The organism is Ochrobactrum sp. Q0168, from assembly GCF_016427605.1.
In the GTDB taxonomy this organism is placed as follows: domain Bacteria; phylum Pseudomonadota; class Alphaproteobacteria; order Rhizobiales; family Rhizobiaceae; genus Brucella.
In genome coordinates, this window is the sequence record NZ_JAELXQ010000018.1 from 1 (window position 1) to 57,671 (window position 57,671).

Genomic DNA, 57,671 nt, shown 5'->3' on the forward strand with positions numbered 1-57,671 from the left:
TCGTTTCGTCCGACGAATATATTCGTCCAGGCGCGACTATCGAAGCGCTGACCAAGCTGAAACCTGCCTTCGACAAGGAAGGCACGGTGACGGCGGGCAATGCATCCGGCCTCAATGACGGCGCTGCCGCTGTCGTGCTGATGGATGCCGAGGAAGCTGACAAGCGCGGCGTCAAGCCGCTGGCGCGTATCGTTTCCTGGGCAACGGCTGGCGTCGATCCATCGATCATGGGGACGGGTCCGATTCCGGCCACGCACAAGGCGCTGGAAAAGGCTGGCTGGACGATTGACGATCTGGAGCTGGTGGAGGCCAATGAAGCTTTCGCGGCGCAATCCTGCGCCGTGGTGCGCGATCTTGGCCTGAACCCGGAGATCGTCAACGTCAATGGCGGCGCCATTGCCATCGGCCATCCGATCGGCGCGTCGGGCGCACGCGTGCTGACCACGCTGCTTTATGAAATGAAGCGCCGTGATGCCAAGCGAGGCCTCGCGACGCTCTGCATCGGCGGCGGCATGGGCGTCGCCATGTGCGTCGAGCGGGAATAGGTTAACGTAGCTCCGGCTCTCAGCCTGTCCTTATTTGCTCAGGGTTTATAGGATGAACAATGCAAAGATGATACTTTGCATTATATAGTTATATCATCCCGAAAATTCACCTATTTAATATTTTTTTGAGGCTTCGCTGGAACGAATCCATATCTTTCCCTATCAATTCAGAAAGTTCACTCTGAAATGCATTGGCTATTGGAGTAATCTGCTTAACCATTTCCCGCCCTTCTTCAGTCAAAGAAAGACATACAAGCCGTCGATCATCTGGATTGAGCACTTTTGCGACCAATCCAATGTCCTCCAGGCGACTGGCGGCCCGGCTTGCCTTCGATTTATCCATATCGATTCGAAAGTGGATATCACGAATACTAACTTCATCCTGTTGTGAAAGATGCGCGAGCACCCGCCATTCAGTGGGCGCTAAGCCAAAGGTCTTTTCATATAGAACGGCGAAGTCCCTGCTGATCCGAGCTGCCGCTGCCGAAATCTGGTAAGGCAAAAATGCATCCAAATCAAACTCTTCCGACATGTGTACCACCTCGCATAAATCGTTGCACATGACATAATATGGGTGTCGCTCAGTTTGCAAGCGACATGCCTCACCGATACCGAATTTTTATTTTTGAAGTAATCAATATAATACTAATTATCGCTTTTTCCTATAAACTTAAATAGAGTTGAATATAGATTCAGAATTACTTAGGGGATTGCGTTAATTGTCTTTTGGAAGCAATTACTACATAAAAATTTGTCATATATTCTCCTTGAGGCCAATTCCTCGATGAGAGGCAACCGTAAGAAATCCCATTAGGGTCGAACCACCGTTTGGGCACATTAAACGTATTTCATATCATTGCAAATGATATGAAATACGTTTAATGAAAGCTCGATTGGAGGAGTCATCAGACTCTGCCCGAGGGATCAGAAGCTTCTAAACACGGCCCGTTGAAAAGCTGAAAGGTGCCCCGGGCGCAAGCTTTACATTTTTGGGAGGTAAGAAAGATGAGCGAAGTCGCTAATCGAAATGTGACGATGTCATCCAGCAAGCTCGACGCTATGGGAATTCGGTCCAATGCTCGAACCATAAGAGGCGCAATTGTCGGGACGGTCGTAGAATATTACGACTTTGGCATTTACGGCTTCATGGCAGCCTATATTGCGAGCTTGTTTTTCGTGCAAGGCGACGATAATGCCGCGATGCTGGGCACCTTCGCAACCTTTGCAGTTGCCTTCTTCCTGCGCATACCGGGGGGAATTATCTTCGGTCATATTGGCGACCGATATGGGCGAAAAAAAGCCCTCACATGGACTATCATTCTGATGGCCGCGGCTACAACGCTCATGGGATTGCTTCCAACCTATGAGACGCTTGGGCTATGGGCCACATTGATCCTGGTCCTGGCTCGTTGCCTTCAAGGTTTTGCGGCAGGTGGGGAGCTTGCCGGCGCGAATGCTTTCGTCTCTGAAACTGCTCCTCGGGAATGGCGCGCGACCCAAACATCGATGGTCAACACCGGAACTTATCTTGGTTCTTTGGTGGCATCGATGGTGGCCTTGACCATCTCATCGTTGGTTCCAACTGAAGTTGTCCATGCATGGGTGTGGCGTTTGCCCTTCATTCTCAGCATTTTCATCGGCGGCATTGGAATCTGGATCCGGAATCATCTCCACGAAACTCCGCAGTTCGAGAAAATCCGCAACAAGGGTGATACAAAGAAAATTCCAGTCATCGAATTATTGAAGCATTCCTGGAAAGATATCGTCAAGATCGTGCTGCTGGGAGCGCAGATAACCGGTGGCTATTACATTTCGTCCGTTTACGTTGCTTCGTATCTTCAGACTGTTGGACATCATTCTCCTGCCGTAGCGTTCTTTTCGACCTCCATCGCACTTATTGTCGGTGTCATAATTCTTCCTCTTGCAGGTTATTTCGCCGATCGTTTTGGACGGAAGACCGTCTTGTTCACCGGCAGCATATTGGGCATCGTCCTGGGCTATCCCATGTTCGCCCTCATGTCGGGACCAGCCTGGCAAGCCTGTCTCGGACAGACTGTTCTTTTCGGCACTGTTTCGATCGTAAACGGCGCGTCCTATGTCACCTATGTGGAAATGCTGAAGTCATCTGTCCGCTACAGCGGTCTGGCGCTCGGAAACAATATGACGAACATGATTCTCGGTGGGACCTCACCATTTATCGCCACTTGGCTCATTCAGGCCACTGGTAGCCCGATGGCACCGGCAGCTTACTTCGTAGTTTGCGCGTTGATAACCTTCCTCGCGACGCTCAGCATCCGCGAAACCAAAGGCATTGACCTCGGTAGCATCTGACAGAATGTTTCAACAGTTCTACCCAATCTCACATCACAAACATAAGTCGGTCAGGAGACATCGATGACAAGTTTCGATTTGCCTAAAGGCATGATCCGTCAAACTGGTACCGTGTCGAGCCATGATGGCTATATGCCAGGGTTTGGTAACGACTTCGAAACCGAAGCTCTACCGGGGGCCTTGCCACAAGGGCAGAACTCTCCACAGAACTGTAACTATGGTCTTTACGCAGAGCAGCTTTCAGGGACAGCGTTTACAGCGCCTCGTGGCCAAAACGAGCGGACATGGTGCTATCGTATACGGCCCTCCGTGAAGCATACTACGCGCTTTGAGAAGATCGATGTACCTCTGTGGAAATCGGCACCCAATATCCTGCCGGACGTCATCAGTCTCGGCCAATATCGGTGGGACCCAATCCCTCACGGTGAGGGTGACCTCACATGGGTTACCGGTATGCGCACTGTTACAACAGCAGGCGACGTCAACACCCAGACCGGCATGGCAAGCCATATTTATGTCATCACTCAATCAATGAAGGATGAATATTTCTACTCTGCAGATGGCGAATTACTTGTGGTTCCACAAGAGGGACGTTTACGTTTTAGCACCGAGCTCGGCATCATCGATGTTGAACCTCTGGAGATCGCCGTACTGCCTCGTGGTCTCGTCTATCGTGTCGAAGTGCTGGAAGGACCATGCCGAGGCTTTGTTTGCGAAAATTATGGCCAGAAGTTCGATCTTCCCAACAGAGGTCCGATCGGCGCCAATTGTCTGGCCAATCCACGCGATTTCAAAACGCCGGTTGCCGCATTCGAAGACCGCGAGGCACCATCGACCGTGATCATGAAGTGGTGCGGACAGTTCCATCGTACCAGTATTGGCCATAGCCCGCTTGATGTCGTGGCATGGCACGGCAATTACGCTCCATACAAATACGATCTGAGAACCTATAGCCCTGTTGGGGCGATATTGTTTGACCACCCAGATCCATCAATCTTTACGGTCCTTACTGCGCCTTCGGGGCTGGAGGGAACAGCCAATATCGATTTCGTATTGTTCCGCGATCGTTGGTCGGTGGCAGAACATACGTTCCGGCCACCCTGGTATCATAAGAATGTCATGTCGGAACTGATGGGCAACATTTACGGTATCTACGACGCAAAACCGAAGGGTTTTGTTCCTGGTGGTATGTCGCTGCACAATTGCATGTTGCCGCACGGCCCTGATCGGGGTGCCTATGACAACGCGACCAAACACGAACTCAAGCCGGAAAAGCTCGAAGATACGATGAGTTTCATGTTCGAGACCCGCTTTCCACAACACGTCAGTGAGTGGGCTGCAAATTCGGCATCCCTCCAAGAGGATTACATCGATTGCTGGGATAGTTTGGAAAAGATGTTTGACGGAACTCCCGGCATTAAAAGGTGAGGCTTTCTCATCCAGTTTTCCGGTAATTCCTGACTTTCAAGAGAGAAAAGCAATGCCCCTTCTCCCCTCATGGGTGGTCTCCGCCAACGTACCGGACTGCCCTTTCCCGCTCAACAATCTTCCTTACGGAGTCTTCTCCTTTGAAGGCGAAGCTGCGCGGTGTGGCGTCGCTATCGGACGCATGATCCTGGATGCAACTGCAGCAGAAAGCGCAGGTCTGATTTTGCTGGAAGGTGGCCCGTTCCTGGACGAACCTTCCTGGAACAAGCTGATGGCAGCGGGTCCGGCAGCGTGGTCAGCCCTGCGGTTGCGGTTAACCGAACTGCTGGCAGAAGGATCAACTGAACAGGAGGCCGTCGGGCATTTTTTGCGAAACGCCGACAATGCAAGTTTGCATATGCCTTTCCGGGTCGCCGAATACACCGATTTTTACGCCAGCCGGAACCATGCGTTCAATGTAGGCAGTATGTTTCGCGGGCCGGAGAATGCTATGCCGCCCAACTGGTTGCATATACCGATCGGGTATAATGGCCGCGCGTCCTCGGTCGTTGTTTCTGGGACCAATTTCCGCCGCCCCTGGGGGCAGGTTAAGGGTCCGAATGAAACCGTGCCGCGCTTTGCACCTTCAAGCCGCTTCGACTTCGAGTTGGAAATAGGTGCTATCGTCGGCACCCCTTCCACTTTCGGTGAACCCGTCAGCGTCGAGGAAGCGGACGCTATGATCTTTGGCTATGTCCTGTTGAACGACTGGTCGGCACGAGACGTACAGGCTTGGGAATATCAACCTCTTGGACCCTTCCAGGCAAAAGCAACGGCCACCACTATAAGCCCGTGGATCATAACTGCCGCCGCATTGGAGCCGTTCCGAACTTCAACGCCTGCGCGTGAGTTCCCTTTGCTGCCGTATCTTCATGAGCCGCGGCCAATGTTGTATGACATTGCGCTTGAAGTGAGTTTGACGCCCAATGGTGGAAAAGAAACCACCATCAGTCGAACCAATTATGCGGAGATGTATTATTCCGCCGCTCAGCAGCTGGCCCACCACACCACGTCTGGCTGTGCGATGAATACCGGAGACCTGCTCGGCTCAGGAACAATCTCCGGCTCGCAAAAGAATAGCCGCGGTTCCTTGCTCGAACTCGCATGGGGAGGCAAAGAGCCAATCCACATTGACGGCAGTGTCCGTACCTTCCTAGAAGACGGCGATACAGTCACTATTCGTGGTGAAGCGCGAGGGGATGGTTACGTCATCGGCTTCGGCGATTGCTCCGGGCGCGTTCAAGAAGCGCTGCCGCCAAAGGATGGATTGCGGTGACTCTGCTTTATGATTATTGGCGTTCGTCGGCGAGCTATCGCCTAAGAATTGCCCTCGCCTTGATCGGAGAAGCGTATACTAGCATCACCGTGAATTTGTTGGAGGGCGAGCAACGCAGCCCGGAAAACTTGGCTCGCAATCCCCAAGGATTGGTGCCCACGCTCGAAATAGACGGGCTCATTTTCACACAGTCGCTCGCAATTCTGGAATATCTTGATGAAACACGTCAAGCCGGCTTTTTGCCGGCTTCACCAGTGGGCAAAGCCAGGGTACGTGCGCTTGCCTATGCGATTGCGATGGAAATTCATCCTGTCTGCAATCTTCATGTTGCCCGCTATGCGGTCTCCGCTTCGGACGGAAGCATCTCAACGGAAGGATGGATGCAACATTTCATCGCCCACGGACTGGAGGCTGTCGAACGCATGTTGGACCAGAACGACCGTGGGCATTACTGCCATGGCGATACCGTGACGCTTGCCGATATTTGCCTTGTACCGCAAATTTACAACGCTCGGCGTTGGGGTGTTGATATGGAACCGTTCTCAAATATTCGAACGGTTGTTGATCGTTTGGAATCCCTGCCCGCTTTTGAGGTTGCGCAGCCCGATCGCTGGAAGCCTTGAAAAGCCGCTTATCATAGCTGCCGCCCTTACGAGGCGGCAGCAGTCTTTCCGATAATATAGCCAAATGTCAGAGCTGGACCGAGCGTAATCCCAGGACCAGGATAAGCCCCCGACATAATGGAGCTTATGTCATTACCGCAGGCGTAAAGACCTGTAATGATGCCACCGCTCGCGCTCTTTCCCTCGCCTTTGCCGGTAATTGCCAATCCCATCGTTGTTCCAATGTCGCCAGGGAATATCTCAATGGCGTAGAACGGCCCGCTCAACGGGCGGAGGCAAGGATTTGGAGTATTCTCAGGATCTCCCAGATAACGTTGATAACTGGTTGAACCTTTCCCAAATTCCGCATCTTCTCCGTTGAGCGCAGCATTATTGAAAGAACGAACTGTTCGCTCTAACTGGCTGGCGTCGATCCCGCATTGCTGCGCAAGATCTGCAATAGAATTTGCCTTCTTGAGATAGCCACTGCGAATGTGCTTACCTATCCGTGCGGGAAAAGCATGAGCAGCGCCGAGCCCATACCGGCGGATTGCCTGTTCATCAGCCATCAACCAGGCCGAACGCTGTCCTTCCTGCAATAATTTACCAATGAGAGCCTGCACAAAATCATGATAGCTTGTCGCTTCATTGGCAAATCGCTTGCCGTCGTGACCTACCGCGATAACACCGGGTTTGGCCCGGTCAAGAAACAGATGTGGAAATGGTCGCAATGTACCGTCTGGATTGCGCAGCAACGATACAGGCGTCCAGAACCCTCCATTCGCATTGCTATCAACGAACGCTGCTCCTATTTCTTCTGCGGCTGCAATCCCGCCCCCGGTTCCGGTGGACGGTGACATGGAATAATGGGGAAGCCCGTGTTTAACATGATCGAATACTTCACGCCGTCGCGCTGTGTCGTGAGGGAAGCCGCCTGCGGCAAGGACGACGCCTCGCTTTGCGGATATTTTCACAAGTCCCTTGGGTCCCTTAACCTGGGCCCCCATTACGCGACCGTCGGCATCTTGCAATAGCCTGATCAACTCGTGGCCTGTGCAAAGCGGTATGCCGAGAGCGAATACGGTTTCCGCCAAGCGACCCGAAACGGCAGCCCCCATGACAAGCCGCGTGTTGCGTTTCCAGCTCAACTGGTCCCGGACATAGCGTAATACCGCACGGGTCGCATGAATGGCTGACTTTGCAGAACGGGTCAGGTGCAGGAAGTGATAAATATCAGACCTGCCCAGGGGCATTCCGCCAAGGATTGTGAAGTCGGCTATCGGAGGACGCATACGATAGAGATTTTTACCCAGTCGGCGGCCATCATAGTCTAAAGCATCAATTGCCCTGCCCCCTTCGGACGCACCTTCTGCATCGGAATGATAGTCTGGAGAAGTGGGTCGAGCCGCCATTTTCAGTGCAGTTTCTTCATGGAAGAAACGAATGGCTTCCGGCCCTTGATCGAGAAACGCATCGACCAGTTCCGCATTGAAGCGATTGCCAGCTTCCTGCTGAATATAATGACGGGCCGCCTCACGGTTATCCTGACGCCCCACGGCCTGCATCAGTGGATTGCAGGGTACCCATATCGCCCCTCCGGAAACAGCTGTCGATCCGCCGAAGAAATCCGATTTTTCGATAATGACCGGATTCAATCCGCTATGCTTGGCCGAAATAGCGGCCGCCATCCCTGCTGCACCAGAGCCAACGATCAAAAGATCGCACTCACTCGGCAATTCAGGGACATCAAACGCCTGCATGAATAGCCTCCTCTCGCGGATAACGGCCCATCGCCCACCCGCCATCAACAGCAAGTATCTGCCCGGTAATGAACCCTGCCTCTTCCGAAGCGAGAAAGCGTACCGCTCGCGCCACATCTTCCGGTGTGCCAACGCGTCTCAGCGGCGCGCCATCAATCATTTGGTGCCGCCGCCATGTTTCAGTCCGTATACGCTCCGCCGTCAGTGGAGTTTCGATCAAGCCCGGCGCGACAGCGTTAACGCGAATTCCGTTCGGACCGAAATCATTTGCCATCTGACGTGTGAGCCCGATGACTGCTGCCTTCGATGCAGAATAACCACAAGAGTTCTGCGCGCCGATCTGTCCGAAAATTGAAGCCGTGTTGACGATTGCTCCACCACGATTCGTCATCATTCGGGATACCGCCCAGCGTGATAAACGGAAGAGACCAAGGACATTGATCTCGAAATAACGCGTGAAGTCGTCATCGGACGTTTCGAGCGCATGAGCGCCTTTCGCAACGCCCGCATTGTTGACAAGAATATCCAGGCTTAGGCTTGCTTCATCAAGTGCTACCGAAATCTTTCCCGGTAGCGAAGCGTCGGTGACATCGCCCTGCACGGCAAGGACATTTGGATCTGCCGAGGCCAAAGCCTCTATACCTGTACTCTCTCGGTCAACAACAATAACGCGAGCATTTGCCGCCCGAAGCGCCTCCGCGATAGCTTTACCGATGCCTTGCCCGGCACCGGTAACAACTGCGGTCTTACCGTCAAGCGTGTTCATCTGAAGACTCATATTTCCTCCCTGACTGGGTACCGGCAGACCGCGTACCCACCGCTCTCGGATGCGGACTAAAAGGCCGCAGTGCCGCCGACGGAACGACCACCATCCACGATTAGAACCTGGCCAGTTACGAACTCGGCAAGCGGGCTTGCGAAGAACGCTGCTGCATGAGCGATATGTTCAGGCTCGCCGAGTTTGCCAGTCGGCTGCTGAGCGCATAATGCATCAAGTCCGTCGGAACGTTCCCGAAGCATGTCCGTCATGATGACCCCAGGTGCAATCGCGTTGACCGTGATCTGCTTCGCCGCAAGCTCCAGCGCCAGCGCCTTCGTGAAACCGGCGACACCGGCCTTGGAGGCGACATAGTGGGCGTAATTGCGTGCACCAAATGCGGCGCGTGATGCGAGATTAATGATCCGCCCACCTTCCGGCAGGACACGCGAGGCCTGCTGACAAAGCGTGAACATCGCCACGAGATTGATTTCATACATCAACCGGAAATCGTCAGCCGTTAGCTTGTCGAAATCGCGCGTGTTAAATATGCCGGCGTTATTAACCAAAACCCTGAGGTTTTTGGTTTCATCGATCAAGGACTGAGTCTGTGCTGGATCCGTGATGTCCAGGATGACCGCGCGAGCTTCTCGCCCCTGGTCCGTGATTTGACGTACGGTTTCTTGGGCGGCCTCCTCAGCCCGATCTGCAACAACGACTGCATAGCCTTCTTCCGCCAGTCGGTGAGCGATGGCGCGACCGATGCCGCCGCCAGCACCGGTAATGATAGCAGAAGGCAGAGATTGAGTGGATAAAGATGACTTCGTCATAGAAGCGCTCCCATCATGAATACTGCTCGTAAGATTAACAATAGAGGCAATCTGGAAGGGTTTTCATAGGTCAACATCGGCCTCAAACTGAATGACGCTCAACCCTTCCAAACGTGCTTTATTGCATTCGATAGCCACCATTAACGTCGATCATTGCGCCCGTAACATAAGCCGCGTCAGAACTCATAAGGTATGCTACAGCACCAGCGATATCTTCAGGCGTTCCGATGCGATTGAGCGGAATATTAACGGCCACAGATGCATCATTTTCCGGAGAAAGGGATTGGCGGAGCATCGGAGCATCGATCAGTCCCGGCGCGACTGCGTTAACAGTGATACCCAGATGCGCCGCTTCGCGCGCCCCTGCCTTCACCAATGCCATAACAGCACCCTTAGAGGCTATATAGGCTGCGCTGGAACGATAGCCGCCGAGCTGAGCCGCTACCGAGCTAAACCCTATGAAGCGACCGTTTTCAACCTTACCGCGGTCAGCTGAACGCAAAAATTCCCTCAGGAGAAGAAACGTTCCGGTCGAATTAACGGTTTGGGTCTTATCCCAGCTCGCCAGATCGATATCGACGATCCGCGGACGATCTCCGTTAGATGCGAACAATAATATCCCAGCCGCAGCCACGACTTGATGAATTGGCGTTCCCTTTTTTTCCGCCTCGGCGAAGGCTGCTATGACTGCACTTTCGTTAGCCACATCCAGCGCTATCGCTTGATGACCAGAACCGGGAATTCCAGCAATGGATGCCTCTGCCGCATCGAGAGAAATATCGGCAGCCAAAACCTGATGCCCATCGTTTGCAAGCCGGCGAACGACGGATTTACCAATGCCACCTGCAGCACCGGTTACGAGACAAATACCACGCATGAGAGATGGTCCTCCACTTTCGTTGTGAGTGCAATGAACACATTTATTGGGTAAAAGCAAAATATATTTGTCTCTAACTCGCATTTTGGATACATTATTCCCACATCGAACGTAGGATCATAAATGGACCCGCTGACAAGCACGGAAGTAGCCACGAGCCAATTGCGCGAAGCCATACTGAGCGGCGCGCTTAAACCGGGTGAAAAATTGCATCAGGATCGGCTTGCCGAAATGCTGCAGATTTCGAGGACGCCTTTGCGCGCAGCCTTGACTACCCTTTCGCAGACCGGCCTGGTGTCCTATGAAAGCAATCGTGGGTTCTATGTGCGGGAATTTTCATTTGCCGATGTGGCCGGCGCTTTTACCGTGCGTGCGCAACTTGAGGCTTTGGCGTGTCGGCTGGCTGCTGAGAATATGACCGAAAAAGACGCCAACTATCTGTTCAAGCTCGTCGCAGACGGTGACGCGCTATTGGAAAAAGGTGCGCTTCTCGCGGAACATCTACCTGAATATCGCCAGATGAACGTTGGCTTTCATACAACAATCATTGGTTTGGCAAAAAATCCATGGATTCAAATTTTCGTCGAGAATCTCCAGAACGTGCCTATAGCTTCTGATCGTATCATCATATGGCGTGATTTCGACGTCATTAAGCGCTCACATGATGACCACCGCCGTATCGCCCGGGCCCTTTCGAAGCAGCAAGGCGAGCGGGCAGCAGCGATCATGCATGAACACGTCTTGTTCGCCTTTGAACATCTTCAAGAACATCTCAAGCTTTATCCGCAGGATTTCCTTCGGATGCCACTCGCCGAAAAACCAGCAAAAAGCCGGCTCGGCTCCTCTAAAAACCGTAGGAGAACGGTATGACATTGCGCCTTTTCTTTTCCCCGGCATCGCCTTACGTCCGCAAGGTCATGATTGCGGCCTATGAACGCGGTCTGGCCGATCAGGTAGAAAAACTGAGCTCTGCTGCGGGGCCAGTGAAGCGCGATCTAAACATCGTGAAATATAACTCGAGCGGTAAAGTGCCGTGCGCTTTGCTTGAAGACGATACCCCACTCTTCGATAGTCGCGTGATTTGCGCCTATATCGATTCCATCGGAGTGAAAGGTGACAGCCTGTATCCGACGGACCGTCGGTTCGAAGTTCTGACGCTCGAAGCCCTGGGGGATGCCATTCTCGACGCATGTCTTCTGCATCGCTATGAAAACGTAATGCGCCCAGAAGAAAAACGTTGGGATGACTGGTCTCGGGGACAGATGGAGAAGATTGATTCCGGCCTTGACGATCTTGAAGGTCGCTGGTTCGATGAACTTGCGAGGGAATTCAGCGCGGGATCCATCGCGGCTGCCTGTGTACTAGGATATCTTGATTTTCGGTTTCCGGAAAAAGATTGGCGTTCTACTCACCCAAAATTGACTGGCTGGTTCGAGGAAGCTTCCAAACGAAACTCTCTTACCGAAACGTTTCCTCACACATAAATTGTTGACAAACAAAAGGCATCTCCCGTGACCTTATCTCTACGATAACGGCCGCGGGAGCCCTCTCCATGGAACAATAAAGTTCATTCCACAATGACCGCAATATAAATAGTTTTACAATATCTGAATAAATCCAAAAATTACTTTATTGTAAAAGTTATTATTTCCTCGCAAAAGCTTAGTATATCCTTTTTTAATCTAAAATTCTTTTAATAAATTCTCTGTAATAAATTGCTGCCTCATCTTAATTAATCACTATTGACATTAAATTGCGTGATCGTTCTTCGAGCGTCATTAGCCTTCATGTGAAGCCATCTCAAGTCCAGTAGGCATTTGTGACAGCTTTGTCAAAAGTTGCGCGATTGGCTTCCTTATCTCGTCGCTTTTACGCCAATAAACACTCATTATACCGACTTCTTCGAGATCGAAGGATAGAATGCTTAGGATGCCGTGGGCGGCGTAAAGACTTGCGCCCCTGAGCATGGAAAATCCTACCATATCCGAATTCACTATGAGATTCATATTTATGGAAGCTGAATTACTCTCGAGAAACGCTGAGGGAAGCGACCAATTGTTTCGGGCGAGCGCACGTTCTAGCGCGAATCGAGTCGGAGTTCCTGCCGACCAAACCGCCAACGGATATGCTACAATATCATCCCAGGTAATGCTGGATTTGGTTGCAAGCGGATGGTCAGCACGAGCAGCAACGCAAATCGAATCAGCATAAAGCGCTTCTTCTGAAATCCCAAGGCTTGGATCAAAATGCAAGCCCGTTTGGGCGACCAACAAGTCGATCTCGTAATCAATCAGTTTGGTCTGCAATAAAGACACTGCGCCTTCTGTTATACGAATATGAGTTCGCGGAACACTGTGAAGGACTGATAACAACGCCATCGGCAATGCATCAATTGACGATGCTCCCGCAAAGCCAACTGAGATTAACGCGCTTCCTTTATTGGCGAGCACCTCCATTTCATCCCGAAACGATGTCAAGGCTGTTCTTATACGAACCGCATGGGCGCAAGCCGCTCTGCCATGCTCGTTTAGCAGAAGGCCCTTACTCCCCCTATCAAAGAGTACCAAGTTTAAATCATCTTCAAGCTCGCGGAGCATTTTCGAAACACCGGATTGATGCATATGCAACTCGTCCGCAGTCCGCGTTACGTTCAACGTTCGCGATAGACTAATAAGCATGTCCAGATGTCTAACGCGAATTTTTCTAAGCCAGTCCATTCCATATCCAATTCTGTATCAATAATGCGTTTTTCATATTGGATTTGCTCTGCCTTAAACGTCAAGATGATTATCTAAGCTGAATCAGTCAGCAGATATTCAGGAGGAGATAGCGGTGTCACACTTGGCGCTCGAACGACCACCAATTCTAAAAGGTTTTGATCCCTACGCAGAAGAGACGATCATTAACCCTTATCCTTTTCATTCGGCGCTGATAGATCTCGCGCCGGTCGTAGAACTCGAAAATTATGGTTTTTACGCGGTTGGTCGATACGCTGAAGTTCACGCTATCCTAAATAACTGGAAAGATTTTAGCTCGGCTAGCGGGGTCGGCATTCAAGACATACGCAAACCTGGGAAGTTTCGTATTCCGAGCAAACTCGTTGAGGCAGATCCACCCGATCATACCATGGTTAGGAATGCCTCGACTAAGATTCTTTCGCCCAAAGTCATCAGAACTTGGCGTGAGTTGTTCGAGCAGAAGGCAGCAGAATACATTTCCAAGATACTGGACATGGGCGAATTCGACGCTATGGCGGATCTCATTGAACCCTATATTATGGAGGTATTTTCTACTGCTGTAGGCGTTGACTTGCCGCGAAAGAACGTCTTAGCGATTGGCGAAATGCGCTTCAATCAGACCGGTCCGGAAAACGCACTCTATCGACGAGCGATGGAACGCGCGACACCTTATCTTGATTGGTTCGAACGTAGTGTCGAACGAACAGGCGTCATTCCAGGTTCGCCAGCCGGACAACTTTATGAAGCTGAAGATCGTGGAGAACTTCCTACCGGTGGAGCAAAGAATGTTATTCGTTCTCTAGTAGGCGGTGGAACAGATTCCACAATCGCGGGAATCGGTGCCTGTATCTACCACCTTGCTAACTCCCCAGAACAAATGGAGCTAGCTAAAGAAAACCCGGCACTGATGCGGACTGCATTGGACGAGGGGATCCGTATCGAGTCTCCCTTTCAAGTTCTGTATCGCACGCCAAATAAACAGATGGAATTCGCTGGCTTGCGTCTTGAAGCTGAGCAAAAACTGGGGTTGTGGCTTGGAGCAGCAAACCGTGATCCGCGTAAATGGGAGCGGCCAGACGCATTCCTACTCGACCGGAATACTGCCGGCGTTCACGTTGCCTTCGGTTCGGGTATCCACGTCTGCATTGGACAAATGATTGCGCGACTAGAGGCGGAATGCCTCCTAACTGAATTTGCCAAAAGGGTAAATCGGATTGAGCTCGTACAACCTGCCGAACAACGACCGATGAACCAGATGCGTTCGCACGCACGCATCCCTCTTCGCGCAATCGCGCGGTAATTCGCGAAGAAACGGAAGTCAGAAAATGAAAGCGATATTTATAGTCCCGGCTGGGAACGAAGTAACCGTAGATGTGGAGTCGGGCGTAAGCTTGATGCGCGCCGCGACAGCTCATGGCGTAGATGGGATTATCGCCGATTGTGGCGGTTCAGCAAGTTGTGCGACCTGTCATGTGTTTGTGGATGAGGAGTATTTAAAACGCCTGCCAATACCCAGCAGCAATGAGGAGCAAATGCTTGATTGTACTGCTGCTGACCGCAAAGCCAATAGTCGGCTCAGTTGTCAAATTGTAATGTCGGAGAATTTGGAGGGCATCCGTGTCACCGTCGCAGATCCCCAATTGTAATCGAGATCTTTCAGGCCAAGCGATCATTGTTGGTGCGGGCTGCGCCGGAATTGAAACTGGCCTTGCCTTGCGCAGTAATGGTTGGGTCGGCCCGATCACTATTTTTGATGATGAAAACACATGGCCTTACCATCGACCACCGTTATCAAAAGCATTGCTAAAGGGTAGCATTCCTGAAGGCGAATACCGTAATAGAACCGCTGAGGTTATAGCTCGTGCCGGTATCGATCTCCATGTAGGTAAGAAAGTTGAGGCTATCAATCGAATAACCAAGACGATTCATCTTACGGGGAAGAACTCGGAGTATGAATACTCAAGTCTGATATTAGCTACTGGTGGCCGAGCTCGCGCCCTTGAAGGCTTCCCGCAATTAGTAGACTGTCGGAACGTATACACACTGCGAACTCTAGCTGATGCTGAGAGAATACGATTTGCTTTGCCATCATGCAATCGTCTGGTCATCGTAGGAGGAGGCTTCATCGGGCTGGAAATTGCTGCGTCTGCAAAAGCGATGGGAGTAGATGTCCAGATTCTTGAGGCCGGAAGCCGTGTGCTGGAGCGCGCGCTGCCAAATATTCTATCAGATTTTTTTCATTCACTGCATCGGGAGGCTGGTGTCGAGATCAACACTGGCGTGGCCATAGAAGGTTTCAGAATCGACAGTGCAACTAAATCCGTGAGTGCTGTTTACCTGGATCATAATTGTATCGCATGTGATATGCTCGTGGTAGCGGTTGGACTGGAACCCAATACCGGACTTGCCAAAGATGCCGGGCTCCACGTATCAAACGGTATAATAGTAAACGAATTTCTTCAAACTGATGACTCAGCAATCTTTGCTATAGGGGACTGTGCACGTTTCGACAGCGAACGATATGGAAACGCCATACGCTTAGAGTCCGTACCAAACGCAATCGCGCACGCCCGTAGGGTCTCGGCCGTGCTATGCGGCACTCGGATACCGTCAGAAGAAATCCCATGGTTTTGGACTGATCAGTTCGATGTGAGCCTAAAAATTGCCGGCCTACCGCAGGAAGCTGATCAAATAATTATACGCGGTGACATTAATAATCGCGAGTTTTCTGTCATTTTTCACACGAACGGTCGCGTTAACTGCGTATACTCGATCAACCGCCCTTCCGAGTTTGTTGCCGGCAAGCGATTAATTGAAAAAGGCCTTCAGCACGATGTTGCTCAACTTTCGGACGTTAATACACCGCTCATATCTATTACATCTCGATGATGGCGGTATTTTGTAATTTCAACACCTGAGTTGCCTCCGGTTCCGAAACAAGACAAGTGTGAGCCGGAGAATATTCGGCCACACTGGCACTATTTGCAGACTGATTAGGATCTCAAATGTATTGCTGGGCAGTGTGGACGCGTTTGAGCCAGCATCTAGCAGTAGCTATATGGACATAAGCTCTCAGCAATTTTGTTGTATAGGGTGGTAATGGCATAGTTAATTTTCCGTCTGCCAAACATCCGTGCAATTATTTGCGTCGTTTATAAAGCGTACAATCATATCTCATCATCATGCGGCGGTTTGCTGTCCAGGGAGTTACGTGACCCATATTGCACTGACAAGATCATTACCTATCGCAACCGCATAATAGCCTTTATCAGCGAGAAACGTCTGTGGGCTAGCTCGGCTGAGCTGTCTGTGTATCATAAGCCTTGCAACCTGCTGTCTCGCCAACCGTTAGGTGGAAGGCAAACGTTCTTACTCTGGCATAAGCCAGGCTGTGACGTTTCAAAAGCACATTACTCGTTATAAATTGTGACAGACAGGGAATTGGCCTTGTAAAAAATAGTAAGATATTGCGCAATAAATCATTTACATATAAAAATTATGTAATAAAGATATTACAACCAATGATACCCTGTAATTTTCGTTAATATGAAATGCCAGATACATACCGTATGCATCTGGCATTCAACATTGATATAATATTATCCTTTTATGATTTTTTAAAATTCATGCAAGCTTTTCATCGAATGGTGTATTAGTATAACTATTTGAAGCTTCTTTCTCATCTGTATATCGAAGAGTTTGATTTTTAGCTTCCTTGCGTCTAAATGGGCCAGGCAGAAGCAATACAGAGACAATGGAAATTGCAGAGACAATCAAGAGATAAACATATAGTCCGTAAATCGTCCCTGTCTTAGCATATATCGCAGTCGCAATCATCGGGGCAAAGGCCGATCCGACAATTAGTGATAATGTATACCCTATCGAAACGCCAGTATATCTAATCTCAGTTTTAAAAGCTAATGAGAGTAACGAACCGGTAACTGCACATGCAGGGGCCATAGCCAATCCATAAACTAGTAGGATTGCTAACATCAAGGCCCATGGCTGTCCGAGATCAATGAGATAGATTGCCGGTCCGCTCGTAATACACATCGCAACGGCGCCTAGCATGTAAGTTGTTTTTCGACCTATACGATCGGATAGAGCACCGAAAACTGGACAGAGCGCTGTTAAAACGATGGCGCCGATAAACACTCCCAAGAGTGCCCAATTACGATCAATTCCTGCCACGGTCGTGGAATATGAGACGAGATATGACATCACGATGTATGATATCACGCCTTGGCTTAGATAGATGCCGGCGACGATTAGAATTTCACGCCAGTGTTGACTTAACGCAACTGCCACCGGCAACTTTACTTCGCCTCGTTTGGCGGTAACACGTTCAAACTCCGGGCTTTCAGTAGTTGTAAAACGAATTACCAATCCGACAACCACCAGTAATGAACTAAGCAGAAATGGTACGCGCCACCCCCACGTCAGTAACTGATCATCGGTAGTAAACGTCGATACGGCGAGAAAAGCCAGCGTTGCGGTAGCAGTCCCTGCAGGCCCTCCCATTTGTGGAAAAGAACCATAAAATCCACGTTTAGCTGGCGGCGCATGCTCGACGGCCATAAGAGTCGCTCCTCCCCATTCTCCTCCGACGCAGAAACCCTGAACAAGTCGTAATATCGCGAGGGAAACAGGGGCCCAGATGCCAATCTGAGCATAAGTTGGAAGCGTACCCATTAGACAAGTCGCAACTCCCATACCAATCAGTGAGAGAATAAGCATTCTCTTACGACCAATCCGGTCGCCAAAATGTCCAAATACTACGCCACCGATGGGTCGAGCAATGAACCCAACCCCCAATGTAGCAAACGCCATAAGAGTACCCATAAGGGGCGTGCTCTCAGGAAAGAATATTTTGGGGAAAACTAGAGCGGCGGCCGTGCCGAAAATAAAAAAATCATAGTACTCAATTGTGGTGCCAATGAAACTGGCCAATGCCACCCGAAGTGAGCTGTTTTTGGCAGTTGTCATACGTGTCTCCTCCACGTGCAGATGATTTATCATCACCAGCTCAAGATTCAGCTCATTAACATGATCGGGCCGACCTAGGGCGGGTGTTCTTGATTGATTGTTTCAAAAGTTTTTAAGGATCAGATGAGCATTTCGCCGTCACCAATGGAACAGCTATTCTTCAGTTGCCCGCCTAGCGGGCAATCTTTACCTGCACCTTCCAACCAAGCTTATCACCTTTCATCGTAAAGAGTGTATTCTTTTGCAATAAATGATGAGCGTGAATAAAATTTATTGTGCTCTTCTTTTCCCGGTTTATCGACGCCTTCTGACCAGAACGATAGGATCTCGTTCATGTCAGACAATGAATCGAACCATATCTCTTCTACAAAGTCGATGTGCAGCTCTTCAAGGTTTCTTCCTAGCCACTTACTCGTGCCTGCAATGGTAGTATTGATTGCCCACCCTTTTATAAGTTGCTGCAACGGTTGAGAGACGAGTAAAGAGCTGAGCCGCTGTCTAGTGTCGCTACGTAATAGATCGTTATCCGCGCCTTCGTGCAAATGAGAGAGAATAATCAGTTTCACTTGGCCACTTCCTGGAACCAGTACCTCTTCCGTTGCAGCTATAACTGCAGTCCGGTCCAGATCAAGAAAGTTCAATTCGTCCGGTCTGACAATCTCGCGAAACGCATCTGTGCGAGAAAAACTATCTTCATTGGGAGATTCGCCTGGAATCCAAAATTCCGCGATACCGCTATAGACAAAATTATTCCCCACAGGTGATTGGCCTGTTATGTGATTTTGCACATATCTTTGGCGCCAAGTACCATAGTTTGGCAACGATGCAATCAACGGTCCATGGGTACCTAGCCAATAGGCGGCGAAAGCGTCATCGGTCATGCCCTGTTTCGGAGTCAAAAACACAAGCTTCTTGATCTGCATAAAACGTCTCCTTTATAGTATAAGAAAACTGATAGAAAAGCGGAGCAAATGGGTTAATTCGTTTGTACCAGCTGTTTAAATATCAGTTTTTAGAGTGACCATTCGTCAGTTAAGTCGTTGGCCATATTCAATGACAGCTTCGTGCGCGAGTGCGCGTATAGGTTCCTCGCACGTTGCAAGTACTCGTTCAACTGAAAGAGCTTTTCTGATCCATATAAGCGATATGCAACCGAGCACGTCCCCGTCATAGATTAGCGGTACTGCCAGGCCTGCTGTATCAGGCTTAAATTTTCCGTTGTATCGAACTGCGATACCTTTTGCCTTGATTTTCTGTAGCATGATCGACAATCGTGTTTCATCTAAGAACGGTGCGTCGTCTTGTTCTTTTAAGTTTTTTAGCTGTTCGACCATGATTTTTTGCTGACTGTGAGACACATGGGCGAGATATGCTCGACCGGCTGCTGTGCGTAGCAAAGGGACTCTCCGACCAACCATCGAGTGATCTATCGACATAGGGCTGAGAGTGTGCGTACTATCAATCACAACCATAGTACCATTATCGTACACCAAGAAATCAATTGGCCAGATGAGTTCCTTTGCGTACTTCCTGATCAATGGTTTTAGAATTTCGGCAAGCTCAGATTCTGAACGAAAACCATCGCCGAGTGTGGCAGCTTTATTCGTTACTTTGAATCGTTGGTCGCCTGAATTGAAACTGACATAACCATCAGCGTCTAGTGTTTGGAGAAGTCTATAAACAGTTCCTCTCGAAAGATTTAGCGATCTGGCTAGCTCGCCTGCTTTTGTTCCTCCATGCGCGCTGAGAAAACTTAGAATATCTAGGCCACGCTTTAGTGAACGAACTTGATTATTCATGAATTCACCTGATAAGTCTCTAACTGGACTTGCTTGTCTTTGAGAGGAATTCATTATAAAGCCACGGACAATCCGGTACGCCGGGCGCTCTCACTCCCTCGCGAGCTGCTTTTAGCCTCATTTCACGCAGTGCAAGACGCGTTTTATCGTCCTCTTCTAAATACAATCGGTCATGGCCCCAGAAGCTCGGTCCGGCAACTGTTTCATGCGGTTCCCATGTGGCCTCGTCGATTATACGCCCGCCCCAACCGCTTTCTACGAAGAACCCGGACGGAGTATTGGCATAAAATGATGTCATCCAATCGTTTGTGTGTCTGCCCAGGGTATATGCCACTCGACCCTCTTCAAGTTGAGCCAGATCGTACCCTTGCCCCACGTCATCGAGATTCTGGTACTCAACCATAAAATGATGGAAGCCCTGCTTACCTGAGCCAACCATTGCAAGACTATGATGGCGATTGTTAACGTGGAAGAAGTATAGAGGATAAGGTTCGTGACCGTAATCCGTAACTGAAAATCCCAAAACATCACGGTAAAACAACAATTGAGATTGGATATTGTCTACATGAAGAACGGCATGTCCCATCCCATATGGTCCGGTTTTGAAGCCATCGATGGGGCGTCCTGGAACAAAGGGATCGGAAGCGATCATCGGCTTCCAGAAAAGTTCAACGCGGTTGCCCACTGGATCATTAAAGTAAATTAACTCTGTAACAAACCGCTTATCTGCCAGCCTTTTGGAGCCAAGTGTCACTTTCGTACCGGCCACTTCCAGCTTGGCAGCGTACCTCGCCAGATCATCTTTTTCAGTTACTTCCCAACCCATGAATGACAAAGTATCGCCGGGTTCATCAGTGACCAATAGACGTTGTCTTTGATCATCCATACGAAACGCCAAGGCTTTCCCTCCACGGTCAATCTTCTGCATACCCAAAAGCCCGCCAGCGAAATCAGCCCAGTCATCCAGTAGTGGTGAACGGATACCCAGATAGCCCAAAGCACAAACGGCCATTGTAAATCCTCCGTATTTGATAAACCGACTCTACCTCAGACGTGAGGCTTATTGTCGTCCAATTCAGTGGTGTTCGCCTGGTGGGCAAATAGAGATCGACCGGAATGTCGGAGACAGTCCGGTCTATGAGTGCTAGTGGAACGTCCGTCCGCCGTCGACAGCGAGTGTAATCCCAGTAACGTATGAAGACTCATCAGAAGTCAGGAAGAGTATCGATGATGCTATTTCCTTAGGGGTCGCGAACCGTTGTAACGCATAGTTTCCTATGACCGTGGACTTAATCTGTCCATTTGCGTCCCTAATCACCGTCTCTGTCATCGGCGTGTCCACCATTCCTGGACACACGCAGTTGACCCTTATTTTGGGAGCGAATTCAGCAGCCAGTGATCTTGTTAGAGATATCACGCCGCCCTTGGATGCCGCATAAGCCGCTGTTCCGGGCCCGGAGGGTACCAGAGCCACACCAGAACCGAGTGTCACGATCGTCGACCGCTCCAGTTTCTCGAGGTAGGGAATGGCTGTTTGGCAGACATTAAACGTTCCAGTGAGATTTACTGCAAGCGTACGCTGCCAAATATCGGGCGGTGTATCGAGGAATCGTGCCGTATCGAAAACGCCCGCTGTGATCACCAAACCGTCAATTTTTCCTAGAAATTTGGCGGCCTTTTCAAATGCTGTCGTAACGGACGACGCCGAGGCAACGTCAACTTGGATTGCGGTGCCACCGCACGATTTAGCCACTTCTGAGGCCGTTTCCAAACTCCAATCAAGGATTGCCAGTTTGGCCCCTTCGGAAGCGAAACACTCCGCAGTCGCTTTGCCGATACCAGATCCAGCGCCAACGATCACGATGCTTCGTTGGTCCAACCTATTCCCTGAGCTCGTCATTTCAACCTCCTTTATGCAGCGCGTGCACCGTTCGCGGCAAGCCAACCACCATCGACTACCAGTACTTGGCCTGAGATAAACGCTGCTTCTTCCGAGGATAAGAAGTGAACCGCGTTTGCTATGTCTTCAGGCGTTCCCACCCGAGGGAAGGGAGTGCTTTCGACCATCAGACGACGAAACTCTTTATTGTTCTCGATGCGATCTTTCGTCATTGGTGTCTTAATCAACCCTGGCGCTACACCATTGATGCGAATCCCCTGCGGACCGTAGTCTGCAGCCATCTGGCGCGTAAGACCCACCATTGCTGCCTTCGTGACCGAATAGACTCCTCCGCCTGCACTTCCACGAAAGCCGAAGATGGAGCATATATTGACCATCGCTCCACCGCTTTTCAACACAGAGAGTGCAGCTCGGCTAAAGCGGATTTGAGCACGGATGTTAACGTCCAGAAACCTGTCGATCTCTTCGTCACTTGTATCACCCACGGGTTTCGGTCGCCCGATGCCAGCATTATTAACCAGAACGTCCAGCTGCCCGAATGACGACATGGCAAGATCTATCGCTTCTTGGGGGGCGTGGGTATCAGTTATGTTCTGACAAAGGGTTTTTACCCGATCCGGAGCGAGAATGGAAAGCTCCGCCAGTCCTTCGTTCGTGATGTCAGTGGCTACTACTTGATATCCGCCGTTTAGGAATCTCTCTGCAGTAGCGCGTCCTATCCCTTGGCCAGAACCTGTAATCAATGCAACTTTCATTCTATCCTCCACTTGTTTTTATCGACAGATAAATCTCGATCTACCTGCCCGTCCTTCCCAAAATCATCTTCAAGATATTCTTAGCCAATACTGAATTGTCGACTTGATGTCCGCGCCATGCAACGTGCTGATCTGGCCTAACCAGGATCAGGGGCATTTCATAGATTTGCGCGAGATCTCCGGCGTCGACCTCGACTAATTTCAGTGGAACTCCGAGGGTTTCCGCAGCTTCAATAAAGTATTGTCCGGCGCCTTTCGGGCCAAAATTGAGCAATGTGAACCAGTCCCCCAGATGATCGAATAGAGCTGTGTCATCCGGAAGAAAAATACTCGGAAGCCGAGCTCCTGGTACAGTTGTCGGCACATAAACCGCAGGATCGTCTGTAACGTTTGCGTCAGCTTCCGCTATCACAGCGTTAGAATTTGAATACACATAACCAAATTCTATACCCCAAGCCTCATTTTCGAGGTTTCCGAGACTTGCTATGCGAGCGGATGCTTGCGCGCGCGCGGCATCACCTTCCGCACATTCCGCAAACAACAAATCATTGTAGAGAGAACCGATGGCACGCCGCACATCATTGTTATCTTCCGCGGCTGCGCAATTTCGGATACCAACGGGAAGTCGTTCGGCCTCATAGCTGTTGAGGAGTGCCGGACCTGCAAAACCTTTAACGACTGCCGCAAGTTTCCAACCAAGATTCGAAGCATCACCGATCCCGGTGTTCATGCCGTAGCCGCCTGTAGGAATGTACTGGTGCGCTGCGTCTCCAGCTATGAATACACGACCCCTCCCGTAGGACTCAGCCACTAGCAGATGAGGCGCCCAAGGATTAGCGACTAATATTTCGGCGTCAATATCGCGCCCAACGAAGCGTCGAAGCAGAGCGCGGGGATCGACGTCATCCACTTCACCATCTGGGAACCGTGAGTGGAGCGTCCAGATGCTCTCATCGTCCTGTGCGATAAGCGTTCCGTAGGCGGACTGATAGTGCCAGGCAACACCCCAGCGCATCAGCAACTCCTTTTCCGTGGATTTAAAGTGTGTCATGAACCGTTCCATGACACGGGGCTTACCTTCAAACTCTATTCCAAGCGACTGGCGAACCTGACTGCCACCTCCATCACATCCAACCAAATACTGACAACAAACCGTCTCAATTGTGTCGGTAGCCAAGTTTTGAAGAGTGACAGTCACACCATCATCAGTCTCTTCGAATGATTCAAATCGGGTTTGGAAACGGTGTTCGATTTGCGAATGTCGTGCAATCGCCGCTCTCAGTACGGGTTCGATGACGACCTGCGATACGCGCATGGCAGGCTCAAGAGATTGCGTACCATCGTTCGTGTTGCGGATCTTCAGCCGCATTTCGTCAACCGAAGGATAAGCAAAACGGTAGAGTTCGGAACCCGTGAAGTCAGTTATCCAGGAGACATCAAATCGATGAGAGCTGGGCACGGCAGCAGCTCTAAGTTCATCGGCAATGCCAAGCGAACGAAACAGCTCCATACTGCGACCGTTCGTGATATCCATCTTAGGATGCTTTGTGGTTGTCTCATTCCGCTCAACCACAAGGCAATCAACTCCTCGTTTCGCGAGCTCGAGTGCCAGTGTCATCCCAACTGGGCCACCGCCTGCTATCACCACCGATGTTTTGATCATCTGTCGTCCTTCCATGTAATATGCTAGAATTTAAGAGCTTTGGGCGCACTGATGCCCTCTAAACCATCGGTCATTGCTTCATCCTTATATGCTCTGCAGTCTCAAGAATATGCTGCCTCATGACCTGTCGAGCGGCCAGAGGATCACGGCGTTTAGCTGCGGCAATGATGGCTTCGTGTTGGGCATGGGCGCGATCTAGGCGCTGTGCGAAGATGTTGTGACCAGTCGATGCAACGAAGAAGTCGCTTCGATCGCCTAATGTCTCGACGACTTCCGCAACCGGCAATGAGTGTGATGCCCTTCGCATCTCGAAATGAAGGCGGCGGTTCAGTTGCCGGTATTGAACTCCAGTCTCCGATGGGTTCATGTTAGAGGTTCGAAGCATACCTATCTGCTCAGAGATCGATGTCATCATCTCAATATCAGCAGATGTTGCTCGCTCTGCCAGCAGCTCAGCGATAAGAGCCTCGGCCTTCGCAAAGAGCCTGTAGAAGTCTGTGATTTCTTCCACCGAATAGTGCCGTACTTGGCATCCCACCTGTGGTAGTATCAAAACAAAACCCTCGAGCGCGAGACGCTTCAGTGCTTCCATTATAGGCTGTCGGCTCACGTCTAGTTTTTTGGAGAGTAGTTCTACTTGGATGGCTTCACACGGACCCAGCTGTCCGTCTAGGATCATATCCTTGACGAACGCATAGACGTAGTCCGCCAGTCCCACTCGACGGTTGCTGTGTTTCACCGAAACAACTTCGTTGTTTTGTGCTGAGGCTACGTTAGTTAATGGCCCTGCCCGTTTAAAACCATCCATGTCGTAGACTCAAGCGGCTTCGTCTACTACAGAGTTCTTAAGAATCCCTATTGACGAGATTTCGACTTCGACAGCATCGCCCGCTTTCATAAAGACAGGAGGATCACGGAATAGACCGACGCCCCCTGTAGTTCCAGTAACAATGACGTCGCCGGGAAGAAGGGGCGTAAAGGTTGAGCAGTATGCAATGAGCTGCGGAACATTGAATACCAGATCAGAGATCGGTGCTTCCTGCATGACTTCCCCATTCAGGCGGGTAATCAGCGTAAGCTTGGACGGGTCTGGGATCTCATCAGTAGTTACCAGCCAGGGACCAAATCCGCCAGTCTTGTAAAAATTCTTTCCCGGTGCAAACTGAGACGTATGACGCTGCCAGTCGCGAATAGAGCCGTCGTTATAACACGCATAACCTGCAACATAATCCAGAGCATTCTCGACGGGTACCCGACGGCATGCCTTTCCTATCACGACGGCTAGTTCACCTTCAAAATCGAGTTTCTCAGATTCGTTCGGTCGAAGAATAGCTTCTCCATGACCAACCTGGGAGGCAGCCACGCGTGTAAAAATCACAGGATGTTCAGGTACTGGTCGTCCGGTTTCTTTAATGTGTGTGGCATAGTTAATGCCGATACAGAAAATCTTATCCGGGTTGGGAATCACTGGTAGGTATGTGACATCTTTAGCATCAATTGACGGAGCTTCTTCCGCTTTCGACGCATCAATACCCATCGCAAGTGCAGCGCGCAGATCCGTCGCCGCTCCTGGAAGAGCACCAAGGTCTGCAATTTTTCCGCTTTTTTGAATGCCCCAGCTGTTACGACCAGAGACTGTGAAACTTACCAGCTTCATACTTTCCTTCCTCGGCTTTATAAGCCTTCATTGCTAAGTGTTTTTGACATGAGTGCGCGACGCCCACTAGATCAGTTCCAGTTGATTGCAACGGGTCGCATAACGAAGCGGTCAGCATCACCCAAGACGTGCCGACCGTTGTCGTTTATCTCCGTCCGGAGGTGCTGCCCGTATCCTTGATCGCTTTCGACCAAGTCGTATCCCTTCGACAAGGTATTCGCATCTGGCCATCGGACTAGACTGATGACGCTCGGCAACTTGGGGCCCGTGATTGCTTCAAAGGCTCCGACAAGATCAGCACCGGCGCGTTCTTTCGCCGCCAAATCGTGATTGAGAATGGCGTCACGCATGGCAACTGCTCTTCCATTGGAAGCTGCATGAATGTTGAGTTCAAAAACACCGTCATCCGTAAGAGGCATAGGTTCTTCTATACCGCTCCCATCCAGCGCCTTTAGGAATTGGATCTCATAACGCTCCACGAGTTCTGATGGCCCATTCGTTCTTGCGCGCGCTTCTTGCCAATCCGGATCGGCAGCAAAGCTGGCAAATGCCTGCGAACGTTGTTCAAAGCTATCCCAGCGCATGAGATAAACAAATACCGGAGCTCGAGGACCTGCGATGCATGTCCAACTACCGACCAAGCGAATCCCATGTTTCGGGAACAGGACGCGAATATCATTCCGGAACCGCGCAGCCATATCATTCAGTCGACCGGGCGCGATAGCATATAATCGAAGTTCATAGATGTGGTTGTCATTCTCAGCCATTTGCGTAGTCCTGAATTATATTTCAACGTGGCGGAATAGATCACTCACTGGATCAACATCCATTTGCCATCCTTAACGGTGACGAGGAAGGCGGCATCATCGCCGACGCCCCAAGGCCATGACGGATCTGAGAATGCATAAATGCTGTGCACCCCAGGAACGCGGTTAAGTTCACGCATACCGTCGCGTAACGCAGCACGGAACTCGTGGGTGCCTGGTTTGTCTTTCGCCAGCGCTTTTTCTATCGCAATGGAAAGAACTATTCCGGTGTCGTATCCGTATCCCGACAGCGCATCCGCCTTACCCGCTCCGTACTTCGCATCGTATGATTTTACGAATTCTGCTACGACGGGTTTGCGTGGTTCACTGTCGGGAAGCTGGTCGCCCACGCCGATAGCGCCGACCGCACCGTAAATCCCTTCGATAGAAGTTCCCCCGAGCTTGAGGAAGTCCTTATTCATAATGCCGTTACCATTGTAGATTGGGCCGGGATAGCCCTGGTCCTTAAGTGTGACGTTTGGAAGAACGCCAGGGGTTCCCGAGACACCCAGAAAGATAGCGTCGGGATTTGCAGCCATAAGCTTCAAAACTTGACCCGTCACGGATGTATCGGCCCGGGCAAAGCGCTCATCTGCTACGATTTGATAGCCCATCTTGTCTGCGTAAGTTTCAAGCGCCTTCTTGCTGACATCACCCCAAGCATCGGAGAAACCGAGGAAGCCAACAGTCTTTACCCCGCGCTTCTTCATATCGTTGACGACTGGGATAATCCATTTTACGGGCGGGGGCGGAACGTTAAACAACCACTGATCCCTCGAGTCGTTGAGCGATACTGGGGCCAATGGAATGATCGGCACTTGTGCACCGGCCGCGACCTGAGACATGGCGATTGCACTTGGGGTCGTTGTCGGGCCGACAATTATGTCAACCTTTTCATCGTTAATCAGTTTTTGAACATTGCGCGTTGCGATTGCAGGATCCCCCGCGTCGTCAAGAACGATGAGTTCAATTTTCTGACCACCAATCTCCTTCGGCAGGCCAAGCTGAAGTCCCTGATTTTCGGGAATGCCCTGCGAAGCAGCAGAGCCCGACAACGCCAAAACAACGCCAATCTTAACGTCCGCGAAAGCGTTGGGGATAGCAGCTAGTGTTGAAAGAAGTGCTGCAATGCCCAGGGGGATAATTTTTTTCATGTTTCTCCTCCACAAAATTGAGTTATGAGTCCCATAGTTAGCTATTTGAAGCCGTCAAATTGGCGGCTCCACCCATATAGGTTTGGATGACCCTCGGATGATTCAGCAATTCTGAAGCGTGTCCAGAAATGACCATTTCACCCGTCTCCAGCACATAACCGTAGTCCGCAGTCTGGAGAGCCGCTCGCGCGTTCTGTTCTACGAGTAAAACGCTGACATCGAGCTCTCTCAGACGGGATACAATTTGCAAGATTTCCCGGACGATGATTGGAGCGAGGCCGAGGCTTGGCTCGTCGAGCATGAGTAGTCTGGGCTTTGCCATCAACGCCCGACCGAGTGCTAACATCTGCCTCTCACCGCCAGAAAGCGTCCCTGCGTCCTGATTCATGCGCTCGGACAGACGGGGAAACAGAGCGTAGACTTGGTCGAAGTCTTGTTTCAGCTCAGCTCGGCTATGTCGCCTACGTGTGTAAGCGCCCAGCTCCAGATTCTCACGGATTGTCATTTCATTGAACAATTCGCGCGTTTCGGGAACAAGAATCATGCCGTTTTGCACTCGCCCCTGGACATCCCGACGACTGATTTCCTCTCCGTCGAAGCGGGCGCTACCACTATACTGCATTAATCCCATCAGGGCCTTCAGAAAGGTGCTCTTTCCAGCACCGTTTGGTCCAATAATTGTTACAATACGACCGGCTTCCACCTCGATCGTAAGGTCCCGGATCGCCGAGATCTTACCGTAGGAGGCACTGAGATTTTCAACCTTGAGAAAGGACATCAGGCAATTCCTCCAAGATAGGCTTCCTGAACTCTCGGATTTGCCCTGATCTCTTCTGGTTTGCCGACGGCGATCCGTCGACCAAATTCCAGAACGACTATTTCGTCTGCCAGACCCATAACAAAATCCATGTCATGTTCGACTAGGAGAACCGTCATTCCGGAATTCCTCAAATGCCGGAGCAAGTTTGCAAGTGCTTGCTTTTCCATAGCGCGCAAACCTGCCGCAGGCTCGTCGAGTATGATCATCTTTGGATCAGAAGCGAGCGAGCGAGCTATCTCAAGGAGTCGTTGTTGCCCCAATGCGAGGTTGCCGGCAAGCCCGTATGCATCGTCACCCAACCCGACTTCATTGAGCGCAAGCAAAGCGGTCTTACGGTACTGCTGCTCCTCTAGACGATCCAATTTGAACACCCCAGCAAACAGCCCAGATTTCATTCTCCAGTTGGCACCCATCAAAACATTATCGATCAGACTAAGCTTCGGACGCAGTTTTACATGCTGAAAAGTTCGAGAAAGCCCGTCAGTCACCAGTAGGCGGGCGGCCTGGCTAGTAACCTCCTTATCTGCAAAATAAACCTTGCCCTTAGTCGGCACCTTCAAACCACTGATCATATCAAAAGTGGTACTCTTACCTGCCCCATTGGGGCCAATCAGAGCAACGATCGTGCCGGGTTTGACCTCAAAAGATAGGTCGCTGACCGCTGCGAGGCCACCAAAGTTCATACCTACACCCTCAAGCCGAAGCAAAGGTGATGCCGATCCTGATCCTTCCATCGAACGGGAAAAAGAAAGGCGCTCGCTTTTTGAAATGCTCGGAAGAGCTGCCGCGGGCTTTGTCGGCAGAATAAGGGCGAGCAAGGGCGAGAGCCCTCGCGGAGAGTACTGGATCAGCAGGATGAATATGATCCCAAATATGACGACCTCTGACGTACCAGCATCGAAGCCAAGAGCTGGAAGAATATCTTGAATCCAGTTACGTCCCAGCATTACCAATGCAGATCCGACCACCGCTCCCAAGACGCTTCCAATGCCACCAATCACCGACATGAGAAGCACTTGCATGCCTGCGTTGAGATCAAACAGTGAAGGCGAAATAAACTTCTGCGTATGGGCGAAGAGCCAACCTGAAACACACGCAAGTTCAGCAGCCAAGACGAACAGGAGCAGTCGAACGCGGAAAGCGTTAACTCCGAGACTTGTTGCAAGCAATGCTCCACCCCGTAGGGCGTTAATCGAGCGCCCCATGCGAGAGGAAAGGAGGTTTGTCGCACCGATCAATGCTAGGACTAACACAGCCCAAATTAGATAGTATACCTGTTCTGGCCGCGTCAGTTCATAACCAAACGCCGTTACCGAAGGCAGATCCCCGATACCGCTATGCGCGCCTAAGGTCGTCAAGTTACCAAGAAACATGAAAACTGCAACTGCCCAGGCGAGCGTAGTGATTGGCAAGTAGTGACCACCAAGATGGAGAGTGATGGCACCCATGAGCACCGCAGAAAGACCAACTATGAGAAGCGCAGCCAATAGCCCCACCCAGGGCCCATAACCTATTTTAAGGGTTATATAGGCTGAGGTGTACGCCCCTATGCCAGCGAAGGCGGCCTGCGCGAAGGAGGTCACACCTCCCGAACCCGTCAGTAGGATTAGGCCTAACGCAGAAAGGGCATAGATGCCGACGAGATTGAGCATTGATACGCTAAATGGACTTAGCGCCAAGGGAAGTGCGACGAGTACGACAGTCGCGATGCCAAATACCAGGGAATACCGGGAACGAGGCGCAGACCGAGAGAGAGTGACTGAAGCTATCTCGGCCATTATGCGACCTCCTCTTCTTCTTCCATATGCTGGGGTGTAATGAATGTCCGCAGCAGTATAATTGGGATAATTGCGATGAAGACGATAATCTCCTTGGAGGAACTGGCAAAGAAGGAGGAATAAGATTCGAGAATACCGATGATGATCGAGCCAATAGTTGCTAGTGGATAGCTAACAAAACCACCAAGTACCGCGCCAACAAAACCCTTGAGTCCAATCATCAGTCCGGAATCATAGTAGATCGTGACTGTAGGTGCGATCAGGATGCCGACGATTGATGCAATAACCCCGGCCAGAATGAATGCAGTGCTACCTGAGCGATGGGTTGATATCCCGACCAGGCGAGCCCCATTTCTATTCAGAGCAGTCGCCCGCAATGCTTTTCCTGACAGGGAAAATCCAAAGAAGCTGGCCAAGGTCACCGCCATGAGGATTGCCACGACAACAACCGCGATCACTTGGTATGATATATTGAGGCCAAAAACATGGAAAAAGCCGCGGAATAGGGCTGTGGTTCTTGCACCTTCGGGGCCGAAGAACATGAGGGCTAACCCCGAAATCAGGTAATGAAGAACAAGGGCAACGATAAGTAGAGCGAGAGTGGAAGCGGTCTCCACCGGCTGGAATACGATGCGGTAGAGTAGTGGCGCGATTGGAACCACCAAGGCAATAGCCAGCATGACCTGGAAATACGAGTTCAGGGCAACCCCTTGTACAAGATAGCTAATTAGTGCCGGGCAAAGTGGCAAGACAAGCCAGATCGCGACCGCGCGGGGAATATCTTGGTATTCTCCTTGTCTAAACTTGGAGATGCACTCCACCCCTGTCGCAATGAGTGCAAGCACGATTAGTAGGTATACGGTACCTGGTAGCGCGTTTTGCTGAAGAGAATGAAGGGTTAATGCTGCGTAAGCTATCAGGTCGCCATAGGATGCGAAGATGATGCGGGTTGTTGTAAATACTAGAACAAATCCCAGCGCCAACATGGCGTAGACCGCACCCGTCGCGATACCATCCTGGAGCAGTATGGTCGCTATTTGAAAGTTCATAATTCCTCCCTTGCCGTTCGTCCGCGTTCGCCTGGCCACATATCTCGGCTGGCTATTGTTCGCTGGCTGACGCGCCGTTTCCTCCCGGCTAGTCAACCTATAATGCTAACATGCTAGCATGTAAAGCGGAAAGGCATCAGATCCGAAACCGCTCGTGTGACTCGTGGGTATTACTACGCTGCTATATCTGCGGTTTGTTTTGGCGTTCCCGATTCAGCGTATTGGCGATTATGTAACCAAATGTGAGCGCAGGCCCGAGCGTGATACCTGCCCCTGGATAGGTACCTGCCATCACTGAGTTCATATCATTGCCACAGGCATACAATCCGTTGATCGGGTGACCGTCGGCATTGAGGACGCGCGCGTTGGCGTCTGTCCTCAAGCCTTGTGTACTCCCGATATCTCCTGGATAGACCTTGATCGCATAAAATGGAGCGGCAGATATAGGACCCAAACAAGGGTTGGGGCCGTTAGCCGCGTCCCCGAGATGTCGGTCGTATATATTGCTTCCCTTACCAAAGTCGGGATCGTGGCCGTCTATCGCATAACGGTTATGCTTCTCAATTTCCGATTCCAACGGACCGGCAGGGACACCAATCGCCTGTGCAAGTTCGGCGATTGTCTTCCCAGTCATAAGATACTTCGTGTCGAGGAATCGCTTTCGAGAGCCGATGCCCGGTCTTACCAGACCCATCCCATATTTCCGCAAAAATCTCGCATCGCAAACCAACCATGCAGGAACTGAAAGAGACGAGTCCGCAAGCATTCCCTGCACGAACTGATGATAGGACGATGCTTCATCAACAAAACGACGCCCTGCTTGATTAACTGCGATCAGACCAGGCTTCGCTCTATCGAGAAAAAGGTGCGGAAAGCGGATTTCTTTACCAGCATCCTTCATGACTGAAACGGGGCTGAAGTTAGCAGGATCAACCACTGCGTCATCAATTACAGCCCCATGCAATACTGCTAGTTTCTGAAGTCCGCCCGTACTGCTTTTCGGAGCCATAGTGTAGTGTTGTTCAGGAGTTTGTAGTATCTCGCTCATCGTCTTGAGATTGGCTGCGGAACCTCCGCCAGCCAAGACTATGCCCAATTTCGCACGCCAGACCTGCTGTTTTCCACCATATGTTACCCGCACGGCATTAATTCGTCCGCTTTCGCTTTCGAGAGCATCAATCTGAACTTCGTTACGGAGTTCAACACCAGCGTCTGATGCAGATTTCAACAGCTGGGCAGCGAGTGAATTGCCAGCTATTAGCCGCGTTCCCCTGCCGTGAGACAGCTTTTGTGCGAGAAATTGCAAGATCATTTTGGCTGATACTGCAAAATTTTGAGGTGAACGCATAGAACCGAGTAGCTGGTCGATTTCCCTGCGACCCACCATCATACCGCCAAACACCAAGAACTCTTTGATAGGCCAGCGAAGACGAGAGAACAACTTGCCGAGACGACGTCCATCGAAAATTTGCGGGTCGAGTGCTCGCCCTCCCGGGGAAGCTCCGTCCAGCTCCGGGTAGTAATCTGGAGCGATTGGACGACTTATAAGCCGAAGCTCGGTGTGCTTGTGCATGAACGTCACCATGTCCGGCCCGTTCGCGAGGAACGCATCGACTAGATCGTATCTTATTTTGTTACCAAGCACTTTCGTGAGATAACTGCGAGCTGCTTCGACACTGTCACTCATGCCGAGTTTATGCATTTCGGGATTATTCGGAATCCATACCACGCCTCCCGAAAGAGCAGTACTTCCACCGAACTGGTGCTCTTTTTCGGCCAATAATACTTTCATGCCCAGATGCGCGGCGACAGTAGCTGTCGTTAGCCCAGCCGCACCTGAGCCCAGTACTACCACGTCGAATTCATCGTCTAATGCGTTCATTGTCTCCTCCTTAGGCGTATATAACATGCTAGCATTTATGTTAAGAAGACAAGAAAGCACTGCCGATTCTAGATAAATGGCGAAAGCAAAATTGTCGCAGAAGCAGAAAGGGGATGTTACCCCTTTATTGAATCAGCCGTCCACCGTCGACTACGAGATCCGCACCTGTAATCATGCGAGCATCATCGGACCCCAAAAAGGCGACTGCCGCAGCTATGTCATCAGCTTCTGGAAGCGCACCGAGCGGTATCAGAGAAGTCAGTGATTTCATCGCCGCCTCTTTGCTACCGTGAATGCGGATCAATTTCTCAGCAACCAGTGGAGTCCAGACGTAAGCAGGATGGACTGTATTGACCCTTACACCATATCCGAATCTTGCGGAACTAAGGGCCGCTTGTTTGGATAGGTTTTTCACCGTGCTTTTGCTCGCTCCGTAAGCAACTCCGTCCCGTGAACCAACATAGCCCGCGATCGAACCGATGTTAACGATCGCCCCGGCTTTCCTCTGCTTCATTGTGCGAATTGCCGCCTGCATACCAAGAAAAACACCGTCGACATTAATTTTGAATACGCGCCGCCATTCTACTAAGGGCAATTCATCAATCGCATGCACCTCCTGAGAAACAACGCCTGCATTATTGACCAAAAGATTAAGTTTTCCGAATTGTGATTCAGTATACTCGACAGCCTTAAGCCAACTCTCTTCAGAGGTGACGTCTAATTCGACAAATTTCCAGCTTTCAGGTCTACAGTCCAGTTCAGGTTCCAATTTAGTGGTGGGCGCCCGAAGATCGGCCAGTACAACACGTCCGCCTTCCTGAATTATCCGCTTCGCTATGGCTAAACCAAATGCACCCGCGCCTCCTGAAATAAGAGCGACACTTCTTTCATATCTCAACATGAAATCCTCCCTTAGCTGACCGTCCAGAAACTAGAGTCATAGTTCCCAATAATCAGTATCGCGAATGCACGGTTGCCCTGTTCGCGAAGTCTCTTCATTATCGATAATATTTGATATTGCCGATAAGATTGACATGGGTATAGCGGGCTCATATTGGTGTCAAGCGTCAATAGGACTCAATTCAGGCCTCCAAACTTCGCGGAAAGCGGCTTATTTGTACGAAGGATCAATCGCAGTATGATCAAGTTGTTCTCACCCATCAAAGTAGGTGGCCTTGAACTCGTAAATCGCATAGCGATATCACCGATGTGCCAGTACATGGCCAAAGCGGATGGAAAAGTGACGCCTTGGCATACGATGCACTATGGCAGTTTGGCAGTGTCAGGTGCCGGCGTGGTTATTATAGAAGCGAGTGCCGTTTCACCTGAAGGGCGCATTAGCCCGTGCGATCTTGCCATCTACAATGCTGATCAGGAGGAGCATTTTCGCGAGCTTCTCTCAAACATCCGCACGTATTCGTCCACCCCCATCGGTCTTCAATTGGCACATGCTGGTCGAAAATCGTCAAGCGAACCATTTGATTCCCCAAACCCTGTAACAATCGAACAGGGCGGATGGATTCCAATTGGTCCGTCATCCGTGCGAGTAAAAGAAAACTGGCCGGCACCCAATGAAATGTCTCTGACCGATATCGACGACGTCATTGCGAGTTTCGTATCGGCGGCAACTCGCGCTGATCGTGCGGGTTTCGATCTTATCGAAATTCATGGCGCTCATGGCTACCTCATAAGTTCGTTTTTATCCAACATCGCCAACTTACGAACTGACAAGTATGGAGGGTCTCTTGAACACCGTATGCTATTCGCAATCACACTTGCCCGCGCCGTGAGGAAAGTATGGCCGCGAAGCAAAGCGATCGGTTTCAGACTCAATGGAAGCGACTGGGTTGAGAGCGGAATTTCAGTTGAGGAAACCGCGAAAGTCGCTGCAAAGCTGAAGGATATAGGAATCGACTACGTCAGCGTTTCGAGCGGTGGGAATTCGAGTAATCAGAAACTTCCGCCGGTGACTCCTGGTTATCAGGCTCCGTTGGCGGCGAGTGTTCGCAAGCTGAGCGGACTAACCACAATGGCATTGGGGATGATATTGGAAGGGCCTCAAGCAGAAGGTATCCTATCCAGCGGTCAAGCTGATCTTATTGGCATCGCACGTGCTGCGTTGGATAATCCACGCTGGCCATTACATGCAGCACAGTCCCTTGGCGTAAAAGTCGAATACCCACGACCCCATTGGCGCGCAGCTTCTGGGATATGGCCAGGATATGATATCGTGCATAAGAAAGGATGAAATATCCGCTTCAAGCGAACTAAATGGGAACCTTGCGTCCAGGCAGGTTCCCATTGAGACAGTCTACTTTGCTAATGCTTGGAACGGCTCGCGATCAAGACGACCATGTAAATATGTTTGCACCCACTTAGAGACAGTAATCTCGCCGAATAAACCGGCTTTTCCGAATGGGTCGCCTTCGATAAAGGCCTTTGCCTCTTCGAGAGAGTTAACATCAATGATTATAAGTCCAGCATTGAACTCGCCGCTCTCGGTTTGGACGCCCCCGGAAGCGATAAGTTTAGGCTCCCAAGAGGCTAGGTAATCCATATGCGCCTGACGATGCTCCGCCCGGATATGTGCCGCATCCTGCTTGTCTTTCGTGAATACCATGTATGCCATGTTTAATAACTCCGACTCGATTTGAATCACAACTGATCAATAGATGATTATCGATAAAATGCGATTTACGCGATAAAAAAATCCGTTATTTTATTTGTCGACTATTTTTTCTGCCGCGAGTAGTAGGTCGTGGGTTGTTCTGTTGAGGTGCAAGGACAACAGGTCGGCAGCACTCGCCTCATCTCGAGCGAGTGCAGCTTGCACAATGGCCTTATGTTCACCTGCGAAGTCACGGCCAACGTGAAATCCGGAGGGACGTGACCAAATACGATACAGTTCTGCGGCATCTCGTAATTGGGAAGTCAATTTCTGTAGCCGTGGACTTCCACATCCGGAGCAAAGGGCAGCATGAAAATCCCTATGCCGTTGACGCCAAGTTGAACCGTGATCCGTCCCATTTGGTAGGGGAGTCCGTTCCAGAACATGATGAGCGGAAACCACCTCGCGCTCCCAAGTCAGATCGCCATTTTTAACACTTGAACGCAATGCGCCGACTTCAACGCTCAACCTCAAATTGGTAAGGTCGATTAGATCTGAGGTCGACAGCGTCATAACAGAAAAACCGCGTTTGGGACTCGAAATCACCAAACCTTCTTCGCTTAACCGTGTTAGAGCCTCTCTGACGACCGTTTGGCTATTTCCGAAACGTTCCGCTAAGTCAAGGAACTTCAACCTCTCTCCTGGCCGTATCCTACTTTCCAATAAATCTGCTCGAAGAGCCTCATAAACTGCATGGGTGCGGAGTTCGGAAGTTTCATTTGCGCCCATTTAAATCACCACCCTGGTCACATCAGCTACGTCTAGCGATCAAATCGCCCTTTACGCTATTTTCTATGATCCTAGGTATTAACGATAAATTGTCACCAACTCAACCGCGAGGCGTGTAGAGGTTTTGAACTTCCAACGCCTCCAAACTAGTTACGAGGATTGGGAGCAGTTAATCGCCTACAAGCATATCCAATGAGAGCATTTTAAACCAAAACCAAATAAACTTGGGAGTGCACTTAAAATCAGTATAACCTAAAGGAGTACCGCGCTCTAACCGGCACCATTATACTGTCTCGATAATTGTATGCCTCGCTGTATTTCAGCTTCCAAATTCCAGCCGATTGGCAGATCATTGAAATCCAATAGGGCCGCCATTGGCCGTTAGCCACCCCCCATCGACAACCAATACATGGCCGTTCACAAAGCCCGCCTCATCAGATGCCAGAAAATATACTGCATTTGCGATGTCTTCAGGACAGCCTATTCGTGGAAAAGGAGTCCGATTAATCAATTGGGCTTGGAAGGCAGGGTTCGCCCTGATTTTGTCGCGTGTCATAGGCGTTTCGATTAATCCTGGAGCAACCGCATTCACCCGGATGCCTAAAGGTCCGTAATCGGCAGCTAGTTGCCGCGTCAATCCAACAATACCTGCTTTGGCTATCGAGTACACTCCGTTTCCGGCATTTCCGCGAAGTCCGACTATCGAAGCCACGTTTACTATGCAAGCGCCAGCTCCCAATGCCGGAAGCGCTATTTGGCAAAAACGGATGTGAGCGCGAAGATTAATGTTCAACATGTCATCCAGGCCCTCTTCCGTTTCTTTTGTAATATCTGGGTTAGCACCACCAATGCCAGCGTTGTTTACTAAAACATCTAATCTTCCGAACCGATCAAGCGCAAATCGTACCGCGTCATCAGGAGCAGTACGTTCCGAAATATCTTGTTCGATAACAGCTGACCGTTCAGGAAATGATTGCCGTAAAGGCTCGAGTGCTTCTGCGGACTTATCCGTCACAACGACCTTGTGTCCGGCAGCAAGAAAACGCTCCGCCGTCGCACGTCCGATCCCACGTGCGCCTCCTGTAATCAACACGACCTTCATTTAAATACTCCTCAGTCTACTACCGTGCGAATACTAGATTGGATCGGCTGCGGTTCATGCTGCCGGCCCAGTCAGTGTCCGACCACCATCCACAACAAGCACAACGCCCGTAATGAATTTGGCTGAATGCGATGAAAGATATCCAACAGCTGCAGCTATATCTTCCGGTTCGCCAATCCGCCCCAGAGGTATGCGCTTGATTATGTTCACGGCGTCATTATCATCGCGATTAAAGATCATCGGCGTTGCGATTGGCCCAGGGGCTACGGCATTTACGCGAATCCCACTCTGGGCTAGCTCCAGCGCCAAGGATTTCGTGAGAGCTCCCACCGCAGCCTTTGATGCGGAATAGTGTGAAAAATTTAAAGCCCCAAACATAGCTACTGACGCCAAATTGACGATCGCACTACCTTCGGCCATTTTTGGAAGACAACGGCGTATCAGTTCCGTTGAAGCAACGACATTCACTTCGTAGTGGCGGCGGAAGTCAGCTGCAGTGAGATCCCTGAACTCCTTAACGTCGAAGATACCAGCATTGTTCACGAGGATATCGACTCGTTTCAAATCCTGCACGATGTCATCCAACGACGCATCATTTGTAAGTTCAGTGGCTCTCGCAACAATGTCATACCCCTGCTGACGCAACGAACTGGCAAGGGTCTCTAGGTCTTTCTGGTTCCTATCAACCGCTATAATCCGATTGCCTCGGCTGGCGAGTTCAGCACAAATTGCGCGACCGATTCCTCCTGCGGCACCTGTGACGATTGCCACTTTGGTGGTTTCCATGATCCATTCTCCTACAACAATCTTGTTACATTCTAGAATTTATCGAAAATGCGCACAATCCATATTTATGAGCCATATCGTCAGGAATTCATCAAAAGCTCATATTGGAACTGTGGAATGCCAGTTGATAACCCGCTTTGGGTTATTCAATCACCTCGACAAACGCGCCCCTTAGACGTTGTTCAATCTGAAGGATATGCGTCTTCATAACATTTCTGGCCGTGGCTACGTCACGTTCTCGAAATGCTTTGATAATTTCCTCGTGCTCATCGTGGGCAGTCGTTAGACGGTCCGCGAAAATCGGCCGACGCGCCGCTGCTATGAAGAAATCGCTTCGATCTCCTAACGTTTCGACTACCTCGGCGACGGGTACGGAACGGGATATACGGCGCATTTCTAAGTGAAGTTCACGGTTCAATACACGATATTGCCGCGCCGTGTAATCAGGCTCAGCGGTCGTTTCCCGTAAGCGTCCGATCTGATCGGAGATGACTTCAAGACGATTAATTTCTTGCAGAGAAGCACGTTCCGCTACGAACTCCGCCACAAGCGCTTCACCCTCAGCAAAAAGCCGAAAGAAGTCTGTCACTTCTTGCGACGAATACTGTCGAACTCGACAACCGACCTGTGGAACGATGACAACGAAGCCCTCCACTGAAAGCCTTTTAAGTGCTCCCATCACTGGCTGACGGCTGACGTCCAACTCTTCCGTCAATGCTTCAACTGACACTGCCTGTGCGGGCTCTAAATTCCCATTAAGAAGTCGTTCCTTGACAGCTCCGTAAACGAACTCCGCCAAACCTGACTGACGCGCGGAATTGCTTGCTTTACCCTGGATCGTCATCAATATTCGCCTCAAAAACGGTCACACACGGTGACAATATTTGCACAACCGTATGAGAAACTGATGACTTTTGGAAGTGCTTCCCATAATTTCATCATCAGCTTTTAACATCGTAATCCTGCTAATTCGGATCGACGATCACAATTGGCATGCCGTAAGATTACAAACGAATGCCAATTGTATCCGTCAATAGGGCCACGACGATATCATGAGAGACCCGTGGCGCCCTGACTTTGTCAGCCAGATGGCTCGAAATCGCTTCTGATCAGCCTTCAACACCCCAAAGCTTCTTGAAATTGGCACGTGTATTAATCGGCGCTTCCCACGGCTTTTCGAGATCAGCCGGAAGATTATCCTTCGTGTAGAGAATGAAGGGGCAATCTCCGCTGTATAGGAAGTCTGGGTCGTCGGTGATTCTCGATTTCATGAGTGGAACATTAGTCAGCATACGAATTGTCGCATCGACTGCCATCCACCCGGCATAGGTTGCGTCCAATGCCACCGTCGCGGCCTGTGCCTTGCCCTCTTTAATATACTTCAGGTTCTCCGGGTTCCCAACTTGCCCAACGATTTTAACCTTGTCGCCCAGTCCCGCATTCATGATTGACGGCACCATATCGGCGATCGCCGGATCATATGTGCCATAGAGATAGCTGACTTCGGGATTGCGTTGAAGAAGGCCGAGGACGCGACGACCAAGACCGTTTCCGATGTCTCCCGCGACGAAAGTCTCCTGATCAAGGGTCTTGCAGTCCGGGCATTTCTTCAGCGTTTCTACGGACGAGTTGACCAGTGTTACCACTGTGCTGAATTCCAGATCATTAAGCGGAAGCGTGATTGCCTTCCCCTTTGAACTAGAAATGATCCAGTCGCCCTGTGCTTCGCCAATCTTCTTCCAGTTTGGGCCTATATCAAACGCATAACCGTCTTTACCCACTCCACTCCCTACAAAAATTCCACCAATAATGACGCCCTTGGCATGGGCCGCGGCGATCCCCGTCTTGACGAGTTCAGGATTAATGGAATCTGCAAGAATGGCATTCGCACCCGTCGCGACCGCTTGGGTGATCAAACGGTTCTGAGTCGCGAAGTCTGACCGACCATCATAGATATCGACTTTCCATCCCAAAGTCTTAGCGGCTTCTGCGGCTGCTTCTGCAGACACCGAACAGCCGGCCAGCGTCATGTCGCACGCGATAATCGCTAGTTTGATATCTTTAGGGGGGAGGAGCTTGTCAGTTGGCCCGACCCAGTTCTGCGGCCCCTTCATTGCCGCTTGCGTCGCCTTTTCGTGTTTCGCGAGATCAAAGTCTGCCGCTCGAACGGGCGCCGAGGTGAAGACCAAAGGCGCAAGCAACGCAATCGTAAGTTTTGATAAACTAATATTCATTAATTCCTCCCGTTAAAGTTGCCGACAGTTGGACTTAAGCCGAGGACCAAACTGCCAGTTATAGTGAGGGTAGCCGCGCAACTGGATCGCATGGTTTGAAGCATCGAACCAGGGTCAGAAACACGAACGGTTTTATTTCTCCTCCACCATTCGCGCCGCCAATTTGCCGCGACATTTATATACTAGCATGCTAGAATTTGTCGATTGTTCTGGTTGTTATTGTGTTGGTATTGGTCGCCCAGAAAAGTTTCCCCGCTGAAAAAATCTATCGCGATCCTCATTGGTAGCGGATGCCGCAGTCGACTTCATGCTCTTGATAAAGGCCACGGCATCTGCGACACCTGTCCGGGACAAAACTTCATCATACCAACGCCATATGTTTGGATATTCGGCATTGTATGCCCTGCAGAGTTCACTCGGTCCATCAAAGAACATAGACATGGTGCGAAACCAGGGAAACATTGATATATCGGCAATCGAGTAAACGTCTCCAGCCAAATATCGCGCCTTGCCGAGTCGATCATTGATTTGGCGATAAAGATTTCTGGTTTGTGCCTCAAACCTAGCTTCCGCGTATTCATTCGGTGTCTCAACATAACGCCTAAAATGATTGAATTGTCCGAAGCTCGGCCCAACCGACGACATTTGCACCATCAGCCATTGGATTGTCTGGTAGCGCTCGCGACCTTCTTTCGGAAGGAACATCGAATACTTTTCACCAAGATAGATCAGAATAGCCCCCGACTCGAAAATTGTAGATATTTCCGACTGTCCGTCGTGATCATCGATGATGATTGGCATCTTCTGGATAGGATTGAGCTCCGATAACTCCTTCGAAAATTGCTCACCTTTCCAGACATCTACAAACCGAAAAGCGTAATCAACGTTCAGTTCAGTCAGCATGATAAGGATTTTATGAACGTTTGGACTGGACATGCCATAAAGAGTTATCAACGCCTTCTTCTCCGAACATAATAGCGAACAGGGAGAGTCGAAACATTTGGAGAATTAAGCCAAAAACTTCGACATCGTGGGCAGTTTGGTACATATGAGAATGTCGTTTCGAGTAGCGCTAAAATGGGCTAGCTCAGAACGGAATATCGAACCCCGCATCCAAGCGAGCGATACGCCAGATCCGCTCTTCTTTTCTCATGACAAACCGATACGGACCGGCCGTCACAAACTCGAGCTTTTTCTCATACGAACGCAATAGGGTGAGATAAGCATAGGCGGTGGCGGCAGTATCGGTAAGATCATCAATAGCGATATTAGTGAACGAATGACGGCGCTGATCCGCTAATGTTACCCAGAAGTCGGACATCCATTTAACAATCGTGCTACGACCGACAAATGGACCAATGGACGTCTCACCCATCACTGAGCCTGCCCATACACCATCATCCGTAAAACATTCACCAACAAGGTTCTCACTGCGTTCGTCGAAACCCCACCCGTAGCGGCCAATGCGCTCCGCAATAAGCACCCGATCGAGTGTTGTTCCACTATTAGCATCCGCCATACTTTCCTTCAGTTTGCAGACGCCGCTCTCGCTCGCCCAAGTCGGGACAGGATGAAGTTCGGTGCCTTGCGTTGCGGTGGTCATTCACGTTCTCCCACAAAATCTAAGATTTGAATCAATGGCCCGTCCGAGCGCTCTACATGGCCCCGACGCCCTGCATCCAGTCATTCTCTCAAAACATGGCCAATCCACCTGTGACACCCAGAACAACTCCCGTGATGTTCTGGGCACGTTCTGAAGCCAGAAAGGCTACAGCCTCACCGATGTCCTCAACTGTCTGTCCACGCTGGAGCGGAATATTAGCGGCGTTTCGGTCCCAGAGCTCAGGTTCGAGGGTATCCCATATCGGCGTTCGAACAATTCCGGGACAGATTGCATTTACGTTGACATTGTAAGGCCCCAATTCTAGAGCCATTGTTTGCGTGATCATAATGGCCGCTGCTTTGGTAGCGTTGTAGATCGTATACTCCGCAACAGCCTTCTTACCGCTGAATGAACTTATATTGACGATCTTGCCCGATCGCTGCTGCTTGAAGAGCTTACCGGCAGCCTGTGAACAGAAGAATAGCCCACGTTGGTTAATGCCGGTGACGTGATCCCATTGCTGTTCTGTGATCTGATCAAAAGGAATTTGAGCTGCAACACCGGCATTGTTTACAAGTATATCTACCGACCCAAACGCCTTGAGCGTATCATTTAACACAGAGTCCATAGATCTTGCGTTAGAGACGTCTTGCCTGACAGCGATAGCGTCGTGTCCACCCGTCCGGAGCGAAGCGGCGACGGCTTCGGCATCACTTAGGTTGATATCAGTAATCATTACTCTTGCGCCATAAGCAGCAAGTGTGCGCGATATGCCAGCTCCGATCCCTTGTCCGCCACCAGTAACAATGGCCACTTGATCTTGCAAAAACATACTGATCTATCCTCGTTTTTATGTATTCGATCGAAGTCGTACAATAGTCAGGTCTGACCCTGCGCCTTGCGGGCTTCGCGGCTCGACAAAACAACACCACCAAGCAGCATCGCCCCATTGAATACGGGCTCGAACCAGAACGGCACCCCCATCAGGCTGAGGCCAGTGAAGCCAACGCCCAGTACGAGGACCGCCAAACCAGTTCCTCGCACATTGAAAACGCCAGGCTGCACGCTGGTCGAACCAAGGAAAACCGCTGCGAAGGCGGGAAGTAGTAGTGTCGAACCATAGTTCGGATTGGCCGCTCCAGTCAGACCGAGTTGAAACATCCCGGCCAGCGCCGCAAGAACACCCGCCACGACAAAGGCGATGAGCTTAATTCGGGTTGTTGGTAGACCTGAAAGAATTGCAACGCGTTCCGACCCTCCGACAGCATAGGTTTTCCGGCCAAATGGTGTATGTTCTAACAATATATATGCGATTACGTACACAATGACTGTAATATAGACCGCGCTCCCCACCCCAAACAGATTGGTCGTTGCCAACGACGTAATCCCCTCAGGAATACCAACAGAAAGTGTACGCGAACCACTCACACCAACGCTAAGACCACTCAGCGCTATACCTATACCCAGTGTTGCAATCAGTGAGCGAATGCGAAAATACGCAACCAACACGCCATTGATGAGCCCAACCAACGCGCCAGCCACGAGCGCACCCGCTATGCATTCGGCAGTGTTCCAACCAAGCTTACCCCCCAGGGACGCAGCAACAACTGCTGTAAAGCCTAACAAGTAACCCGGAGACAAATCGAACTCGCCGACGATCGCTGGTAGCAGGACAGAAATAGCCAACATGCCAGGCACCGAAAGCATCAGCAACATGGTGCTGATATTGCTTGCTGACGGAAATGTCGAAGACTCGAAGACACTGAAGGTAATAAATAGAAGGACTAGTAGCCCCAGCAATCCGTGCCTTCCAAGGACGGCAGCGAGGGTCATTTTAGATGGAGACGTATTCATGTGAGCTCCTGATGGTGTCTTCAAATTGGCCGTGTTATCTGTTGAACTCACGACTGATCCTTTCATAGGAGACATCACCGTTACCGAATTCGGTGGTTATGGTGCCTTCATTCATAATTAGTACGCGGTCACAAACGCGCGCGAGCAAGGCTGGTTCGGTTGATGTCAAGAGCACCGCTGCTCCCTTCGTCGCGAGGCCGCGCAGGATTTCGAAGATTGTCTCACGCGATGCCGGATCAACACCAACTGTTGGGTCGTCGAGCAGAATGACCTTCGGCTGCATCAGAAGCCACTTGCCGAGTAGTACTTTTTGTTTGTTCCCTCCACTCAGAACACCAAACGGAAGTGAGGCATCGGGAGGTGAGACAGCGAGCGCTTTGAAGACGAGTTCTTCATTGTCGATTTGGCTCTGGCTATTAAGCCAGTAGGAGTCGAAGCGCGGCATGGCCATATTCTCTCGAACAGAAAGCTGCGCAATACCGCCCTCCTTCAGCCTGTCGCCGGGCAAAAACGCCAAATTTCTCTCTATAGCCGTTGCAGGAGTATGACCCGATGGAAAAACCTTTCCATCGAGACTAAATTCTCCACTTGTAACAGGTATCGCGCCAGCTATCGAGCGCAGCAAATCGCTTGCACCGTTGCCGACAGAGATCGGAATTCCAACAACTTCTCCCCGGAAGAGCTCAAGGCTCGCTCCTGCCAGGCGATTTGCAGTGACATGTTTCACCGTGAGGATCGGTCCGCTGTCCGCCGAAGAGGAACATGGAATAAAACGTCTGTCGATTTCTCGCCCATGAACATCTGAGCGGTTCACTGCGGAGCCAGGATTGAGTTCAGCTAGAATTTTTTTCTCGTTGGTTTCCGAAACTTTGGAAGAATACGCGAAAGCGCCGTCCCGCATAACGTCAACTGAATCGGCAAAATCCATGACCTCCCCAAGCCTGTGCGTAATCGTTATGACGGCCGCGCCTTCTTCTGCCAAATTTCTAACAATTTGGAGAAAGCGATTGGCCTCGCTCGAGCTTAGAGCGGCTGTGGTCTCGTCTAAGATAATCGTCATTCCCCGCGGGTTGGCGTTATGCAATGCGGTTAACAGTGCTAACGTCGCACGCTCAGCAGCATCGAGGCTCGAAACCAATGCGTCGGTTGGTAGTGATGCTCCGGCTGCGGACAACATTTCATTCGTTCGTCGCCGTAAAGTTTTCCAGTCGATAATTCCCATCCGTTTGGGAAAACCGTTGCGGAGGCCAAAAATCTCCGCAACTGTCAACTCAGCTGGAAGAGGGCTCTCCTGGTGAATAACGCGTACTCCATGCTCATCCAGTGCCTCCGCAGGCACCTTTCCCTTAAATCGTTGATTTCCATAAACAACCTCCCCTTCTTCAAAGGTATAGGCTCCGGTGAGAATTTTTATGAGCGTCGATTTTCCGGATCCGTTATTACCAAGAACGGCCCGAATTTCTCCCGGTTTGACCTTTAGAGAGATATCGCGCAGGACCATGCGTCCATCAAAACTCTTTTGAAGATTGTGGGCAGATACCGTCGGGAATCCTGCAAACGCTTCTTCTGCCGCTTTAGTTATTGTCGGATCCAATATCTCAATCCTTTCCGTCGCCGGTTGCAGAGATAACTGCTCTACCAATTGAAAGTGCGAACCGGATAAGTTGGCGACAATTACCAAGAGCTACCGACATAATTATTGGCGCTTCTGGCGATCCGCCTCACGTCATTTCGCGACGAGTCCGCCATCTATCGGAATTGCCGCGCCAGTGATGTACGAAGACATATCGGAAGCCAGGAATGCAACTACCGAGGCAACCTCCTCGGGCCTGCCTAAGCGACCAAACGGGATATTTAGCTCAGTTACCTGCCGAACTGACTTCCCTGCCAGGCTATCGGCGTATTTATCGTTCGATCCAATTTCACCAATTACCCTGTCTTGCAGCGGCGTATCAATTGGGCCGGGACAAATTGCGTTAACGCGAACCGCAAAAGGAGCCATTTCCACGGCTGCATTACGAGTTATCCCGTGGACGGCATGCTTGGCTGCGGTATATGCTCCGAAGCCATTGGCTCCGATCAGGGATGATACAGATCCCATATTGATGATACTGCCACCGCCCTGGCGACACATAATCTGTCCACAGTATTTAAGGTTTAGCCAAACCCCGCGCGAATTGACTGCCATTACCTGATCATAGACATCATCAGGATAGTCTATGATGTCTTTGACTGTACCCTCAATACCCGCGTTGTTGAAAAGAACGTCAATGCGTCCGAAACGTTTGTGGGCCTCAGAAATATACGCGATGACAGCGTTCTGATCTGTCACATTCGCTTGCGCTGTCATCACTGACACGCCCTGATGTTCGGTCCTAATCGTTTCTTTCATGGCGGCAAGGGCATCCTGGTTCATATCCACCAGTACCAATTTCGCGCCCGCGGCAGCCATAATCTTAGCCGAAGCCGCACCTATGCCGCTGCCAGCACCTGTTATGATCGCTACTTTTCCATCTAACGACAATGAAATTGACAATTGAATCCTCCCGAATTTCTCCTGCTCCTAATCTCGAGTAGGTAACATGCTAGAATTTGTCAACTCGATTTACTAGTGTTCGGAAGCTACGAAGTGCTGCATTTAGGCAGTAACTGATTGATAACGCTGACTTTTAAGACCGCAAAGAAATATCACTTGAAAGAGAAATTCTAGAATGCCAGAGTTGGAAAGCTGAAACGAGGTTCTTAATTTATGCAAAATGAAGTCATTCGAGACTACCTCTTAACTGGGAAAACTGCCTTGGTTACGGGGGCAGCTGGCGGGATTGGCCACGCGATCGCCGAGAGACTTTTGGGATTAGGGGCATCAGTTGTAATGAGTGATGCTGATGATCGTGTCTTCGAAGCAGCGGAGCGACTTCTTGCTCAAAATCACAACGTTTCAGCCGTCAAACTTGACATCACTGATTCACGAGCGGTTGGAGAGGTCGCGGATCACTTAAATGATGGAGAGAAATCGGTTGATATTTTGATTGCGAATGCAGGCGTCGGGTATGGCAAAGCTTTCCTTGAACACACGGATGCAGACTGGAGGAGAGTGATGTCTGTCAATCTTGACGGTACATTTTATTGCGTACGCGAGTTTGGAAAACATATGGTTCGGCGACGGCTGGGGGCTGTAGTTGCTATATCTTCTATTGCCGGAACTAAAGCGGTTAGACCAGAAGTCCATGCTGGCTATGATACGTCTAAAGCAGCAATTGCTCACCTTTGTCGGGTCACAGGGGTTGAATGGGCTCCTCATAACGTCCGAGTAAATGCCGTAGGTCCGGGCTATACTGAAACGGATATGCTAAAAACAGTGGGTGTTGAGCAACCAGAGACCATGAAAGTCTGGTTGGAAGACACGCCGACAAGACGCCTCCTTCAGCCTAAGGAAATAGCCGCGACTGTGGGTTTTCTGGCGTCCGACGCGGCAAGCGGCATAACAGGTCAATTGGTTATGACTGATCACGGTTATTCAGCATATTGAGTACTTCTTCGCAATCGTAACTCGCGTTTAGATGTGATTTGCAATCAAAACAACGAGAGAACCAAAAACTATGAAACATAGATCTGGCTATTCTACGCCAAGAGTCTGGACCTGGCAGAATAAGGACGGCAGCCGCTTTTCTAATATCAATCGGCCTGTAGCCGGTCCCACCCATGAAAAAGGCCTACCTATCGGCCAACATCCTTTGCAGCTTTACTCTCAAGGCACGCCTAACGGCATAAAAGTTACGATACTTTTGGAAGAACTACTACGATTAGGACATAAAGGTGCCGAGTATGACGCTTGGTTAATCAAGATCAGCGACGGCGACCAATTTAGCTCTGGATTTGTTGATATCAATCCGAATTCTAAGATCCCGGCTCTTGTAGACCGCAGTGATGAAAAGCCGATTCCCGTTTTCGAATCGGGTGCGATCTTGCTGTACCTTGCAGAAAAGTTCGGAGCGTTTTTGCCCAGCGATACTGCGTCACGTGCAGAGTGCCTTTCTTGGCTTTTCTGGCAAGTTGGAAGCGCACCATATTTGGGTGGTGGTTTCGGCCATTTTTATGCTTATGCGCCTATAAAAATTGAATATGCAATCAACCGCTTCGCCATGGAAGTTAAACGTCAGCTCGACGTTCTTGATCGTCGACTTGCATCAAGCGCGTATGTTGCTGGCCCCGAATACACAATTGCTGATATGGCCATATGGCCCTGGTACGGGGCCCTAATTCAATCTTCGCTTTATGAAGCAGCGGAATTTCTAGAGGTCGGACAATACAAACATGTTGTGAAATGGTCCGATACAATAGCTGCGCGGCCTGCTGTTAAGCTTGGTCGCATGGTCAATCGAATATCGGGGGAAACGTCCTCGCAACTTCGAGAGCGTCATGATGCTTCGGATTTCGAATCGAAAACAGAGGACAAATTATAGCCTGTACATGGGCGCATAGTAACCTGCCAAGGTGCTCGCCTTCGCCATTGGTATTTGCGCAAGCGGGGCAGTAGCCGCGTTTTACTCCATAAGCCCATCTACCCATCCGACCGTGCTGCGCGGCACCGGAATCGGTCTGATGATCGGCTTCGGGCGGGGTGTCGCTATCCTCGCTCCCCTGCCGACCGGCTACATGTTCACCAATTATTGGAGCCCGGTTGATGCCTAGCGTTTCTTTGCAATCGTCACGGGACTTTCCGGAGTCGCGACAATCAGACTGCATCTGACCTGACGCAAAGCGCCAATCACTACTATTTATACGCAAGGATAATAACGTGATATTCGCCTTCAGCAATACGACAATGCGAGCGATACGATGCCCGGCTCCGGGCGGGCCGGAGGCCTTGAAACTCCTAACGGTGCCGGTGCCTCGCCCTGGAAGAGGACAGGTGCTTATTCAGGTTCATGCGGCCGGTGTAAACCGGCCAGACATTTCTCAAAGGCGCGGCGTCTATCCTGTACCTGCTGACGCCGATCCGACATTGGGGCTCGAAGTCGCAGGCACCATCGCGGCGGTAGGCGAAGACGTTCCTATGGGCATTGGAGAGCGGGTGTGCTCACTGGTGCATGGCGGCGGTTACGCGGATTTCGCAATTGCCGAAGCCGACCAACTCATCCCCCTTCCAGATAGTATCGATTTCGTAATCGCGGCCGCGCTTCCCGAGGTCGCCATGACGGTGGAATACAATCTAATCGAGCGCGCTGCTCTTAAAAAAGGTGAATGGGTTCTTATCCATGGCGGATCAAGCGGCATCGGTAGCCATGCAATCCAACGCGCAAAGACAGTGGGCGCTAGGGTGATCGTCACCGCTGGCTCGGTGGCAAAATGCGATTATTGCCGCAGTCTCGGCGCGGAGATCGCGATCAACTATCGGGAAATCGACTTTGTTGAAGCGGTGCTCCAGGCGACTGGGGGACGTGGGGTCAACGTTGTGCTGGATATGGTCGGTGGCGACTATGTCGACCGCAATCTCCAGGCTATGACCGTCGACGGGCGCTGCGCTATCATTTCACTGCAGGGCGGCCGTCGCATATCTGCTGATTTCGAACCACTTTTGCGTCGCCGCCTCACACTACTCGGCTCGACATTACGGCCGTTGTCAAAATCCGAGAAAAGCCGCATCGCCACAACCGTCACTCGCACCGTGCTTCCTCTCGTCGCCCGAAGCATTATCCGCCCGCATATCAATCAAACCTTCCCACTCGACCGAGCAAGCGATGCGCACATATGGATGGAGAGTAACGCCAATATGGGCAAGATTGTACTGATACCCTAAGGGGCCCAAACGATGGCTTCGTTGTTCATTGGCACGTCGGGACTATCGGTATGATCAATTGCCACGTGCAAGCCAAGTTAGGCTGCCTGATTGCCAGTCAAGAATTCCAAACACTGAATTTTATACCGGTCTCTAGCACTCTACGAATACCGATCCGTTACGTAATCAGGATAGCCCGTAAGTCATTCACATTGGTTCCTGTGGGGCCCGGTGCATAGAGATCGCCTATTGAGTTGAACGCCGTCCACGCATCATTTTTGGAGAGCGACCGGACAGGATCGATTTCATTTTTGCGCATCCGCACGAGTGTATCGGCCAACACGAACGCACCGGCGTTGCTCTCAGAACCATCAATACCATCTGTATCAGCCGCAAATGCCGATACACCGTCGATACCTTGCAAAGCGATAGCGAGGGCGAGTAAGAATTCAGTGTTGCGACCGCCTTTACCACTTCGCGCCCGAAGCGTGACCGTCGTTTCACCACCAGACAGTAGCAGGATGGGTTTACGAAAAGGTCGATTGCGCAAGCTGATTTCACGGGCGAGAGCTGCGTGTACTCCAGCCACGTCGCGAGCTTCTCCTTCAATGGAATCCGAAAGAATAACGGCCTCTATTCCCTGCGCTCTCGCGTATTCGGCAGCGGCCTCGAGAGAAAGCGACGCCGAAGCAATTATGTGAATTTCATTAGTCAAAAGACGCTCATCCCAGGGCGAAGGCGCATTATCTTTAAAGAAAGTCAAATGACGGATTGCCGATTTTGGCAGCCTTATTTTATATTCATCAATAATTCTAAGCGCGTCTGCGCGTGTTGTATGATCTGCAATGGTCGGCCCTGACGCCACAAGCGCCGGATCATCGCCTGGAACATCAGAGACGACCAACGTCACAAGTTTGGCAGGCCAGACGGCCAGAGCAAGGCGCCCTCCTTTGATGTCAGAAAGCTGCTTACGAACTGTGTTCATCGCTGCAATTGGTGCACCAGATCCGAGGAGCGCATCGTTGATTGCAACCTCATCGGCGAGTGACATACCCTCGGGTGGGGAGGGCAGTAACGCTGAGCCGCCTCCCGATATTAAGGCAATTACCAGATCATCATCTGTTAGATCGGATATCGACCCGAGCAGGCGTTGCGTTGCGAGCAACCCCGCCTCATCAGGAACAGGGTGAGCTGCCTCAATAATCTCTATCCGATCACACTTTGCAGCATAACCATAGCGTGTGACAACCACGCCTTCGAGTGGTCCCTGCCATATACTTTCAAGCGCAGCTGCCATCTGTGATGAAGCTTTGCCAGCCCCAATCACAATTGTCCGGCCTTTTGGTTTTGCTGGCAAAAACCTACCGATACTCAAGGCTGGATCAGCCGCGGCTACAGCTGCACGAAACAAGCCGTCGAAGAATGCTTTTGCGTCGGCAATCATGCAAATGCTCATTCAGTTGTGTTAGCTGCTTCATCAACGGCAAGTTTGTAGCCATCCGGGAGATCGCCAACCAGATTGCGAACACGCTTGTTACACATTGCTTCAATAATCTGCAAAACCGCCTGTTTTGCACCTGCAACGCGCGATGGATGATCAGTATCAGCGGCAATATGCGGATAAAGCTTCATTCTCCCTCCAAGTTGTCGGGCAGGCTCAATATAGGGTGCAAGTGGGCCGCTAAGACGCCCCGTTTTCGCATCGCAGAAAATATCTGCATCAATGAACGCGTAACGCACCTGTCCAACCTGCATCGCATCCGACAAGGCTGCAACATCGACAACTTCTCCACGATCAAAGTTCACCACAATGGCTCCCGGCCGCATCACCTTTAACAGTGGAGCGCCAACAATGCCGCAGTTCAGATAGGAGCCGCTAGTCGCGTCGCGCTGGCCAAGCCCTACATGCACACTCAGAATATCTGCATTGACACATGCGGCAACTGGATCATCGCTGTAATCAAAGCCCGCATTGAGAATTCGCTCTTTATGCGCGGAACGAGCATAGACGGTTACATTCATCTGAAAGGCTTTTGCGAGCCTTGCGACCTCACGGCCAATATTACCGAATCCAAGGACAGCGAGCCGTTTACCCTCAAGTTTTTCTGTCGGGTAAGCCTGAATATGAACCCGCGTATCAAAACGCCCGGCCAGAACCTGGTCATGCAGATCATCAAGCGGCAGGTCGGGCATCACACTCAGAATTGCCTTCATCACCATCTGTGCTGTGGCGCGACTGTTACTGCCCGGCGTGTTCATTAGCGGCGCACTACCGCCAACACCGGTGCCACCGCCCCATGAGGCCGACCCCATATTCCCCGTCCCAGCACCGATCCGTACGCCGCCAAGACTAAACCGTGCCTGTGATGGAATAAAAGTCGCAGCAGCAATAACTGCATCATAACTTTCATTCCCTGCCTGCGTCATTTCTTCACCCGAAGACAGATACGGCAGATAATAAAAATTAACTGCATCAGCACGCGCTTCTGCTGCATTCTCCAGAACGCCGCCTTTGTGAAATACGCCACCCTGCGCGCGGATAAACTCCGCCACCTCAGAATGATCCGGGCAACCACTGTGATCGAGTTTCAATCCAACCAGGTCGCAAATAAGTACTTTTTTCAATGAATAAATACTTTCTCGAAATTAACTGCAATTGATTGTTGCTCTCAGTTTTAAGCTCAATCCAGAACCGGATTCACAGCGGCTGCTGAGCCGGAAAGCCGTTGCCAGTGTGCTGCAAAATGTTTGACTAACTGAGGATACTCATCAGCCCGGCAAGCGAGCATCGCAACGGATAAGGCTGCCAGATCTTCAGCATTTTTGCGTAGTTCCGACAACTGCTCTGCCTGATCTGAAGAAATAGACACCTCAGATTTAAGAGGCATGCGCTGTGCAATATCCGGCGCAATGAAGGTGTCATGGTAGTCAGACTGCAAAACGGCAATCTTCGCGCGTTGCCAGGCATATTGCAGATTTTCCAGCAGAAGTAGAACGTCCTCTTCACTGCGCACTCCGCCTACCCATGCACGGAAATCTCCCGGTGTCCCGGGAAAAGCATTGATATAAAACGCTGCACAAAGCCCTGCCTCATGACGACCATCTGCATGGGTTATGCCCTCGTAGCCCAGCAAACTTTTTGCTTTCGCAAGAATTCGGGCGTGGGTTGCAGGCTCATCAATATCCGCGTCATTTACGCTCAGCAATGTGACCGCAGCACCGCGCCGTTCGATGTCGCTGACTGTCAAAGACAATAATGAATGCGCCTTAGTCCAGTCCGCGATCACATTGCGATTGCGTACCGATGCACGGTTCAAAGCTTCAATATTGCCAATTCTATTCTTAACACGCATTAGACCGAACGTCGTGCGCGCGAACGCCAAAGCGCTATAAGTATTAATCACCCCGCCTAGCATTCTGTCGGTAGACGGATCATAAAAGGGCCCAATCTCCACGCTCGACTGCCCACTCAGCGGTCGCTTCGGATCAAGTGGCGCAGTCAGCCGCAGTTGTCGAGGAATAAACCAGGATTGGTTTTGCTGATTGCGCTCTACAAGCGCTAGTGCATATGGCGTGAACGATGCGACGAAGTAGCCTGCTATACCACCAATGGCCTTTTGCAGTGGCGTGAACAGGCAACACTTTTCCATAACAGCTTTGATGAGCGACTGCTCCCACGCCATTGCACCTAACAGGGACGTTGCGTCCAGAACTGCATGATGATTATCCGGATCTGCATCAATCCAGTCACAGAGATTGCGGATATCCGCCGAACTGTAACTGGTCGCACCGGTTGTTTCATGGCCAACGCCAATGAACAGACGAATGCGCTTGCTGTTCAGCCATTCCGCCTCAGGTATCATCCCTTCAGATATTGCGAAATGCACTCGACTGACGTCACCGTTTTTGGCCCGACACTGCATGTCTAAAATCTGTGCTGCCCATGACTGTCGGAAAAAGCCTGCACCGACTGCATCATCTTTCTCCGGGGCAGGCGTATCGATATATACCTTGCAGTCTGGAGACGTGTTCATGAGATGCATGATACAGCTGGTAAAACCGCTATGCCCCCCGCCAAGGCCAACAGCCAGGCGGTTCTCTTCAGAAAAACCGAAGTAGCTGTGAATTTCACGCATCATATCCAGAATGATTTTATCTGCTGGATAGCCGCGATGCATGGATTGTTCGATTTCAGCTACAGTAAAACCACCGAGGTCCCTGCCCCGATCATCATATTTGCGGTAATTGGCAGACAGCCAACGTCCAAACTCGAAGTTGATCTGCTGCGAGGCCAGAATACCATCCGTGCCGTCGGTAATCGGACCAACACCAAAATAAGGGTTGCCCGGACGGGGAGGAGGACCGCTTCGTGTTGCATTCTCAGCAAGCTCAATTGCTTTTTGGATTTTTTGACTGTGCATGGTTGGGGACCGTTTCAAATGCAAGCGCAACACAGGTAGAGGTGCTGCATCCTAGCCAGCTGCACCCGGTTTACGAGGCAGCCCCGAAAAAAGACCCGGCACAGCGTTTAGAAAAGCCATGCCGGGATGAAGGACAAGCAGCGCGCTTATCGGGATGTGATCGTCTCTGTTGTAATTGCTTCAAGGCTCTTGTGTCGGGTTTCAACACCGGCAAGAGCGATCGCAATGATCTGGATAACCAGCAAGACAGAAACCATTGCAACGACAGCCATTAAGCCCCAGCCATTGAGCAAGAACAGAATTGCGTAAGGAACACCAATGCTTGCAAAACGTCCTGCCATCACGGCAACGGCGGTAGCACGCATACGAACTTGTGTCGGAAACAGCTCTGGCAGATAGCCAGCTTGAACGACGGACACGAGATAATAGATAATCGTGAACATCACAAAGCCTAAAGCCGTTGCCGCAACCTGTGACGTCACCAGTGCAAATAGTGGCCCAACGACCGCAGCCAGGAGCGAACCACCAATGATTGCGGGACGACGACCGATACGGTCAGTCAACATGAAAGCGAGGAGAGCACCGCAAGGTCCGCCAAGCGTCATGAATGCTGATTGAAGCAGAGACGCATTCAACGAGATACCTTGCTGGGTCAGAATAGTTGGTACCCAGGCAACAAAACCATAGATCGAGACGCTCTGCACGATCATCGCAATGCCAGCAACGATAAGCGATGTTCTGAAGCGTGGATCGAAAGTCTTGTAGTCAGCCGAGATATTCTGCGTCGTGGTGCGATCAATCGTCAGAGGTGGCAGCTTGGAAACGTCTGTCCCTTTTTCAATTTCAGCAACGACAGCCGCCGCTTCTTCAAATCGTCCTTTGCTTGCCAGCCAGCGCGGAGATTCAGGAATGTTCTTTCGAGCGATAAGAACGGTAATCGCACCAATGCCAACGATGATGAACATCATCTGCCAGCCCATGGTTGGGATGACAAGCCATGCGGTCAGTGTCGCAAAGAACAGTCCTGCCTGCGCGATGCACGACAGAAGTGCAGCCCAGCGCCCGCGATAAGCAGGTGGGACAAACTCACTGATGATACCGTAGCCGATGATGTTTTCTGCACCCATACCAATTGCACTAATAAAGCGCGCGACGATCAGAAACTCCATGTTCGGTGCAAACGCACAGGCTATTGCTGCAAAGCCGAAAATGGCAAGATTGAACTGGTAGGTAAACTTGCGTCCATAACGGTCGCCCAAAATACCTGCCAACAAAGAGCCGATCAGCATCCCTACAGCGGTTGCTGAAAGGAATGTCGCATTCTGTGTAAGCGTCGACCAACCCGATTGCTTGAGTGTCGCCAGCACCGAGTTTGCGAGATAAATATCGAAGGAATCGAAGAACATCCCTGCCCCAACGAGGAGCAGGAATTTTTTATGAAAGCCAAGAATAGGCAGCCTGTCCAGACGCGCGGCTAGGCTTGCCGCAGAATGTGTAGTTGTCATGTTCACCTCTTTTATTGTTATTTTTAGTGCGTTCAATGCTCTGCGTAGACGCCGGTATATTGTCCCGCAGCGATGCCCTTCAGAATTTCTTCTTCTTTAGCCGACTGCTCCTGCGACGCTTTCAAAAGTTCCTGAGCAATTTCCTGAGGGAAAGCCACAATGCCATCCGCATCGCCGATAACGATGTCGCCCGGATTGACTGTCATACCGCCAATGCTGACGGGAACATTGATTTCACCCGGGCCATTCTTATAAGGCCCAAGATGAATAGCAGCCCTCGCAAATACCGGAAAATCTGACTTTGCAACCTTTGCTGCGTCGCGGATAGCACCGTCCAGCACAAAGCCAGCCGCTCCACGCATTGCAGCAACCGAAGACATAATTTCGCCAATCAGAGCGCGGCTTGTATCGCCACCACCGTCGACTACGATCACATCACCCGGACGGATCATTTCCAGCGCGTCGTGAATGGCACGATTGTCGCCCGCGCGGGTGCGAACTGTAAGAGCTGTCCCCGCCATTACCGAACCATTGTGATAAGGCCGAATGCCAACTGCACCCGAAAGGCGCTCAAGATTATCACTGATATTGGCAACGGGTATTTTTGCGAAGGCCGCAATCAACTCAGAACTGGCTTGCACAGCACACTGCAAACGACGATTTCCTGTCATATGTAATCTCCGGAAATGACCCGGCGGCAAAAGCTGCTACCGGTGTAAGATGTTATTTTTCTGATGTAGGCCTTGGTCAGCGGAGTGCTGCGCAGGCTTGCGCAATGCGCTCACAGCCTTGCTCGATTGTTTCGATGGCAGTCGCAAAAGACAGACGCAGATAGGGCGAAAGACCATATGACGTGCCGTCCATCACAGCGACATTGGCTGCTTCAAGAAAATACATACTCACATCAAGATCGGTTTTCAGCACTCGACCATCTGGTGTGGCCTTACCCAGCAATCCCTCAACTGATGGGTAAACATAAAAAGCACCTTCCGGTGTCGCACAGCGAATACCCGGAATCTCAGCGAGCAATTCACACATCCGGTCACGACGCTGTTTATAGATTGCGCACATATCTTTGACCGATTGCTGATCGCCATTCAGAGCTGCAGCCGAAGCGGCCTGGCTGATTGAGCTTGCACAGGTTGTACTCTGCCCTAGCAATTTTCCGATGGCTGCGATCAGGGGCTTGGGGCCTGCTGCATAACCAACGCGCCAGCCGGTCATAGCATAGGCTTTCGACATGCCATTGATGAGCAGGCAACGTGCTTTGAAATCCGGATTAACCTGAACTGGGGTGAAATGGGTCATCCCATCATAAACAATGTGTTCGTAAATATCGTCCGTCATGATCGCCACATACGGATGACGATCAAGAACTGCCAGCAATGCGCGCAGTTCCTCGGCGCTGTAGACTGCACCAGTAGGGTTGCTCGGGGAATTCAGAATAAGCCACTTGGTTTTTGGCGTAATGGCCGCCTCAAGCGCTGATGGCGACAACTTGAAACCGTTTTCTTCCTCGCAGACAAGAATGACCGGCGTGCCACCATTAACGGCAACA

At 50.8% G+C, this 57,671-nt stretch carries 54 protein-coding genes (1 of these 54 running past the window's edge); 14 read left to right on the forward strand and 40 right to left on the reverse strand.

Annotation, left to right across the window (positions count from 1 at the left end):
- Nucleotides 1-545: acetyl-CoA C-acyltransferase (locus JAU75_RS20500; RefSeq protein ID WP_199058354.1), on the forward strand; the 545-nt coding region annotated here is incomplete at its 5' end.
- 106 nt (nt 546-651) lie between these two features.
- Here the strand turns inward: JAU75_RS20500 and JAU75_RS20505 are convergent.
- Nucleotides 652-1,077 (reverse strand): MarR family winged helix-turn-helix transcriptional regulator, encoded by a 426-nt coding sequence (locus JAU75_RS20505; protein WP_199058355.1) that lies wholly within the window; start codon nt 1,075-1,077, stop codon nt 652-654.
- Nucleotides 1,078-1,550: 473 nt separating this feature from the next.
- Between JAU75_RS20505 and JAU75_RS20510 the strand changes: the two genes are divergently transcribed.
- From JAU75_RS20510 to maiA, 4 genes are all read left to right on the forward strand, one after another.
- Nucleotides 1,551-2,876 (forward strand): MFS transporter, encoded by a 1,326-nt coding sequence (locus JAU75_RS20510; RefSeq protein ID WP_199058356.1) that lies wholly within the window; start codon nt 1,551-1,553, stop codon nt 2,874-2,876.
- 63 nt (nt 2,877-2,939) lie between these two features.
- Entirely contained in the window at nt 2,940-4,304 is a 1,365-nt protein-coding gene (hmgA, locus tag JAU75_RS20515; RefSeq protein ID WP_371836217.1) for a homogentisate 1,2-dioxygenase, read from the forward strand.
- A 52-nt stretch (nt 4,305-4,356) separates the two neighbouring features.
- A complete protein-coding gene (fahA, locus tag JAU75_RS20520) occupies nt 4,357-5,619 on the forward strand; it encodes a fumarylacetoacetase (RefSeq protein WP_199058432.1) in 1,263 nt (420 codons plus the stop codon).
- On the forward strand, nt 5,610-6,242 hold the full coding sequence (gene maiA, locus JAU75_RS20525; protein WP_199058433.1) for a maleylacetoacetate isomerase: 633 nt from the start codon (nt 5,610-5,612) through the stop codon (nt 6,240-6,242). The genes fahA and maiA overlap by 10 nt, the downstream gene beginning before the upstream one ends.
- A 26-nt stretch (nt 6,243-6,268) precedes the next feature.
- Here maiA and JAU75_RS20530 read toward each other — a convergent pair whose 3' ends face one another.
- The 4 genes from JAU75_RS20530 to JAU75_RS20545 all read right to left on the reverse strand — a co-directional run bounded on the left by JAU75_RS20530 (nt 6,269) and on the right by JAU75_RS20545 (nt 10,445).
- Nucleotides 6,269-7,981 carry an FAD-dependent oxidoreductase gene (locus JAU75_RS20530; protein WP_199058357.1) on the reverse strand — a complete coding sequence of 571 codons (1,713 nt, stop codon included), beginning with the start codon at nt 7,979-7,981 and terminating at the stop codon, nt 6,269-6,271.
- Nucleotides 7,968-8,759, reverse strand: a complete 792-nt coding sequence (locus tag JAU75_RS20535; RefSeq protein ID WP_199058358.1) for an SDR family oxidoreductase — start codon at nt 8,757-8,759, stop codon at nt 7,968-7,970. The genes JAU75_RS20530 and JAU75_RS20535 overlap by 14 nt, the downstream gene beginning before the upstream one ends.
- Before the next feature lie 56 nt (nt 8,760-8,815).
- Nucleotides 8,816-9,568: an SDR family oxidoreductase gene (locus JAU75_RS20540; RefSeq protein WP_199058359.1), complete on the reverse strand. Its 753-nt coding sequence runs from the start codon at nt 9,566-9,568 to the stop codon at nt 8,816-8,818.
- Between the two features lie 118 nt (nt 9,569-9,686).
- Complete coding sequence (locus tag JAU75_RS20545; RefSeq protein ID WP_199058360.1) at nt 9,687-10,445, reverse strand: SDR family NAD(P)-dependent oxidoreductase; 759 nt, start codon at nt 10,443-10,445, stop codon at nt 9,687-9,689.
- A 123-nt stretch (nt 10,446-10,568) separates the two neighbouring features.
- Between JAU75_RS20545 and JAU75_RS20550 the strand changes: the two genes are divergently transcribed.
- Together JAU75_RS20550 and JAU75_RS20555 are read left to right on the forward strand one after the other, a co-directional pair.
- Nucleotides 10,569-11,315: a GntR family transcriptional regulator gene (locus tag JAU75_RS20550; protein ID WP_199058361.1), complete on the forward strand. Its 747-nt coding sequence runs from the start codon at nt 10,569-10,571 to the stop codon at nt 11,313-11,315.
- Complete coding sequence (locus JAU75_RS20555) at nt 11,312-11,929, forward strand: glutathione S-transferase family protein (RefSeq protein ID WP_199058362.1); 618 nt, start codon at nt 11,312-11,314, stop codon at nt 11,927-11,929. The genes JAU75_RS20550 and JAU75_RS20555 overlap by 4 nt, the downstream gene beginning before the upstream one ends.
- 294 nt (nt 11,930-12,223) lie before the next feature.
- Here JAU75_RS20555 and JAU75_RS20560 read toward each other — a convergent pair whose 3' ends face one another.
- Entirely contained in the window at nt 12,224-13,162 is a 939-nt protein-coding gene (locus tag JAU75_RS20560; RefSeq protein WP_199058363.1) for a LysR substrate-binding domain-containing protein, read from the reverse strand.
- A gap of 115 nt (nt 13,163-13,277) precedes the next feature.
- Here JAU75_RS20560 and JAU75_RS20565 point away from each other — a divergent pair, with 115 nt between their 5' ends.
- The 3 genes from JAU75_RS20565 to JAU75_RS20575 are packed head-to-tail and all read left to right on the forward strand — an operon-like array spanning nt 13,278 to nt 16,072.
- The gene (locus JAU75_RS20565; protein WP_199058364.1) at nt 13,278-14,483 is read left to right on the forward strand and encodes a cytochrome P450; all 1,206 of its coding nucleotides are present in this window, start codon (nt 13,278-13,280) and stop codon (nt 14,481-14,483) included.
- 25 nt (nt 14,484-14,508) lie between these two features.
- Entirely contained in the window at nt 14,509-14,829 is a 321-nt protein-coding gene (locus JAU75_RS20570) for a 2Fe-2S iron-sulfur cluster-binding protein (RefSeq protein WP_199058365.1), read from the forward strand.
- Nucleotides 14,801-16,072: an FAD-dependent oxidoreductase gene (locus JAU75_RS20575; protein ID WP_199058366.1), complete on the forward strand. Its 1,272-nt coding sequence runs from the start codon at nt 14,801-14,803 to the stop codon at nt 16,070-16,072. The genes JAU75_RS20570 and JAU75_RS20575 overlap by 29 nt, the downstream gene beginning before the upstream one ends.
- 735 nt (nt 16,073-16,807) lie before the next feature.
- Here JAU75_RS20575 and JAU75_RS20580 read toward each other — a convergent pair.
- The 16 genes from JAU75_RS20580 to JAU75_RS20655 form a co-directional block, all read right to left on the reverse strand.
- Nucleotides 16,808-18,169 (reverse strand): MFS transporter, encoded by a 1,362-nt coding sequence (locus JAU75_RS20580; protein ID WP_199058367.1) that lies wholly within the window; start codon nt 18,167-18,169, stop codon nt 16,808-16,810.
- A 212-nt stretch (nt 18,170-18,381) separates the two neighbouring features.
- Entirely contained in the window at nt 18,382-19,092 is a 711-nt protein-coding gene (locus JAU75_RS20585; protein ID WP_199058368.1) for an EthD domain-containing protein, read from the reverse strand.
- A 105-nt stretch (nt 19,093-19,197) separates the two neighbouring features.
- Nucleotides 19,198-19,968 carry a helix-turn-helix domain-containing protein gene (locus JAU75_RS20590; RefSeq protein ID WP_199058369.1) on the reverse strand — a complete coding sequence of 257 codons (771 nt, stop codon included), beginning with the start codon at nt 19,966-19,968 and terminating at the stop codon, nt 19,198-19,200.
- A gap of 19 nt (nt 19,969-19,987) precedes the next feature.
- Entirely contained in the window at nt 19,988-20,980 is a 993-nt protein-coding gene (locus JAU75_RS20595) for a VOC family protein (protein ID WP_199058370.1), read from the reverse strand.
- 132 nt (nt 20,981-21,112) lie between these two features.
- Nucleotides 21,113-21,868 carry an SDR family oxidoreductase gene (locus JAU75_RS20600; RefSeq protein WP_199058371.1) on the reverse strand — a complete coding sequence of 252 codons (756 nt, stop codon included), beginning with the start codon at nt 21,866-21,868 and terminating at the stop codon, nt 21,113-21,115.
- An 11-nt stretch (nt 21,869-21,879) separates the two neighbouring features.
- The gene (locus JAU75_RS20605) at nt 21,880-22,623 is read right to left on the reverse strand and encodes an SDR family oxidoreductase (protein WP_199058372.1); all 744 of its coding nucleotides are present in this window, start codon (nt 22,621-22,623) and stop codon (nt 21,880-21,882) included.
- 40 nt (nt 22,624-22,663) lie between these two features.
- Complete coding sequence (locus tag JAU75_RS20610) at nt 22,664-24,286, reverse strand: FAD-dependent monooxygenase (RefSeq protein WP_199058373.1); 1,623 nt, start codon at nt 24,284-24,286, stop codon at nt 22,664-22,666.
- A gap of 70 nt (nt 24,287-24,356) precedes the next feature.
- Nucleotides 24,357-25,094 carry a GntR family transcriptional regulator gene (locus JAU75_RS20615; RefSeq protein ID WP_199058374.1) on the reverse strand — a complete coding sequence of 246 codons (738 nt, stop codon included), beginning with the start codon at nt 25,092-25,094 and terminating at the stop codon, nt 24,357-24,359.
- A 9-nt stretch (nt 25,095-25,103) separates the two neighbouring features.
- Nucleotides 25,104-25,943, reverse strand: coding sequence for a fumarylacetoacetate hydrolase family protein (locus JAU75_RS20620; protein WP_199058375.1), 840 nt, complete (start codon nt 25,941-25,943; stop codon nt 25,104-25,106).
- Nucleotides 25,944-26,014: 71 nt separating this feature from the next.
- Nucleotides 26,015-26,710, reverse strand: a complete 696-nt coding sequence (locus JAU75_RS20625) for an NIPSNAP family protein (RefSeq protein WP_199058376.1) — start codon at nt 26,708-26,710, stop codon at nt 26,015-26,017.
- A 44-nt stretch (nt 26,711-26,754) separates the two neighbouring features.
- Complete coding sequence (locus JAU75_RS20630; protein WP_199058377.1) at nt 26,755-27,903, reverse strand: ABC transporter substrate-binding protein; 1,149 nt, start codon at nt 27,901-27,903, stop codon at nt 26,755-26,757.
- Between the two features lie 37 nt (nt 27,904-27,940).
- A complete protein-coding gene (locus tag JAU75_RS20635) occupies nt 27,941-28,681 on the reverse strand; it encodes an ABC transporter ATP-binding protein (protein WP_371836218.1) in 741 nt (246 codons plus the stop codon).
- Complete coding sequence (locus tag JAU75_RS20640; protein WP_199058378.1) at nt 28,681-30,375, reverse strand: branched-chain amino acid ABC transporter ATP-binding protein/permease; 1,695 nt, start codon at nt 30,373-30,375, stop codon at nt 28,681-28,683. Before JAU75_RS20640 ends, JAU75_RS20635 begins: the two co-directional genes overlap by 1 nt.
- 125 nt (nt 30,376-30,500) lie before the next feature.
- Entirely contained in the window at nt 30,501-31,550 is a 1,050-nt protein-coding gene (locus tag JAU75_RS20645) for a branched-chain amino acid ABC transporter permease (protein ID WP_199058379.1), read from the reverse strand.
- Nucleotides 31,551-31,731: 181 nt separating this feature from the next.
- Nucleotides 31,732-33,432, reverse strand: coding sequence for an FAD-dependent oxidoreductase (locus JAU75_RS20650; protein WP_199058380.1), 1,701 nt, complete (start codon nt 33,430-33,432; stop codon nt 31,732-31,734).
- 124 nt (nt 33,433-33,556) lie between these two features.
- The gene (locus JAU75_RS20655) at nt 33,557-34,333 is read right to left on the reverse strand and encodes an SDR family oxidoreductase (protein WP_199058381.1); all 777 of its coding nucleotides are present in this window, start codon (nt 34,331-34,333) and stop codon (nt 33,557-33,559) included.
- Between the two features lie 237 nt (nt 34,334-34,570).
- Between JAU75_RS20655 and JAU75_RS20660 the strand changes: the two genes are divergently transcribed.
- Entirely contained in the window at nt 34,571-35,680 is a 1,110-nt protein-coding gene (locus JAU75_RS20660) for an NADH:flavin oxidoreductase/NADH oxidase (protein ID WP_199058382.1), read from the forward strand.
- Nucleotides 35,681-35,743: 63 nt separating this feature from the next.
- Here the strand turns inward: JAU75_RS20660 and JAU75_RS20665 are convergent, their stop codons facing one another.
- The 12 genes from JAU75_RS20665 to JAU75_RS20720 all read right to left on the reverse strand — a co-directional run bounded on the left by JAU75_RS20665 (nt 35,744) and on the right by JAU75_RS20720 (nt 46,944).
- Complete coding sequence (locus JAU75_RS20665; RefSeq protein WP_199058383.1) at nt 35,744-36,061, reverse strand: YciI family protein; 318 nt, start codon at nt 36,059-36,061, stop codon at nt 35,744-35,746.
- 90 nt (nt 36,062-36,151) lie between these two features.
- The gene (locus JAU75_RS20670) at nt 36,152-36,829 is read right to left on the reverse strand and encodes a GntR family transcriptional regulator (RefSeq protein WP_199058384.1); all 678 of its coding nucleotides are present in this window, start codon (nt 36,827-36,829) and stop codon (nt 36,152-36,154) included.
- A 349-nt stretch (nt 36,830-37,178) separates the two neighbouring features.
- Entirely contained in the window at nt 37,179-37,931 is a 753-nt protein-coding gene (locus tag JAU75_RS20675) for an SDR family oxidoreductase (protein WP_199058385.1), read from the reverse strand.
- Between the two features lie 54 nt (nt 37,932-37,985).
- Nucleotides 37,986-38,717 (reverse strand): SDR family NAD(P)-dependent oxidoreductase, encoded by a 732-nt coding sequence (locus tag JAU75_RS20680; RefSeq protein ID WP_199058386.1) that lies wholly within the window; start codon nt 38,715-38,717, stop codon nt 37,986-37,988.
- Nucleotides 38,718-38,859: 142 nt separating this feature from the next.
- A complete protein-coding gene (locus tag JAU75_RS20685; protein WP_199058387.1) occupies nt 38,860-39,561 on the reverse strand; it encodes a GntR family transcriptional regulator in 702 nt (233 codons plus the stop codon).
- A gap of 265 nt (nt 39,562-39,826) precedes the next feature.
- On the reverse strand, nt 39,827-40,951 hold the full coding sequence (locus JAU75_RS20690) for a sugar ABC transporter substrate-binding protein (protein ID WP_199058388.1): 1,125 nt from the start codon (nt 40,949-40,951) through the stop codon (nt 39,827-39,829).
- A gap of 216 nt (nt 40,952-41,167) precedes the next feature.
- The gene (locus JAU75_RS20695; RefSeq protein WP_371836219.1) at nt 41,168-41,905 is read right to left on the reverse strand and encodes a glutathione S-transferase family protein; all 738 of its coding nucleotides are present in this window, start codon (nt 41,903-41,905) and stop codon (nt 41,168-41,170) included.
- A 133-nt stretch (nt 41,906-42,038) separates the two neighbouring features.
- A complete protein-coding gene (locus tag JAU75_RS20700) occupies nt 42,039-42,554 on the reverse strand; it encodes a nuclear transport factor 2 family protein (protein WP_199058390.1) in 516 nt (171 codons plus the stop codon).
- 88 nt (nt 42,555-42,642) lie between these two features.
- Nucleotides 42,643-43,386 (reverse strand): SDR family NAD(P)-dependent oxidoreductase, encoded by a 744-nt coding sequence (locus JAU75_RS20705; RefSeq protein ID WP_199058391.1) that lies wholly within the window; start codon nt 43,384-43,386, stop codon nt 42,643-42,645.
- Nucleotides 43,387-43,433: 47 nt separating this feature from the next.
- On the reverse strand, nt 43,434-44,459 hold the full coding sequence (locus tag JAU75_RS20710) for an ABC transporter permease (protein ID WP_199058392.1): 1,026 nt from the start codon (nt 44,457-44,459) through the stop codon (nt 43,434-43,436).
- On the reverse strand, nt 44,443-46,002 hold the full coding sequence (locus tag JAU75_RS20715; protein ID WP_199058393.1) for a sugar ABC transporter ATP-binding protein: 1,560 nt from the start codon (nt 46,000-46,002) through the stop codon (nt 44,443-44,445). Before JAU75_RS20715 ends, JAU75_RS20710 begins: the two co-directional genes overlap by 17 nt.
- Before the next feature lie 132 nt (nt 46,003-46,134).
- A complete protein-coding gene (locus JAU75_RS20720) occupies nt 46,135-46,944 on the reverse strand; it encodes an SDR family NAD(P)-dependent oxidoreductase (protein ID WP_199058394.1) in 810 nt (269 codons plus the stop codon).
- Between the two features lie 213 nt (nt 46,945-47,157).
- Between JAU75_RS20720 and JAU75_RS20725 the strand changes: the two genes are divergently transcribed.
- From JAU75_RS20725 to JAU75_RS20735, 3 genes are all read left to right on the forward strand, one after another.
- On the forward strand, nt 47,158-47,937 hold the full coding sequence (locus tag JAU75_RS20725) for an SDR family oxidoreductase (protein ID WP_199058395.1): 780 nt from the start codon (nt 47,158-47,160) through the stop codon (nt 47,935-47,937).
- 70 nt (nt 47,938-48,007) lie between these two features.
- Complete coding sequence (yghU, locus tag JAU75_RS20730; RefSeq protein WP_199058396.1) at nt 48,008-48,871, forward strand: glutathione-dependent disulfide-bond oxidoreductase; 864 nt, start codon at nt 48,008-48,010, stop codon at nt 48,869-48,871.
- A 362-nt stretch (nt 48,872-49,233) separates the two neighbouring features.
- A complete protein-coding gene (locus JAU75_RS20735; RefSeq protein WP_199058435.1) occupies nt 49,234-50,208 on the forward strand; it encodes an NAD(P)H-quinone oxidoreductase in 975 nt (324 codons plus the stop codon).
- A gap of 157 nt (nt 50,209-50,365) precedes the next feature.
- Here the strand turns inward: JAU75_RS20735 and JAU75_RS20740 are convergent, their stop codons facing one another.
- The 6 genes from JAU75_RS20740 to JAU75_RS20765 form a co-directional block, all read right to left on the reverse strand.
- Nucleotides 50,366-51,631: a glycerate kinase gene (locus JAU75_RS20740; protein ID WP_199058397.1), complete on the reverse strand. Its 1,266-nt coding sequence runs from the start codon at nt 51,629-51,631 to the stop codon at nt 50,366-50,368.
- Between the two features lie 8 nt (nt 51,632-51,639).
- Nucleotides 51,640-52,812, reverse strand: a complete 1,173-nt coding sequence (locus tag JAU75_RS20745; protein WP_199058398.1) for an NAD(P)-dependent oxidoreductase — start codon at nt 52,810-52,812, stop codon at nt 51,640-51,642.
- Nucleotides 52,813-52,868: 56 nt separating this feature from the next.
- Entirely contained in the window at nt 52,869-54,608 is a 1,740-nt protein-coding gene (locus JAU75_RS20750; protein WP_199058399.1) for a hypothetical protein, read from the reverse strand.
- Nucleotides 54,609-54,754: 146 nt separating this feature from the next.
- The gene (locus tag JAU75_RS20755; protein WP_199058400.1) at nt 54,755-56,113 is read right to left on the reverse strand and encodes an MFS transporter; all 1,359 of its coding nucleotides are present in this window, start codon (nt 56,111-56,113) and stop codon (nt 54,755-54,757) included.
- A 32-nt stretch (nt 56,114-56,145) separates the two neighbouring features.
- Complete coding sequence (locus JAU75_RS20760; RefSeq protein ID WP_199058401.1) at nt 56,146-56,784, reverse strand: RraA family protein; 639 nt, start codon at nt 56,782-56,784, stop codon at nt 56,146-56,148.
- A gap of 76 nt (nt 56,785-56,860) precedes the next feature.
- A protein-coding gene (locus JAU75_RS20765) for a pyridoxal phosphate-dependent aminotransferase (protein ID WP_371836220.1) crosses the window boundary here: on the reverse strand, nt 56,861-57,671 show its 3' portion. Its footprint extends 524 nt past the window's final position; 811 of the gene's 1,335 nt are visible here — the last part of the coding sequence; the start codon falls outside the window, past its right edge; it ends in the stop codon at nt 56,861-56,863.

Coding starts and splice junctions, on each gene's coding strand:
- JAU75_RS20590 (WP_199058369.1), bottom strand. CDS start 19,968: ATGAATAATCAAGTTCGTTCACTAAAGCGTGGCCTAGATATTCTAAGT.
- JAU75_RS20740 (WP_199058397.1), bottom strand. CDS start 51,631: ATGATTGCCGACGCAAAAGCATTCTTCGACGGCTTGTTTCGTGCAGCT.
- JAU75_RS20555 (WP_199058362.1), top strand. CDS start 11,312: ATGACATTGCGCCTTTTCTTTTCCCCGGCATCGCCTTACGTCCGCAAG.
- JAU75_RS20625 (WP_199058376.1), bottom strand. CDS start 26,710: ATGGCTGAGAATGACAACCACATCTATGAACTTCGATTATATGCTATC.
- JAU75_RS20635 (WP_371836218.1), bottom strand. CDS start 28,681: ATGTCCTTTCTCAAGGTTGAAAATCTCAGTGCCTCCTACGGTAAGATC.
- JAU75_RS20645 (WP_199058379.1), bottom strand. CDS start 31,550: ATGAACTTTCAAATAGCGACCATACTGCTCCAGGATGGTATCGCGACG.
- JAU75_RS20675 (WP_199058385.1), bottom strand. CDS start 37,931: ATGAAGGTCGTGTTGATTACAGGAGGCGCACGTGGGATCGGACGTGCG.
- JAU75_RS20640 (WP_199058378.1), bottom strand. CDS start 30,375: ATGCTCAATCTCGTCGGCATCTATGCCCTTTCTGCGTTAGGCCTAATC.
- JAU75_RS20570 (WP_199058365.1), top strand. CDS start 14,509: ATGAAAGCGATATTTATAGTCCCGGCTGGGAACGAAGTAACCGTAGAT.
- JAU75_RS20540 (WP_199058359.1), bottom strand. CDS start 9,568: ATGACGAAGTCATCTTTATCCACTCAATCTCTGCCTTCTGCTATCATT.
- JAU75_RS20620 (WP_199058375.1), bottom strand. CDS start 25,943: ATGAAGCTGGTAAGTTTCACAGTCTCTGGTCGTAACAGCTGGGGCATT.
- JAU75_RS20545 (WP_199058360.1), bottom strand. CDS start 10,445: ATGCGTGGTATTTGTCTCGTAACCGGTGCTGCAGGTGGCATTGGTAAA.
- JAU75_RS20735 (WP_199058435.1), top strand. CDS start 49,234: ATGCGAGCGATACGATGCCCGGCTCCGGGCGGGCCGGAGGCCTTGAAA.
- JAU75_RS20755 (WP_199058400.1), bottom strand. CDS start 56,113: ATGACAACTACACATTCTGCGGCAAGCCTAGCCGCGCGTCTGGACAGG.
- JAU75_RS20585 (WP_199058368.1), bottom strand. CDS start 19,092: ATGCAGATCAAGAAGCTTGTGTTTTTGACTCCGAAACAGGGCATGACC.
- JAU75_RS20655 (WP_199058381.1), bottom strand. CDS start 34,333: ATGTTGAGATATGAAAGAAGTGTCGCTCTTATTTCAGGAGGCGCGGGT.
- JAU75_RS20725 (WP_199058395.1), top strand. CDS start 47,158: ATGCAAAATGAAGTCATTCGAGACTACCTCTTAACTGGGAAAACTGCC.
- JAU75_RS20680 (WP_199058386.1), bottom strand. CDS start 38,717: ATGGAAACCACCAAAGTGGCAATCGTCACAGGTGCCGCAGGAGGAATC.
- JAU75_RS20600 (WP_199058371.1), bottom strand. CDS start 21,868: ATGACGAGCTCAGGGAATAGGTTGGACCAACGAAGCATCGTGATCGTT.
- JAU75_RS20510 (WP_199058356.1), top strand. CDS start 1,551: ATGAGCGAAGTCGCTAATCGAAATGTGACGATGTCATCCAGCAAGCTC.
- yghU (WP_199058396.1), top strand. CDS start 48,008: ATGAAACATAGATCTGGCTATTCTACGCCAAGAGTCTGGACCTGGCAG.
- JAU75_RS20550 (WP_199058361.1), top strand. CDS start 10,569: ATGGACCCGCTGACAAGCACGGAAGTAGCCACGAGCCAATTGCGCGAA.
- JAU75_RS20670 (WP_199058384.1), bottom strand. CDS start 36,829: ATGGGCGCAAATGAAACTTCCGAACTCCGCACCCATGCAGTTTATGAG.
- JAU75_RS20750 (WP_199058399.1), bottom strand. CDS start 54,608: ATGCACAGTCAAAAAATCCAAAAAGCAATTGAGCTTGCTGAGAATGCA.
- JAU75_RS20630 (WP_199058377.1), bottom strand. CDS start 27,903: ATGAAAAAAATTATCCCCCTGGGCATTGCAGCACTTCTTTCAACACTA.
- JAU75_RS20700 (WP_199058390.1), bottom strand. CDS start 42,554: ATGACCACCGCAACGCAAGGCACCGAACTTCATCCTGTCCCGACTTGG.
- JAU75_RS20705 (WP_199058391.1), bottom strand. CDS start 43,386: ATGTTTTTGCAAGATCAAGTGGCCATTGTTACTGGTGGCGGACAAGGG.
- JAU75_RS20760 (WP_199058401.1), bottom strand. CDS start 56,784: ATGACAGGAAATCGTCGTTTGCAGTGTGCTGTGCAAGCCAGTTCTGAG.
- JAU75_RS20560 (WP_199058363.1), bottom strand. CDS start 13,162: ATGGACTGGCTTAGAAAAATTCGCGTTAGACATCTGGACATGCTTATT.
- JAU75_RS20605 (WP_199058372.1), bottom strand. CDS start 22,623: ATGAAAGTTGCATTGATTACAGGTTCTGGCCAAGGGATAGGACGCGCT.
- JAU75_RS20505 (WP_199058355.1), bottom strand. CDS start 1,077: ATGTCGGAAGAGTTTGATTTGGATGCATTTTTGCCTTACCAGATTTCG.
- JAU75_RS20595 (WP_199058370.1), bottom strand. CDS start 20,980: ATGGCCGTTTGTGCTTTGGGCTATCTGGGTATCCGTTCACCACTACTG.
- JAU75_RS20610 (WP_199058373.1), bottom strand. CDS start 24,286: ATGATCAAAACATCGGTGGTGATAGCAGGCGGTGGCCCAGTTGGGATG.
- JAU75_RS20535 (WP_199058358.1), bottom strand. CDS start 8,759: ATGAGTCTTCAGATGAACACGCTTGACGGTAAGACCGCAGTTGTTACC.
- hmgA (WP_371836217.1), top strand. CDS start 2,940: ATGACAAGTTTCGATTTGCCTAAAGGCATGATCCGTCAAACTGGTACC.
- JAU75_RS20650 (WP_199058380.1), bottom strand. CDS start 33,432: ATGAACGCATTAGACGATGAATTCGACGTGGTAGTACTGGGCTCAGGT.
- JAU75_RS20660 (WP_199058382.1), top strand. CDS start 34,571: ATGATCAAGTTGTTCTCACCCATCAAAGTAGGTGGCCTTGAACTCGTA.
- JAU75_RS20580 (WP_199058367.1), bottom strand. CDS start 18,169: ATGACAACTGCCAAAAACAGCTCACTTCGGGTGGCATTGGCCAGTTTC.
- JAU75_RS20665 (WP_199058383.1), bottom strand. CDS start 36,061: ATGGCATACATGGTATTCACGAAAGACAAGCAGGATGCGGCACATATC.
- fahA (WP_199058432.1), top strand. CDS start 4,357: ATGCCCCTTCTCCCCTCATGGGTGGTCTCCGCCAACGTACCGGACTGC.
- JAU75_RS20685 (WP_199058387.1), bottom strand. CDS start 39,561: ATGACGATCCAGGGTAAAGCAAGCAATTCCGCGCGTCAGTCAGGTTTG.
- JAU75_RS20615 (WP_199058374.1), bottom strand. CDS start 25,094: ATGGATGGTTTTAAACGGGCAGGGCCATTAACTAACGTAGCCTCAGCA.
- JAU75_RS20690 (WP_199058388.1), bottom strand. CDS start 40,951: ATGAATATTAGTTTATCAAAACTTACGATTGCGTTGCTTGCGCCTTTG.
- JAU75_RS20530 (WP_199058357.1), bottom strand. CDS start 7,981: ATGCAGGCGTTTGATGTCCCTGAATTGCCGAGTGAGTGCGATCTTTTG.